The organism is Dialister succinatiphilus YIT 11850, assembly GCF_000242435.1.
In the GTDB taxonomy this organism is placed as follows: Bacteria; Bacillota; Negativicutes; order Veillonellales; family Dialisteraceae; genus Dialister; species Dialister succinatiphilus.
In genome coordinates, this window is the sequence record NZ_JH591188.1 from 555,210 (window position 1) to 612,880 (window position 57,671).

Genomic DNA, 57,671 nt, shown 5'->3' on the forward strand with positions numbered 1-57,671 from the left:
ACCACCTTTCCCCCGCAGTTCGGTGGGGCGGCAAAAGGAAAGCGCCTTAATGGGCAGGCTAGGCGCCTTACTTCGCCCCACTTGGAGGCCCTATGCAGGACCTCCACAGGGGCACTATAAAGCTCCATTATGCTGTGAGCGACTTATGAAAGGATTGTTTTTCAGAGCTTTATTGTCCCACCGCTCAGCGGGGGGAAGGTGGTGCCGTAAGGCACCAAAGGGGGGAAGCCACCGAAGGTGGCTCATCATCGTAATGCCAATCAAGCCCTATGACACCAAAAGTAAATCCCGTAACGCTGACTTTATAAGCATTGCCGCAGAGCGGCAATCCGCAACCCTCGGCCTGAAAGGCCGTCAAACTTAAGAACCCTTGGGCCGTAGGCCCATCCATCTTAATAACCTTATTCATTATTTCGTCTTTACTATCATGACGAAGGCGATCCTTCCATCCTTATATTCCACGGTGAGGGGAATGGAGAGGAGGAAGGAGAGTTCCCGGGCTATGGAAAGGCCTATGCCGTAGCCTGTCTTTTTGCTGTTGTGGGATTCGTCGTTTCGATAGAACCGTTCAAAGAAGCGGCTGTAGTCCAGGTCTTTGCCGTCTTTGTAGTCGTTGGATACGGAGAGGCGGAGGGTGTCTTTCTTTTTTCCCTTTTCTGCCGAAAGGAGGATGGTGCCGCCATCGTCGCAGTATTTCACTGCATTGTCCAGAAGGATGTGGAGGATTTCGGAGAGGTATTTTTCATCGCTTCTGGCAGTGAGTCCATCTTCTGCGGAAAGGGTCAGTTTCTTTCCCTGGTCTTTGGCCAGAAGGTCGAAGTCCTCTTTCAGGCGGGCAAACATATCCTTCACAGGGAAGGAGAGGAACTGGAGCTGGGCCCTGGTGGCTTCGCCGGCTTTGGAGAGGAGGATGAGGTGGCTGATGAGGCCGGACATGCGGCGCACCTGTTTGATAATGCCCTCGGTCCACTGGTTTTTGCCGTTCATCATTTCCATGGCTTCTGCGTTCACGGAAATAATGGCCAGCGGTGTTTTCAGTTCGTGGCTGGCGTTGGTGATGAATCGTTTCTGGTTTTCCAGGTTCTTGACGAAGGGGGCGATGGCCCGCTTGGAGAGGAAGGCGAAAATCAGGACGTAGAGGATGATGCAGAAGAAACCGAACCATACGGAGTAGGAGAGGAAGGTGTGCACGTCGGAGAATTCACGGGTGCAGTCCAGAATGACCAGCAGGGTGGAGCCGTCTTCAAGGGTGGTTTTCATGAAGCCGTAGCGGGCTTTATTTTTCTGCAGAAAGCCGCTGCCCGAGGGGGAAGCAAGGGCGATTCTGGCAAATTCCACGGCCTGTTCTTCAGAGAAGGCTACAATGTTTTTTACGTTGACTGCGGTGATGCGGCCGCTGCTGTCCAGTCGAAGGGAGAAGTAGCGGGTCTGGTAGGCAAATTCCGGTGTATCTTCCGGCCAGGTGATGCCGGGGAAGAAGTCTTTCCCCCAGGAGGCAGTATCGGAAGGATGGTAGCGGGAGGGCATGGTGCCTCCGTTCTGGGTGATATAGGTCATGGTGTCCAGGCAGTGCTCCCGCATGGCGTAGAAACCCATCATGTTGATGAGGCCCAGGGCGCCGGCCACGATAATGAATATGGCCAGGGTGGCCAGAAGGATGAACTGGCGGCGCAGTTTTTTGATGAGGTTCATGGCTCCTCCCGAAGGGTCAGCTTGAAATCTTTTCCTTCTTCCCCGGTAATGGCCAGGTCAGAGTTGATGGCAGACAGTTTTTCTCTCAGGTAGGAAATGTAAATCCACACCACGCTTTCATCTACTCCTTCTTCTCCGCTCCAGATTTTCTGGAAGATGTAGGAGGTGGAGAGGGTTTTGCCGTTATGGAGCATGAGGAGTTTCATCAGTTTTGTTTCCTTGCCGGAGAGGCGGATGGAGTTATGGGCGGAAAGTTCCTGCTCTTCCGTGTCCAGACTGGTGGAGCCGGCGGAAAGGGTGGAGGGGGTGAAGTCTTTTCCTCTTCTGGTGAGGGAACGGATACGGGCCAGCAGTTCTCCGATGGCAAAGGGTTTGGTAAGGTAATCGTCGGCACCGGCGTCCAGGCCGGTAATGCGGTCATCCACTTCGGATTTGGCGGTGAGCATGATCACCGGCGTTACATCACCGGCTGCGCGGACTTCCTTCAGGGCGGTGATGCCGTCTTTCACGGGCATCATAATGTCAAAGACCATGCAGTCATAGTTGGTGCGGGAAGCCAGATCCACGGCCACCGCCCCGTTTTCTGCCCAGTCCACATCGAAGCCCTGGTGTTTCATAATGGCTATCAGCACGTCGGCCATATCTTTTTCATCTTCAGCAAGCAGTATACGCATAGGTTCTCCTTTATTCTTAATGTTCCTGACGGATAAGGTTCCGGATGGTCTGCATGGACAGGTCGCAGGAGGCCAGTTCATCGGCGCAGCGCTTCAACTCCCGTGTAATCATTTCCGGATTTTTGATGTTTTTCTTGTACTTCATCTGGTGTTCCAGACTGGCCCAGGAATCCATGGCAATGGTGCGAAGCTGGATTTCCACGAAGAAATGGCCGGGATTGTTGCCTTTCACGTCTTCCAGGGGCGCTTCCAGCCGGGCGATGAGGTGGTAGCTGCGGTAGCCGTTGGGTTTGGCGTTTTTGATATAGTCTTTTCCCTTCACAATGGTGCAGCCGGGAAGGGAGCGGATGAAATCGATATTTTCATAAATGTCATTGAGAAAACAGCATACGATGCGGATGCCGATGGCATCGTGAATGTCATAGAGGGCAGAAGAGGGAGTTTCCGGAAGGTTTTTCCTCCGGCACTTGTCCCGCATGCTTTCTTCCGATTTGATGCGGTAAATCAGGTGTTCATAGGCTGCTTCTCCCGTTTCCTCCTTTCGCTTTTCGCTGAAATCTTCAATCTGGGAAACCAGGGAGTGAAGGACTTGGGGCAGCGCGTCCTTCCAGGCGCCGTATATGGATTCGTTCATGGGAATGTCTCTTTCTTAAAAATAATATTCTATATTATACCATGAAAAGAACAGGAAATTATAAATTTCGGCCTGTGGTCAATTCCAAACTGACGTTATTTAGGCGGTCAGCAGGGCACGCAAAAAAGCCATGGCAGGAGCCATGGCTTTTTCACTGAGCTGTTTATTTCTTTTCAGCTGCTTTTCTTGCTTCGATTTCCATATCGTAGGATTTCTGGATACGGACGTAGTTTTCGCGGCGCTGTTTTGCGTCTCTTTCTGTCTTTTCGAAGAGTTCTTCTGCTTTGTCAGGGAAGAGTTTGGCAAGGGATGCGAAACGGACTTCGCCCATGAGGTATTCCCGGAAGTTTCCTTTCGGTTCCCTGCTGTCCAGATGGAAGGGGTTCTTTCCCTGTTCCAAAAGGGTGGGGTTGTAGCGCCAGTTGCACCAGTAACCGCATTCCACCGCTCTCTTTTCTTCTTCCGAAGATTTGCCCATGCCTGCTTTCAAACCGTGGTTGATGCAGGGCGCATAGGCGATAATGAGGGACGGTCCCGGGTAGGCTTCTGCTTCGCTGATGGCTTTGAAGGCCTGGTTCATATCAGCACCCAGGGCGATCTGGGCTACGTAGATGTAGCCGTAGGAAACGGCGATCATGCCCAGGTCTTTCTTCTTGGTCTTCTTACCGGAAGCTGCGAATTTGGCAATGGCAGCAGCCGGGGTGGATTTACTGGACTGTCCGCCGGTATTGGAGTACACTTCGGTATCCAGTACGAGGACGTTCACGTCTTCGCCGGAAGCCAGTACCTGGTCCAGACCGCCGAAGCCGATATCATAGGCCCAGCCGTCGCCGCCGAAGATCCACTGGGATTTCTTGACGAAGTGATCTTTCAGGTCCAGCAGTTCTTTGTATTCCGGATGAGCGGCCACTTCTGCGGTGAGGGCTTCTTCCAGTTTGTCTGCTCTGTCTCTGGTGCCGTTTCCGACGTCCTTCTTGTCCAGCCATTCTTCGATGGCATTCTTTACGGTGTCATCGGCAGATGGGAGAGCTTCCTTCAGTTTGCCGGTGAGGCGGTCCCGAAGTTTGGCTTCGCCCAGATGCATGCCCAGGCCGTATTCTGCGTTATCTTCAAAGAGGGAGTTGGCCCATGCCGGTCCCTGGCCTTTGGCATTCTTTGTGTAAGGCATGGAGGGGGAGCTGGCTCCGTAAATGGATGAGCAGCCGGTGGCATTGGCAATCATCATGCGGTCGCCGAAGAGGCGGGTTACCATGTTGATGTAGGGTGTTTCGCCGCAGCCTGCGCAGGCGCCGGAGAATTCGAAGTAGGTCGGTTCGAACTGGGCGCTCCGGAGGTTGCCTTTACCCAGCGGGTTCTTGCGGGCCGGCAGCTTCATGGCGTAGTCCCAGAGGTTCTGCTTGGACAGCTGGGTTTCCGCAGGCTTCATGACGAGAGCCTTCTTGGGAGCCGGGCAGGTGTTGGCGCAGATGCCGCAGCCATAGCAGTCTTCCGGATCGATGATGATGCGGAATTTCAGGCCTTTTACGGGGCCTCTAAATTCCTTCACAATGAATCCTTCCGGTGCTTTTTCTGCTTCTTCTTCTGTTACCAGAACCGGACGGATGGTGGCATGGGGGCATACCACGGAGCACTGGTTGCATTCGATACAGTTTTCCGGAATCCATTCAGGAATATTGATGGCAGCAGCAGGGCGTTCGTACTTGGAAGTGCCCGAGGGGAATGTGCCGTCTTCCAGACCTTTCCAGGTGGAAACAGGGAGATCGTCCCCTTCCTGGCGGTTCATGACGTCGCACACGTTCTTGACGAAATCAGGACGGGCCACTCTGGCAATGGAGCCGCCGGTGGTGGCATGTTCCCAGGAAGCCGGTACTTCCACTTCTTCCATGCCGGTCATGCCTGCATCTACGGCGGCATTGTTCATGTCTACCACGTTCTGGCCTTTTCTGCCGTAGGATTTTTCATTGGATTCCTTCAGGTACTTCACTGCATCTTCGTCGGGAATGATGTGGGTGAGGTGGAAGAAGGCAGCCTGCATGATCATGTTGATACGGCCGCCGAGACCGATTTTCTTGGCGATTTCAAAGGCATCGATAATGTAGAATCTGGCGTGGAGAGCAGCGAGCTTCCGCTTCATGGCAGCGGGCAGTACCCGTTCCAGGTCTTCTTTTCTCCAGGGGGAGTTCAGAAGGAAAATGCCGCCGGGCTTGAAGCCGCGGAGAAGGTCGTATTTATAAATGTAGGACGGACGATGGCAGGCAATGTAGTCAGCCTTGCGGATAAGGTATGGTTTCCTGATGGGGTCTTCGCCGAAGCGGAGGTGGGAAATGGTGACGCCGCCGGATTTCTTGGAGTCATAGGCGAAGTAGCCCTGGGCATAGAGGTTTGTATGGTCGCCGATGATTTTGATGGCGCTCTTGTTGGCGCCTACGGTGCCGTCACTGCCAAAGCCCCAGAATTTGCAGGAAACGAGCTTGCCCGGCATTTCCGGTACCGGCACCGGCGCAAGGGAAAGGCCGGTTACGTCGTCGTTGATGGACAGGGTAAAGTTATGGCGCGGTGTTTCTTCTTTCAGGTGTTCATAGACGGCCATAATATCTTCCGGAATCACGTCCTTGGAACCAAGGCCGTAGCGTCCGCCGCATACCTTGATGGAACGGCCGGAGGAAGCGATGGCGGAAACCACATCCAGATAGAGCGGTTCGCCGATGGCACCGGGTTCACGGGTACGGTCAAGAACAGCGATTTTCTTCACGGTTTCCGGAATCTGGGAGAGGAAATGTTTGACAGAGAAGGGGCGATAGAGATGGACATTTAAGACGCCTACTTTTTCGCCGTGAGCGTTCAGGGCATCGGTGACATCTTTGCAGATATCGGTGACAGAGCCGATGGCGATGACGATGCGGTCAGCATCGGGAGCACCGTAGTAATCGAAGAGGTGGTAGCTTCTGCCGGTGAGTTTGCTGATTTTGTCCATGTAGTCCTGGACAATGTCAGGCAGTGCATTGTAGAAGGGGTTGGCTGCTTCGCAGTGCTGGAAGTAGACATCCGGGTTTTCTGCAGTGCCGCGGATGACCGGATGGTCCGGATTGAGGGCACGGGCACGGAATTCGGCCAGAGCCTTCTGGTCAATGAGAGGAGCCAGTTCATCATAGTCCAGGACTTCCACCTTCTGGATTTCATGGCTTGTACGGAAGCCATCGAAGAAGTTGATGAAAGGTACCCGTCCTTTGATGGCAGCCAGATGGGCAATGCCGGCCAGGTCCATGATTTCCTGGGCATTGGCTTCTGCCAGCATGGCGCAGCCGGTGGCACGGGCACTCATGACGTCCTGGTGATCGCCGAAGATGGAGAGGGCATGGTTGGCCAGTGCGCGGGCAGCGATGTGGAATACGCCCGGCAGCAGTTCCCCTGCCACTTTATACATGTTCGGAATCATGAGGAGCATCCCCTGGGATGCGGTATAGGTGGTGGTCAGAGCACCGCTCTGGAGAGAGCCGTGAAAAGCGCCGGCAGCGCCGCCTTCGGCCTGCATTTCCACAACGTGAACCGTATCGCCGAAAATGTTCTTCTTTCCGTGGGCGGCCCATTCATCTACCGATTCCGCCATGGGGGAGGAAGGGGTAATCGGGTAAATAGCAGCTACTTCAGTGAAAGCGTATGAAATATACGCTGCGGCTGTATTCCCATCCATTGTTTTTACTTTTCTCACAGAATCAACAACTCCTTTTTGCGAAAAACAGACGCTCTGCTTTTCTTTGAAAATACCTGCAGGATATGGAAGAAGGAAGGCTCCTGCTGCCAGAGCAGGTAAGGCAGAAATCCGGAAGGGACATCCCTTTTTCATCACGTTCTCTTGCAAGATGCCTGGAAATTATGTACAATAGTTCTATGATAAATATGCATAGATGTCCGGACTTCGTTCTATACAAATCAAGAAGCACTGTACATGCAGGCTGCGCCCTGATAGACACATCACTATTATAGGATAAAGTCAATCTTTTCACAAGGGAAGCGGATTCATTGACAGAATTCTCATTTCTGCGAAACAGGATTTTATGAATGATTCCCGGAATTCATGACAGAAATCGCCTTTCTGTCAAAACCAATGGACAGGAGGAAAGAAGAATGGACTATCGTCATCTGAAATATTTCATGGAAGTGGCAGAGCAGAAAAGTTTCAGCAAAGCTGCCAGAAATCTCCATATTTCCCAGTCTGCCATCAGCCGTATGATTAAATCGCTGGAAGAAGAGCTGGGTGTCACCCTCTTCATCCGGAATGCCAAGACTGTGGAAATCACAGCACCGGGCACCATTTTCTACAATTATGCCAAACGGTGCCTCTTCGTTTTTGAACATTTGAAATCAGATTTTGAAAACGAATTCAACCTGAAGCAGGATACCATTGAAATCGGTCTGCCTCCCATTACGGATGCTCATGTATTTGCCAAGCTCTTAGGTGAATTCAAGCGCACCTATCCCCAGATTGCCATCAAACTTTATGAACACGGCTCCAAAGTCATTGAATCCTCTGTGCAGGAAGGCATTATTGATGTAGGCATTATCTGCACCATTCCGAATAAAGATTTCGAATCCTTCTTCCTGTCGGAAGATGAAATGTGCGTGGTTATGCCGAAAGGGTATCCTCTGGAAGAAAACAGGGAGGTTCCTATGAAACTTCTGGCGGACTATCCTCTGGTGCTGTACCGGGATGATTTCAACCTTCACGATGATATTCTGACCAACTGCAAGAAGATCGGCTTCACCCCGAAGGTGGTCTTTGAAACAAGCCAGCGCGAACTGATGCTGCAGACCGTAGCCAGCGGCCTGGGCGTAGCCATCCTGCCTTCCCGTCTCTGCCCCGCCAACAGCGAAGACAGCCGGGTGGTGACCAGGGTGATGACAGAACCCAGAATGACCCATCACCTCTACGCTATCTGGAAAAAGGGACGGTTCCTCTCCAGAGCAGCCCGCCTGTGGATCGAATTTACCAAAGATCATCTCACCATGCTGAATGATGACAAGAAGCTGGACGATGAGATGAGGAAATAAGAACTGCCGTGAAACAGTGGAAAGAAAAACTGGACTGGGAGAGAAATCGCCCCTTCTACCTCATCATGGCCGTTCTTCTGGCCATGGTGGTGTACCAGCAGTTCCTGATTACGGATCTTCAGGAACGGATGATGAACATAGAATCTTCCTCCTACGATGACCAGCTGAATGATATCCGCTGGGAAGCAGAAACGGCCCTTTCTGAAAACAGGGAACAGGAGAAGGATATCCTCCAGCTCCAGAAACATTCCGCCACCCAGAACTGGCGGCTCATGGAAATGGAATGGGACACCTACGGGAAATAAGGGAAAAGCGGCACTGCCGGCGCAGGGCCGCTTTTTTCATGACATAAAAGGGGCCGTTTCTGTGGTATAATGAAAAAAGCGCTGAGTCATTCATGAGCCTGCTCTTATCTGGCTTTACAGGAACTTTTATGCCCCGGGGCTGCGGGATTTCAAAGAGAGCTTTACTGGTCCCTTTTCCGATAGAACATAAACATCCGGGAAAAGCAGCCTTTGCATCAGGCCGTTCTGACATGCCAAAGCGATGGAGGTTATTTATTATGTTCATATATAAGAGAAGAGTTAAATTTTATGAAACCGACGGTATGCAGGTGGTGCACCATGCCAACTACCTGCGCTATTTTGAAGAAGCCCGGGTGGAGTACCTGCGGGAAGGAAAGCTGGACCTCACAGAGCTCATGGACGAAGGCATCGTATTTCCCATTGTGGAAGTGGACGTCAAGTACCACCAGAGCGCCCGGTATGACGAAGTGCTCCTGATTAAGACCTATCTTCGCAAGGTAGATCGGGCCAGACTTGTTTTCGAATACGAAGTGGTTTCTGAAAAGTCCGGCGCCCTGCTTACCACGGGCCACACGGTGAATACCTATACGGACATGCATACAGGCCGGATTGTGCGGCTGCCGAAGGAAAAACTGACAGCCCTCATTGATCTTTCCAAAGGGGATAGAGAATAATGGACAACAGACCGATTGGTATTATGGATTCCGGCGTAGGGGGCCTCACAGTGGCCCGGGTGCTGCATGAGAAATATCCCAAAGAAAGCATAATCTTTCTGGGAGACAGCCTCCGCAATCCCTACGGCGAAAGGACAAGAGATGAAATCGCCCGCTTTGCCGGGGAAATCAAAGATTTCCTTATCAAAAAGAACGTAAAAATGATCATCATTGCCTGCAACACCATTTCTTTCAACGTGTATCCTTCCTTTCTGGAAGGGCCGGTGCCGGTGGTGAAGATGAGCCTTGACATCACCCTGCCGGAAGGCACGAAAAAGGCGGGCATTTTTGCGACGCCTGCCTCCATCAGAACCCATGCCCACAAGAAATATGTGGAAAAGAAATTTCCTGAAGTGGAATGGGTGGAGGTGCCCTGCGACGGTGTGGCGGCTGCCATTGAGCAGGGAAAAGATGAAAATTTCATTTCTGCCCTTGTGCAGAAGGCGGCAAAGGAGTATCATGCATTAGGTATAGATGCCGGCTACTGGGCCTGCACCCATTATCCTCTGGCGCCATCTGCTTTTGCCAGAGTCTTTCCGAAGGTTCCTTTCATTGACCCGGCCCTGCCTACGGTGGAAGCGGGAATGGCCATCCTTCAGAGAGAGGACAGGCTGGCAGAAGGGAAAGACAGGGATGAATTCTATTTCACCGACGGCCTTGCCCATGCAGAGCCTCTGGTGAAACGGCTTTTTGGCCCGGCAGCTGTGGAAAAACAAATCTTGTAGGAGAGTGAGTAAAGAATGTTGTTGCTTGTTAAAATTGCGGCAGTGATCGTCCTTATCATCTGCCTCGGCTTCATTGCCTACTGGGCGGTGGCTGTCATTAAGGGAGACTGCGTCCTTCGCATGCTGAAATCGAAACGGACGCCCCTGAAGGTGGAGTCCATGGATATGCGTCATGTGCGCCTGTCCTTTACCATCCCCATCAAAAATGTGGGAAAACAGCTGGGCACCATTATGGATGCCTTCGTCCGCATTTACATTCCCTTTGAACAGTATGACAAGGCCAGAGTTACGGGGCACCTGACCGATTTTGACGTGCCAAGGCATGACGACTACTGGCAGGCCTTCATCCTGGATCCCGGAAAGGAAAAGAAATTCCTCATCACCCTGGACATCGACGGCAAAGGCCAGAGCATCCTCCAGGACCTGGAAACTTTCCCGGAATTCGGCATGGATATCATTTATCAGGTCGTAGCAAGAAGTGACTACTACTATGCCAAGACAAGAGTTGTAATTACCAGGGAAGAGCTGCAGAATGCTCTCTATGAATATACTTCGGAGGTGAGAAAATAATGGCAGAACTGAAGCTTGTTCCTATCCATACCAGAATTCTCACCCATCATGACAACATTGTGGATGCCATCCTGGAATATGCAGGAGACCAGATTACCGATCATGATATCGTATGCTCCGCTGAATCGGTGGTAGCCATCACCCAGAACCGCTACGTCCGTCCGGAAGAACTGAACGTATGCTGGCAGGCAAGACTGATGAACCGCTTTGTACCGTCCGCCGGCTCCATGGCCAGCATTTATGGCATGCAGGCAGCCATGGACGAAGAGGGCAAATGGAATATGCTCTTCTCCTTCGCCCTGGGCGCTGTGGCTAAGATTTTCGGTAAAAACGGCGTATTCTACGCCCGCTGCCGCCAGGCTTCCCTCATTGACGATGTAACCGGCACCATGCCGCCTTTCGACAAATGCCTGGTTTACGGTCCCGCCGACACAGACAATGTGTGCGAAAAAATTAAAAAAGCTACCGGCGCCTACGGTGCCGTCATTGCCGATGTAAACGATCTGAAACGGGCCGCTGTCCTCGGCAGGAGCAAGGGCCTCGATCCGAAAAAGATTGCCAAAATCTTGATCGACAACCCCTTCGGCAACGACAACCAGAAAACACCGATCGTCATTATCAAGAACTTCACCGATGTGATGGAAGGCAAATAATAGGGATCTGCGAATGAATACAGCCTTGTGAAAATCAGAAAAAGGACTTTGGCCCGAAGGGGTACAAAGTCCTTTTTCTGTGGAGATATAAAAGGTAAGCCCGTAACGCAGGCTTCTTTCCCAGGCTCATCTGGGTACATATGCTTCATGCCTGACCGAAATGGATCCAGGCGAAGTATTCTGCTTTCTCTTATAAATCCCATGAACCTGATGGTGCTTGGCGGCCTTTCTTATCCATGAAAGAATTCGATAATCTTATGGATAGCCAGGGCCATGTGGTCCGGATTCTGGAAGGGGTGGTTGGCGCCTTCCACGGGAATGAATTCAATGACGTTGTTTTCAGCAAAGCGGCGGGATTCTTCAATGGGAATCATTTCATCCTTTGTGCCGTGGATAATGAGCATGCTGTCAGCAAAGTCGAAGTATTCGTGTTTCATGACGTCAAAACTTTTCAGGGAATCGAAGAAGGACTGATCCACCTTCATTTTCCTTTCAAAGCCTACGGATATTTCCTTGCCTTTGCGCAGTTTGTTTTTGTCATCTTCCGACAGGTAGCTCATCATGGACTGATACATGCAGACCGCCGGGCAGCGGAGGGCGATTTTGGTGAAAGGGTCCCCTTTTTCGATGAGGTAACGGAGTGTCAGATATCCGCCGAAGCTGGAAGAGTAGTTATATACCCTTTTTGCTTTCATCACTTCTTTGGCGTATTCCGTGACCAGGGTAAGGTAGGTGAGGCATTCATCGATGGTCAGCTTTTTTCTGGCGTCCATGCCGTGGCAGGGCCAGTCAAAGGCAATCACCGCAAATCCTTTGTACTTGGATGTGAGGTGTTCTCCGAAATGCAGGGTGCCTGCCGTTTCTTTGCTGCTGCCAAAGCCATGGGTGACGATGACTACATCGTCAAAGGTCCTTGTGCTTTTGTCATTATCATTCACAATGAGGCGGCTCCGAATGCTGAAGCCGCCGCGGTTGATATCAAAATGCTTTTCCATGGTATCGCTTCTTTCTGTAAGTTCTGTTTAAGGAAAATATAACATAAAAGTGGACCGGCGGGCTAGTGTGTTAGTGAGCTGGTGGGCTGGTGGAGGGGCCAGCCCCAATCCTCAGTCCACTGTCACACTATCCCACTAGCCCACTAATACACCATATGTGGTAAGATAGATGGAGAATACGAGGTGGTTATGATGGCTTACAGGGAAGCGGAGCTGCTTGCCATGGTGGAGAAGGATGTACTTCATCCGGATCTGCTTTTTACGAAGGATTATATAGAAAAGGATGGGGTTACTTCCGATACCGGAAAACGGTATGAGGAGGTGGTGCTGTCATGGCTTCTGGCCCATGGAGACAGTCTGGTGAAGACGGATGAAAACTGGTCCATGTACAGGACGGCAGTGAGAAGAGCGTCGGAGGAAGGGGGCCGGCTGATTGCATCCATTCTTGGACAGAAGGATTTTGCCCGGGGCGTGGCTCTGGATATGTCCATTCATATCAAGGACAGTCAGGCCGGGGAATGGGGCCTGTTTCCGTTGGCCTCCATGGACAGGACGGGCCGGGTGCTCACGGTATATGATGTGAGACAGGAGGGAGAGGCGGAAATGCCTCTTCACCGGCTTCTTCGGGTGTGGTCATGGAAGGAGTCGGTGAACCGGCTCACCCTGGCGTCTATCCTGGAAAGAAAGAGTCCCTTTGTGCTGAAGGCGGCGGTGCTTGTGACGGGTTCTTCCAATGAGAGGTACGGCAGTTCCCAGAGGCGGTCCATTTCCCTGCCTCTTCAGCGGCTTTCTGTGCTGCTGGGGGTGTCTGAGCTCTATGCGTTCCACGGTATCCATCTGGCTCCTGTGAATCCGGGGCTTCCGCTCTATGGACAGTATTCGAAGGCAGAGCTCCTGTCTCTCATTGAGAAGGACGGTGCCCATCCGGAGTCTTTGTATCAGAAGGAATACATCAACCGTCGGGGCGTTACCTGGGATACGGAGGAGCCCTACTGCCAGGTCCTGGGGGACTGGCTTCTGAATCATCGGGATATCTGGATGACCCTTCCCCGGGGCATGTACCGCTGGGTAGAAGGGGCGCGGGCGGAAAAAATTCTGAAATCCGGTTTCTGGGCTCAGGCAAGAAAGCAGAAGGTGCTGCCGCCCTTTGGCCGGGTGCTTCCGGATGATCTGGTTTTTCTGGGAAGCCGTTTCCAGCAGGTGGGCCGTCCAGCCATGATGGTCCATGATATGTCCGGTGAAGGGAAAGATGCGGTATCCCTGGTGCGGATACTGGAAACGCCGGAGTCTTCCGATACCCTTCTGGGAGCGGTGCTTCGTGCATTTACCCATCTGGTGGTGCTGGATGAGGAGAAGCTGCTGAAAGATATGAAGCTGCCTGAGGGTTCCCATATAGAAAGCCGGATTCTGCTGGAAAGGGGAGAGGCCCAGACGGACAGTTTCCTTCGGGACCTGCCCTGCCTTTCCGAACTGATGAAGGCCATGGGGATCGGACTGGTTATGGTGGAAAAGGGATATGAAGCGCTGTGGTAGGATTTCCTGCCCGAAAACAGTCTTTCTTTTGCCACCAGGAAGCAAATCATTTATAATAACAGATAAACCTTATCTGTTCGAACAGATTACATTTCCCGGGGATCGGGCTTCCTTGCCGAAGCAGCTCTCCGGCAAAGAAGGAGACGGCACATGGGATTTTTTGACAAGGGACATGAAAAAGAGAGCCCCATCGGTAATTTAAGGGCTCATATCGGTACGTTCATGTATTTCGTAAAGGTGGGTAAATCCAAATTCAAGCATAAGGGCAAAGTGGGTGAAATCTTTGCGGATATGGATAATACCCAGTATCTTTTCCAGCAGGCCACTTCCGGCACCATGTATGACATGAAGAAAAAGCTGGATTACACTCTCTGGGATGCAGCCACTCACAAATACACCGAGGATATCCAGAAGCTGAAGGATGAGCTCCTGAAGGCAGTGGATGAAGGGGAAGAAAGCGGCGAATTTGCAGAGGAAAAGAAAGTAAAGGAAATCGAGGCCGAAAAAGCGGAAGAAGAAAAGAAGGCTGACGCCGAAGAAGAACCGGGCAGCTGGAAGGCCCACATCAAGGGCCAGATGGAGGAGGCGGAGGAAAAAGCCCGGAAGGAAGCGGAAGAAAAGGAAAAAGAAATGGAAACGCCGGCAGTGGAAACGGAAGAGGAGTCTTTGACGGAGGAAGACTGCCGGGAGCTGTGGCGTATCATCCAGGGACTGGAAAGAGAGTATAAGGAAATGAACAGCATTGCCGATGACTGGTTTTCCGTCCACGGAAAAAAGACGGGATGCATGGCGGCGCTGGCGGCCATGACCCTCCTCCCTCTGGGGGCGGTGTACGGACTGTATCATCTGTTATAGTGAGCTGGTGGGCTGGTTCTGATGCCTGAAAGTTTAACAGTCTAACGGTCTGATAGCTTCTGCCCAACATAATTTTTACTTGTATTTACCCTCTTTTCTATGATATGATTATTTCAGAAAAATTGTTTCGGGGAGGTGACATCATGTCCAAACATATCGTTACAATCAATCAGTCTTCTCTGCAGGACTCCATTAAGTTTGAAGGCTGCAGTGAATGTCAGACTTCCTGCCAGTCTGCCTGCAAGACAAGCTGCACCATCGGCAACCTGATCTGCACGACTCAGGAAGAAGCCAAGGAAGCAAAGAGAGCCTGATTTTACGGCCCAGCCCCCGGCCCTAAGGCCGGGGGTTTTTCTATTTCTTCTTTGGAAGGTACAAGGATTGTAATTGGCGGCTCACGAAAGCCGCAATGAAAAGGAGATTATTCATGGATTATAATGTAAAGCCCATGATTCATCGTTTTCGTCAGAATGGCATGAACATTGTCATGGATGTCAACAGCGGCATCGTTCATGTGGTGGATGACGTAACATATAAAGTGCTGGAATTTTATAACGGGAAAAATCGGGACATGGTCCTGGCCAATCTGTCCTCTTCCTATGATGAGAAAGAACTGAATGAAGTGATGGATGACCTGGATGAACTGATTCGCAAGGAAGTCCTTTTTGCTCCCATGGATCCCAATTATAAAATGGCCATTGAGGACAGGCCCATTATCAAGGCCCTGTGCCTGAATATTGCCCATGACTGCAATCTCCGCTGCAAGTACTGCTTCGCAGGCCAGGGGGGCTACGGCCAGTGGCGCATGCTCATGCCTTTTGATGTGGCAAGGCGGGGCGTGGATTTCCTCATTGCCCACAGCGGCCCCAGGGAACATTGCGAACTGGATTTTTTCGGCGGCGAACCGCTCATGAACTGGCATGTGGTACAGCAGACCATTGATTATGTACATAAGCAGGAAAAGAAGCACCACAAGAAAATCAAAATGTCCCTGACCACCAACGGCATGCTGCTGGATAAGGAGAAGGTGAAGTATCTCACCGATAACCATATCAGCCTGATTCTGTCCCTGGACGGCAGAAAGGAAATGCATGACCGCATGCGGCCTGATGTGAACGGAAATGGCACCTACGATCAGATCGTAAAGAATCTTCAGTACTGCGTGGCTCACCGCAACGGGGAAGAATACTATGTGCGCGGTACCTTCACCAGGTACAATCTGGATTTCACCACCGACGTGGAGGATATGCTGGACCATGGCTTCCCGGCAGTATCCATGGAACCGGTGGTAGGGGAGGATACGGAATCCTATTCCATTAAGGAAGAGGACCTGCCCCGGGTGAAGGAAGAGTATGACCGCCTGGCCCAGCTCTTCATCCGCCGGGAAGAGGAGGGACGTCCTTTCTTCTTCTTCCATTTCAATATGGATCTCTGGAAGGGCCCCTGCCTTCCCAAACGTCTCCGCGGCTGCGGCGCCGGCCATGAATACCTGGCTGTGGTGCCGAACGGCGACATTTATCCCTGCCATCAGTTTGTAGGCCGGGAAGGCTATGTGCTGGGCAATGTGTACGAAGGGCTGAAGAATATGAAGATGATGCACGATTTCCGCACCAACCATGTATTCACCAAGCCGGAATGTGTGGACTGCTGGGCGAAATTCTTCTGCTCCGGCGGCTGTCATGCCAATAATGAGGCTTTTGCCGGCGACATCCATAAGCCCTATCATATTACCTGCGAAATCCAGAAGAAGCGCGTGGAATGCGCCATGATGATTCAGGCTTACAATCAGCTGAAAAAGCCAAGGGTCATGGCTCAGCCCGGCTCTTTTGAAGCTAAAAGAGAAGCGCAGGAAAAACTGCAGTAACGAAAGAAAAAAGACCGCCAAAAGCGCGTGAAAAAGGGGTTTCTGTTTGCACAGAGCCCCTTTTTAATTTATAATATTCTTAAGTGCAGGCAAAATTTGACAGCTCCTTAGAGCTGAAAAGAAATTGATAACAGGTTCTGAAGATGGATTTTCGTCAAAGGAGGATTCACTGATGAAATTAAAAAGACTGGCAGTCTGTGCGCTGGCGGCATGCATGATCGGCACCGGCGCCATGATACATGTAGATGCATTCAGCCTGGGCAGTGTCCTTGGCGGTGTGGCAAAGGTAGGAGGCATAGGCTTCCTTGTTTCGAAATATGGAGAATCAATTAACAGCGCCATCAACTCGGTGATGATGAAGGAAGGAGCCGGCACAAACTACGCCACCAAGGTGGTGCCTATTGTGAGTATCGGCAACAGCGGCTATATCGGTGCTGCCCAGGTCATCGGCGATGCGGACCAGGTAGAGAAGGTAAAGGCTGTGGGTCAGCTGGAAGTCAGCTGGAACGACAAACTTTTCCGTATCAAAGGCCTGATTCCCATGGACAGTGTCAATCCATCTTCCTTCAGCCGTGTGCAGGGAGTGGGCGTATCTGCAGTGATTGACGTACGAGTATAACGGAGGGTGATACTATGATAAAGAAAGCAATACTGGCAGCAGGAATTTCCCTTTTATGCCTGGCACCGGTTTATGCGGAAGAACCGGCTACCTTGACAGACCGGATTGACCGGGTGGACGAAGTCATTTACGGCAGTGCCCAGGACGGTTCCTTGATCAGCCGGGTGGACAATGCGGACAATCTGATTTATGGCACTGGAAATTCTTCAGCCAGCGGTCTGGACAACCGGATTACCAATCTTTACACCGATGTGGTGAAGAGCGATAACGATGCCCAGCCTTCCATCGCCACCAGAGTCAATGCCATGGAATATTATCTGACCGATGAAATCAAGTCCGATTCCCTGAAAACCAGAATCGGGGATCTGGAAACCAAGGTATACGGCGCAGAAAAGAAAGGTGCTCTGGATCAGCGGCTGGCCAATCTGGAAAAATCGGTCTACGGTGACCAGCATTATGAAATGAAAACGGTGGAGCTGCCGGCCAATACAGTATTCAAGATTTCCTTAAACGATGATGTAAGCAGCAAGACGAACCAGGTAGGCGATCCGGTAACCTTTACGGTACAGGAAGATGTAAGTGTGGGTAATGTGCTGGTCCTGCCCAAAGGTTCCCAGGGAAGCGGCGTGGTGACTAAGGTGAGCCGCCCGAAAAGCTTTGGCAGAAGTGGTGCGCTGGACGTATCTTTTGACCAGGTTTTCTCTGTAGATGATGAAGTCATTCCTACCGTACTGGGACCGGAAGCTAAGGAAAAGCTGAAAATGGAAGCCGCTGCCGTAGGTGCATCCACCATCGGCGCCCTGGCCCTGGGCCCCATCGGTCTGGTGGGCGGGTTCTTCGTGAAGGGCAAGGATGTGAGCCTCCCGGCAGGGAGCACTCTTTACATTGAAACCCAGGAAGCCGTCACCACCAAGGGCCTGGAACTGACCAATGGTGCGCCCAATGCGGTGATCCGGAAACGGGTGGTACGGTCTGCAGCAGCCACTGAAGAAACGACGGCTGCCGCTTCGGACAATGAAGTCAAAGAGACCGCTTTACCGGCAGAAGCAGAGAAAAAGGCAGGAGCTGAAGTGAAGGAAAAGGCAGAAGCGAAGGCTGAGGAATCGGCCTCTGCCATGAATGAAAAGGCGAAGGCGGAATTGGAATCGGTACGGGAAAAAGATACGGAAAAGGATGCTGCCAAAGCAGCAGGTTCCAGTGAAGAGACGCCTTCTGTAGTGATCGTGAGAAATGATTAAATGAGGAAAATATACTTAAAACTGCTGGCCCCTCTCCTCTTCTCTTCTCTGCTGGCTATGCCTGCAGGAGCGGAGGAACCGGAGGGCTTAGGAGAAGAAGCGGCGGAACCGGAAACTTCCTCTTCTGCATTGGTCTTTGATGCCAAAGGGGTAGCCCGGCCGGTCACCTCTTACGAGGCGGCCGAAGCAGCGGCATCCAGAGATAAAAAGGATACAGCCAAAGCAAAAGACAAGGACAAAAATAAAAATAAGGATGGTCAGGAAGAAACGGCAGCAGACAGCGGGATTTCAGCAGAAAACCCCATGTATGTCACTGCTGACCGCATGCGCTATAACGATACCACCGGCGACGTGGATGCCATGGGGAAAGTGGTGATCCGGCACATGCTTGACACCTACCAGACAGAATATGTATATGGCAATTCCATTGCCCAGAAATATGTGATACCGGGAGAAGTGCACTGGGTCAATCCCACCACCCGCTTGAAGGCGGAAAGGGCCGATTATGACGGGGCTAAATCCATAGGCCGTTTTGAAAAAATGGACGGCTGGGAATCAGGAACCTATTATTTCAAAGGTGCCAGCGGCGTGTATGACCGCATCGCCAATAAACTGGTGGTGGAAAAAGGGTATTTTACCACGAAACATGCTGTAGCCAAAGTACCGGATTATCGGATTGAGGCGGATTCCATCGATATTTACCCCAATGACCATTATGTGGCTCACAATGTGAAGCTCATGGCGAAGAATACCACCCTCATTACTCTTTCCAGCTATACCGGTTCCCTCAAGCGTGATGACAGTGAAGTGAGTCTGTGGTCTCTGATTCCACGCCCTGTTTTTGACAGTGATAACGGCATGGGACTCCATAATGAAATCACGGTGCCCCTGGACCATAATCCGGACCTGGCCTTTTATATGAAGAACCGCTGGTACACCAAATCCGGCTACAAACCGGACATGGGCGTACGCTACCGCACCCCTTTGGGTACAGCCCGCTTGCGCTATGCAGAGGAGGAAAGCTCCACCAATGATGACGGCGGTATCTGGGTAAAGAAGAGACCCTCCCTGGAATTTGATACAAATCATTTCTATCTGGGGAAATCCCGTTTCTATACAGGAGCCCACGGGGAATGGGGCTACTGGGATGAAGACCACGGCGGCAGACACCCCAAGGGAGCCTATAAGGGCTTTGACCTTTATATTTCCGGCGATCCCTGGAAACTGGGGAAATTCATGAATTTCAGCTGGAAGGCAGGCTATGCGAAGGATTACTACAGTTATTCCAACAATATCCGCCGCAACAGCTATTACTCCCTGGGTCTTTCCGGCGGCTACGGTCCGCTGGCATCCTGGATCTACTATACGGACCGTGATCTGAAAGGCTACACTCCCTACTACTACGACAGCTACAGCAGTGAAAAACCGCTGAGCCTGGGATTCCGCTGGCAGGCCACCAGACTGGATGCCTTCAGCCTGGCCTGGACCATTGATACCGTGAACGGGCGTCTGGATCATCGGTACTGGACCTACTACAGGGATATGCATTCTTTCTATGCCTGGATCCGGTATGATGATATTGAAAAGGAAACCCGCTTCATGATTATGCCGAAGGACTTTAAGTTCTAAGGGACATAGTGTTACTGGTGAGCTGGTGGATTCTTCTTTATAAGATGGTTCTGTCTCTTTGGGAAAGGAGGAATCCCTATGGCCATACAGCGCAGATGGATTCTTCCTTTAGGCGCCCTGGCGGCGGTGGGCCTTACCCTTTGGGGCATTTACGGCGTGGGCACTGCAGGCACACTTCTTCCTGAAAAAAGGGCTGCCTCTTCTCCTGTGGAAGTTCTGCCGGAGGAAGAGGATGGCCTCTCCCTGAAATATGATGCTGCCCTCCATCGAAGGGGAAAGCCCTTGCAGGATCCTTTTCATGCCGATGCACTGGTGCCTGTAGAAAAGGGAAGGCCGCCGCTTCCGGTCGTAGAAGGAAGGGAAGAGGCCCCTGGCGGAAAGGCGCCGGAGCTGAAGAAAAAAGAGACATCCTCCGCCTCGGGGCTTCCGGTGCTGAAAGGAGTCATGGCTTATGGCTCTCAGCGGAGGGCCCTTTTGGAAATGGACGGAACTTCCATAGTTGTAAAGGAAGGAGAGAGGGCAGGTCCATGGGACGTATCGGACATTCAGGACAGAAAAGTGACCCTTGTTTCCGGAGGAAACAGTCTTACCTTGACCATACGTTAAGAGGGAGCAGCATTCTTTTATGCTGCGCCCTTTTTGCCTGTGTTCCTCTGGGGCTGGAGGCCAGGGAAGAGTCCTGGGACCGGCCCGTTCATGACATGGTGGCCGAGGAACTTTCCGGCGGCATGCAGCCATCCCCAAGGGAAGAGGCGCCTTCTGCCGTCAGAATTACTCCGTCTGCCAGGCGGGATTTCAGCCTCCATGTAGCCGGCGCTCCGGCCATGGAAGTCATCCGCACCCTGGCGGAAATGACAGGAAAGAACCTGGTATTTTCAGGAGATTTGACGGAAACAGTGACAGCCAGCCTGGACCATGTGACTCCGGAAGAAGCGCTTTCTTCCATCCTTGCCTCCTGCGGTCTTTCGTCCAGAACTGAAGGGTCCACTCTTATTGTATTCAACAGCCGCCTGGAAAAGAATGCGGTGTCCGGCACCCGGGCGTTCCGCCTGTCCTATGCCAATGCAGAGGAAGTGGCCATGGGACTGGAAAAGGTGATGGACAAGGGAAAGGTTACTTTCAGCCCTTCTGCTAATACGGTCATTGCCAGCGGCACGCCCCGGGAGCTCATGCAGGCGGAAAGTCTGGTGAAAGCGCTGGATGTGCCGGAAAAACAGGTGAAAGTGGAAGCGGAAGTGGTGGCTGTTAATAAAAGCTATGCCAAAGACCTGGGCATTGACTGGGATTTCAAAAGTCTTACAGGCAGCGCTTCCTATGACCGGGACAGCTGGAGTGAACAGCACTATGTTACCGATGACAGCGGCCACATTCTCTTCGACAGCGACGGCAATCCAAGGGTCAGGAATATAGAAAGAAACGGGTGGGATGTGACCATTCCCGACGGGTATGCCGGTATTTCCTATGGCCGGTCTCTTACAGGCCATCCCTATACCTTTTTCTTTCAAGCCAAACTGAATGCCCTGGTAACCAGGGGGAAGGCGAAAGTACTGGCCCGGCCCAGCGTGGTGACCATGAACGGCAGGGAAGCGGAAATCCTCATAGGCAGCCGCATCCCGGTGATTGTGGAACATATGGAAAACGGGGTCAAAACCACGGCGACAGAATACAAAGATGCCGGCATTAAACTGACCTATACGCCTATTATCAGCAGAAATGATGAAATCACTGCCGATGTTCATGCGGAAGTGGCCACGCCCTACCTGGTGCCGGAAATGAAGGCCTATCGCATTATTACCCGCTCCGCCAACACCATGGTGCGGCTGCAGTCAGGCGACATGCTTACCATTGGCGGACTTATCGATAAAGAACAGGCCAGAACCATGAGGAAGGTGCCGATTCTGGGAGACATTCCCTTACTGGGCCGGCTCTTCCAGAGCCGCAGTACGTCTACGGAGGAATCGGAAATCGTTATCGTCATTAAGGCAGATATTGTGAAGTAAATAGAAGAGCTATAGTTTCTGATTGCCCGGGGTCTGAACTCTTTTAAACCTATGAATCCTTTTATATACAAGTGAGAAAGAAATGGCAGTTTTAAAAATCAGCGGATTATCAAAATCCTTTGGAATCAAAACAGTTTTTGAAAACGTTTCCTTCGAAGTAAGGAGCGGCGAACGAATCGGCCTTGTAGGTGCCAATGGCGCCGGCAAGACCACTCTTTTGAAGTGCATTATGGGAGCGGAGGAAGCGGACAAGGGCTCCGTGAAAGCCAGTGATGGCGCCATTATCGGCTACCTCCGCCAGGATTTCAACTACACCAGCCATACCATCCGGGAGGAAATGGAAGATGCCTGGAAAGATGTGCTCTATTACAAGGACCGGATGGAGACCCTGGCCAGGGAGCTGGAAAGCAGTAAAAGCGATGAGAAACTGGTGGAAGCCTATGGCCGTGCGGAAGCCCGCTTTGAATTTCTGGGAGGCTATGACTATGAATCCACCACCCGGAAAATTCTGACAGGCCTGGGCTTTTCCGATGATGACTGGGACAGGGATATCCATTCCTTCTCCGGCGGGCAGAAGGTGAGAATCAACCTGGCCGCTGCTTTTGTGCGTCATCCCGATTTCCTCCTTCTCGATGAACCGACGAACCATCTGGACATGGGCATGCTGGAATGGCTGGAGGAGTACCTTCGCTCCTACAAAGGCGGTATCCTCATGATTTCCCATGACCGCTATTTCCTGGACGGTGCAGCTACAGGAATCATTGATCTGGAGAATCACCATATCCGTTCCTTCCGTGGCGGCTATACCCGGTATATGGAAACGAAGGAAAACCAGGACCGGGCCTATGAGAAAGCCTATGAAAAACAGCAGGAACATATCAAGGAGACTGAGGAATACATCCGCCGCTACAAAGCAGGCATCAAAGCCAAGCAGGCCAGGGGGCGTCAGTCCCAGCTGAACCGGCTGGTGAGGCTGGAGAAACCGGTGCACCAGGCATCCCTTCGTTTCCATTTTGACCCGCCTCAGGAATGCGCAGATAAGGTGCTCGATGTGCTTCGGGTAGAAGGATCCTATGGCAGCCATATTCTTTTCAAGGATCTCACTATCCATATCAAAAAGGGAGAAACAGTGGGACTCATCGGTCCCAACGGCGCAGGCAAGACCACCATCCTGAAAATGATTACGGGAGAGAAGAAGCCTGATACCGGTTTTATCCAGCTGGGCAATAATGTGAAAATGGGTTACTATTCCCAGGAACAGGAACGACTCCATCCGAAGCTCACAGTGCTTGACGAAGTGCGGGATACATTCAACTTCGGTGAAAAAGAAGCCCGTAACATTCTGGGCATGTTCCTCTTCCGTGGAGATGACGTATTCAAGACGGTAGGCATGCTTTCCGGCGGCGAAAAGGCCCGCCTGTCCCTGCTCTGCCTGTTCCTGGAAAAACCGAATTTCCTCATTCTCGATGAACCGACGAACCATCTGGATATTCCCACCAGGGAAATCATGGAAGATGCCATCGAGGCCTTTTGCGGCACCTGCCTGGTGGTATCCCATGACCGCTATTTCCTGGATAAAGTGGCAGACCGGATTCTGGAGCTGGATCACGGAAAGCTCACAGAATACCTGGGCAACTACAGCTACTACAAGGAAAAGAAACAGGACCTTGAGGCTTTTGAAAAGGACAGGAACGGTAAAGAGGAAGAAGAAGAGAAAGAGACGGAAGAAAAAAAACGGGAAAATGAGCACCAGGTGAAAACCGAGGTTTCCGCCGCCGATGTATCCAAATTAAGTCATGTGGAAATGGAAATCGGGCGGCTGGAAGCAACTATGAAAATGTACACGGTGCAGATGAGCATGAATCCTGAAAATTATGCAAAACTGGCCGATGAGTATGAGGAAGCGAAAAAGAAGCTGGACAAGCTGTACGCGAAGTGGGACGAACTGGCGGAAAAGACGGAGTCCTGAATGCTCACGGGTAAGGGCAGTCAAAAAAATCCTGAAAAGCAGAAGCTTTTCAGGATTTTTTGATTGCCCTTTTACCCCACCAGATTCAGAAGGGCCAGCACAATGGTGCCGGGGACTCCGAAGAGGGCTACCACAATGCCATGCATGGTGGTAAGGGTCATATGGGTGATTCCGATGGTATTCAGCAGCCAGAAGAGAAGACCGCCCATAATGATATTGCCGATGATTTTTTTCACAAACCGGGCAAAGAGGAAGAACGCCACAATGATGACGATGACACTGGTAATGCCATATCCGCCCAGGGCGCCTAAAGATTCAATCATGGTATCAGATTTCCTTTCTGTTTTCCACGGCTCCCGCCAGGGTGATGCCGTCAGTATAGCCTACGGCGCCGCCGGCAGGAATGCCCCTGCCGATGCGGGTGACTTTGATGCCCGACGGTTTGATGAGCCGGGAAAGATAGTAGGCCGTGGCTTCACCTTCCGTATCCGGATCCGTGGCAATGATGACTTCTTTCACATCGTTCTTCTCCAGCCGTTTCAGGAGTTCCTTGATTTTCAGCTGCTCAGGACCTATGCCGTCCAGAGGGGAGAGAACGCCGTGAAGAACGTGGTACAGGCCGTGGTATTCCTGACTCTGCTCCATGGCGGTCACATCCTGGGGCTGTTCTACCACGCAGATGATGGAATGGTCACGGCGGTCATCACTGCAGATGTCGCAGGGGTCCGAGGTGGCCAGATTGCAGCAGGTAGAGCAGTAGCATACCCTGCTCCTGGCATGGCGGATGGTATCCAGAAATAGATCCACTTCCTCCTGGGGACGTTCCAGCATGAAGTAAGCCAGACGGCGGGCGCTTTTTACGCCGATGCCGGGAAGCTTTCTGAACTGCAGGGCTACTTCTTCCAGATCTTTATTCATCAGAACATGCCGCCGGGAAGGCCCAGGCCTCCGGTGACCTGGCTCATGCTCTTCTGTACCATTTCATCGGCTTTCTTGCCGGCTTCGTTGACAGCGGTGGTGATGAGGTCTTCCAGCATTTCCGGATCTTCCGGATCGATGGCATCTTTAGCGATTTTCAGTGCGGTAATCTGCTTTTCACCGTTCATGGTGAGGGAAACGGCGCCGCCGCCTACGGATACGTCAACGGTCTGTTTCTTCAGTTCTTCCTGCTTCTTCTGCAGTTCTTCCTGCATTTTCTTCGCTTTTTTCAGCATGTTCTGCATCTGTGCTTTATTTCCAAACATAATGAATCCTCCTTAAGGTAATATTGAATCAATTTCCTGTTTCATGATTCAGTCTTTTCATATATATCACAGTCTGCCATGATTTTCAAGGCTTCATTTAAAGACGGATCCCTCAAGTCCTTCTCCGGAATACGGTCTCTGGAAACAGGGCGGTAGTCCTGCATCGGCTTTTCTGCCATCTCAGTGGAAGGAGAGGAGGGGGCTGCCTTTGGGGCAGACTGGAGCAGAGTAAAGGCCGCTGCTTCTTCCTCACCGCCCTTCAGCACTGTATGCATCTGGATGGGAGAACCGGTGACTTTAGCAAAGGCTTCGGCGGCTACCTTCTGGTAGGACTTATTATTTCCTGCAGCCACCAGAAACTGCTGCGGCGCAGACACGATGGCCCTGGTGTGGGTGCAGTAAATGAGGGTGCTCTTCCGAAGGCAGGTGAAGACATCGATACGGCGGATGGACATGAAATAGGACAGTACCTTCTGCCAGATGGCAGGGTAGGTTTTGGGGTCTATGAGAGAAGCATCAGGTTGGGATGATGGTGCTGCCGCCGGCTGGCCTGGCATGTTTTCAGCCGGTCCGGCTGCCGGCATGGGGGCAGGGGCTCGGGGCGTTTCCCTGACCGGCGGCCTATCCTTTCTCTGCACTGCCGGCCTTGGTGGCATATCTGAGGGAGCGGGGGGCTCCGGAGCAGAAAAAGCAGCCGACCCGGCAGGTATGGGCGATGCGGGAACCGGGGCAGGAGAAGAAGGTGCAGCAGGGTAGGAAGGGGCGGGCGCAGGAACCGGGGCCGGTGATGGAGATTGCGGGATGGACAGGGCGCCGCGCTTCAGGCGCGACACCTCTTCTTCCAGCTGGGCTACCCGCTGGGCCAGGGAATCCAGGGATTTAGACCCTTTCATGCGGCAGAGATGAAGAAGGCCCATTTCGGCGCTGAGCCTTGGTGAAGAACTCCGTTTCGTTTCATGGAGGGCTTCGTGGAGATAGTCAAAGAGGGAGTCCAGGTAAGGCGCAGGAAGGCGGGATGCATCGGAACGAAGCGTTTCCACCTGGCTGCCGTACTGGGAAAATTCCGGCGCCTTTGGATTGACCTTGCAGATCATCAGGTTTCTGAAATGTTCCAGAAGGTCACGGAGAATGGAGGCCGGTTCTTTTCCGCCCTGCAGGATCCGGTAAAAGAGGGACAGGGCGGAAGAGCTGTCACCGTTAAAGATATGATGGGAAAGATCCAGAATCATATCCTTTCCTGTGAGGCCCAGAAGGTCATATACCGCCGGCGCGTCAAGAACTTTGGATTCCGAGGCCGAGGAGCACTGGTCCAGCAGGGACAGGGCATCGCGAAGGCCGCCGTCTGCCCGGACGGCAATGAGGTCTGCGGCCTCTTCCGTCAGGGGAAGATGACTTTCTTTGGCAATATAGAGAAGATGGTTTTTGATATCCTCCACGGAAATCCGGTGGAACTCATACCGCTGGCATCTGGAAAGAATGGTGAGAGGAATTTTCTCCGGTTCCGTGGTGGCCAGAATAAAGAGCACATGGGACGGCGGTTCCTCCAGCGTTTTCAGGAGGGCATTGAAGGCTTCCTTGGTGAGCATGTGTACTTCATCGATAATGTATACCTTCTTCCTGCTCACTGCCGGCAGGGTGCGCACCGATTCCCGAAGGGCCCGGATTTCCTCAATGCCGCGGTTGGAAGCGGCATCGATTTCATAGACATCCAGACTAGAGCCTGCATTGATTTCCCGGCAGCTCTGGCATTCATTGCAGGGATTCACGCCGTTTGGATGAAGGCAGTTCACTGCTTTGGCCAGGATTTTGGCCATACTGGTTTTTCCTGTACCCCGGGGACCGGAAAAAAGATAAGCATGAGCCAGCCGGTCCTGCTCGATGGCCCGCTGGAGCGGTATGGAAATATGCTTCTGCCCCACCACCTCCGTAAACGTGCGGGGCCTCCATTTTCGATATAATGCTAAATAAGCCATAAATAACCTCCCGGCAGGAAAGATGAAAAAGGATTTGTATGGATTTTGGAAACCGGAAATGATTCCTTACCTTATTAATTATTATTACTATTATACAATACAGCAGGGAAAACCAGACATAAAAAAAGCCTTGCAGTCCTCATTTATGACAGCCTCCAGGATGCACCGTGTCACATGAAAAGGGCCACTTACGGCTGCTTCCTCTCGGACCTGACCGGGTTCATGGGATTTCATTGCACGGGGCCCGGAGACTGCCATAAATCAGTACTGCAGAGCCACGTACTATATTATACAGCATTATGGGGAAAATGCAATATGTGAAATAGTGGGCTGGTGAGTTAGTGGACTAGTGGTCCCCAGCCCCAATCCTCACCAGCTCACCAGCTCCCTAGCCCACTAGTCCACTAGTTCACTAGTTCACTAATTTATCACTACGAACATTTTACAAACGGGGAAAGTATTGTATAATAATAAAAATTATTGCAATTTGACGATATGGGAAATTGTCAAAAGAGAGAGGATGATTTATATGTCTCAAACAGTATGGTCCCTGGTGCCTCCTGTAGTTACCATTATTCTGGCACTGGCCACCAAAGAAGTGTACATGTCTCTTGCCATAGGTATCTTTATCGGTGCCTTCATGTTTGCAGGATTCAGTATACTGGGTGCTATCGACACCATGTTCCACATTATGTCGGACAAGGTGGGAAGCAATGTGTATATCCTTGTATTCCTTGTCCTTCTGGGGATTATGGTGGCGGCCATCCAGAAGTCCGGTGCTTCTCAGGCTTACGGTGATTATGCAGCCCGCACCATTAAAGGAAAGAAGAGCGCTCTTTTCGTAACCATGGCTCTTGGTATCCTGATTTTCATTGATGATTACTTCAACTGTCTCACCGTGGGTACCGTGATGCGCCCTGTGACAGACCGGTTTAAGATTACCCGTGCGAAACTGGCCTATATTATTGATGCCACCGCAGCACCGGTATGTATCATTGCTCCGGTTTCCAGCTGGGCTGCTGCTGTTACCTCCTCTCTTCCGGAGGGCAGTTCCATTGATGGTTTTGCTCTTTTCCTGGAAACCATTCCTTTGAACCTTTACGCCTGGCTCACCCTGATTTTCATGATTATCCTCATCGCTTCAGGCCGTGATTTTTCCCGTATGGCCAGGTATGAAAAACAGAGCGGCGGCACCTTGGTGATTCCTGCGGAATATGCCGATGATGAAGGCAGTGCGCCTGTGGGAAATGGGAAAATCATCGATCTCATCCTTCCGCTGGTGGTCCTTATCGGTGGATGTGTGTTCGGCATGCTTTATACCGGCGGCATTCTGGAAGGGAAGGGCGTGGCAGAAGCCTTTGCAAACTGCGAATCTGCCAGAGGCCTCGTTATCGGTTCTTTCATTGCTCTGGTATTTACCTTTGTATTGTACATTCCCAGAAAGGTTTTAAACTTCAGCACTTTCTGCAGCTGCTTTGTAGAAGGTTTCAAACAGATGACTTCTGCCATTATGATCCTGTCCCTGGCCTGGACCCTGTCCGGCATTGTAGGTAAGGATTACCTGAACATCGGCGGCTATGTAGGAAGCGTGGTTGCTGATAACGCCACCATTGCTATTCTGCTGCCGGCCCTGTTTTTCCTGGTGGCCATTGGCCTTGCTTTTGCTACCGGTACTTCCTGGGGCACCTTCGGTATCCTCATTCCTATCGTACTGGCTATCGTGTCCAATGATACTCATCTTATGATTATGACGGTGGCTGCCGTGCTGGCCGGTTCTGTAGGCGGCGACCATGTATCGCCTATTTCCGATACCACCATTTTGGCGTCGGCCGGGGCCCAGTGCCATCACATAGACCATGTGTCTACCCAGATTCCCTATGTTCTCGTGGTGGCTGTGAGCTGCGTGGCCGGTTATCTGGTGGACGGCATTACAGGAAACGGTATTCTCGGAGACCTGACAGGTCTGGTATGCATGCTCCTCATTATGGGCTTTTTCCTGAAATTTAAATCTACTAAAAACGCCGACTGACAGGCAACAAAAAAGCATCGTTGATGTTCTCATCAATGATGCTTTTTTATTGCCACGAATCAGCGATTCTTTATTTTATATACAAGACTGACCAGGGTGAGGATGGCGGTAAAGGCGGTAATGGTCATGGACCAGGCAATGCCTATGTGCATGTAGCCTGCAAGGGAGAAGTCCCAGGAAAAGTACATGATGGTAATGATGGCAGCCGCTATGCAGGCAATGGCCAGCATGGCAGGCTTTTCCCGGTACGTGACCAGAAAGAAAATGGCTGAAAGGTATCCGGCAGCTCCGGCGGCAGACAGGACATTGTCATGGTAGAGGACCAGGGATACGATGGACAGGATAAAAGCGTATTTCATGGGAACTCCTTTATTTTACAAGTTTCTGAAAATCGGCATCGCCATGGAGCCACTGGAAGTGGTCCTGGGCGGCAGCCTGGGGCTTTACGTTTTTCGGGTCCAGATCAACTGCTTTTTTCAGATATTCCAAAGCCTTTGCCTTGTCCCTTTTATCAGCGTAGTTGGTGGCAATGCCGTAGTAGGACCAGGTGTTATGGGGATCCTTATCCAGCACCTTCTGGAAGAAGCGGATGGATTCATCGTAGTGTTTCCCCAGTTTCTGGGCCATGGCCATATCGAAATAAGCCTGTACGTAGTCCGGGTTGATGGAGAGGGATTTTTGGATGGTCCCAATGCCTTCTTCCGGTGATATATCAAAGGCCTGGATAATGCCTTTCAGAGAAAGGGCTTTGTAATTTTCGCCGTCTTTCTCCAGAGCCTGATTGGCAAGTTCCAGGGCATGGAGATGATCTCCTTTTCCGTAGGCAGTAACTGCTTTCCGGTAAATCTGTTCCGATTCTTCGTTAATCTGGTGGACCGCAGGAACAGCAGCAGAATAAGCGGCGGAAGAGGGAGAGGGAGCCTTTGGCGTGCCGCATCCGCCGGCAGAAAGGGCAGCTGTTACCATAAGGGCGGCCAGAATAATGGATTTCATAGAAACTCCTTTATTTATTATGAAAATGGAAATGAAACCAGTATAATGAATGTATAAGACCGGGGAATTTCCTGCCGGTTCCTACTATTATAGCAGAAAAAGAAGGAGGATTATCATGAGTTCCTACGCATTCATTACAGGGGCCACCAGTGGTATCGGCCTCGCCAGTGCCAAAGCGCTGGCCGCCAAGGGGTATGGACTGGCTTTGGCTGCCAGAAATAAAGAAAAGCTGGAAGAGGTAAAAAAAGAAATCGAAGGGGCCATGGCTGTGCCGGTTGCCTGCTTTGAGCTGGATGTGAGGGATGCCGATGCCATCCGTGAGGTGACTTCCCGCTGCCTTAGCGAACTGGGAGCTCCCCGCATTCTTCTGAATGATGCCGGCCTGGCCAGGGGACTGGAACCTTACGGGGAAACAAAGGAAGAAGATATTCTTCAGATGATTGATACCAATATCAAAGGTCTCTTTCTGATGACCCGCGCCTTCCTTCCGGCCATGCTGGAAAAGAATGAGGGCCATATCATCAACCTGGGCTCCACCGCCGGCCTCTATGCCTATGCAGGGGCAGCAGTGTACTGCGCCACTAAGGCAGCGGTGAAAACGTTCAGCGACGGTGTCCGCATCGATGTCATAGACAGTGATATCAAGGTGACCACCATCCAGCCGGGCATTGTGGAGACCCCTTTCAGCGAAGTCCGTTTCCATGGCGATAAGGAAAGGGCAGCCCGGGTGTATGAAGGCGTAGATGCGCTGCAGGCAGAGGATATTGCCAATATTATTGCCTTCGTGGCGGACCAGCCCAAACGGGTGCAGATCAGTGATGTGGTGATCATGGCCAACCAGCAGGCTACGGGATTCATGGTAAGCAAGAAGGGGAAATAGTATCCTGTCGGTATGAGTTGCGTTCGTGTCATGCCGGATGGGAAACCTTTCGCAAGCAGTTTCCTGTCGGTGTGAAACACCATAGTGCCATGTCGTACAGGAAACTTTTCGCCAATAGTTTCCTGTCGGTAAGAAACACCAAAGCGTCAAGCCGGACAGGAAACTTTCAAAAAACATTTGCTTTTTCCCATCCGCTCTTGTATAATAAACAAGCTTGTTATTTTACAAGTAACTTCCTGGCCCGCAGTGAGTGCGGGACATAGGTCCGAAAAGGAGGCGAATTTCGTGAAAAAGTATGAAGTTATGTTCATTGTGAATGCAGCTAATGATGAAGTTATCAAGGCTGCTGTCAAACTGGTACAGGACACCATTACCAGAATCGGTGGTACCATTGACAATACTGATGAATGGGGCAAACGTCATCTTGCGTACGAAGTCAAGCATCAGAGTGAAGGATACTACGTAGTAGTTGATTTCCAGGCTGACCCGGCGCAGATTAAAGAACTTGACCGCGTTATCAAGATTCATGAAGAAATTATCCGTCATATCATTGTAAAACAGGATGACTAAGAGGTAGCACAATGAATTCAGTTCAAATCTTGGGAAATCTTGGACGGGATCCGGTGATTCGTGCAACGAAGACCGGCCGTTCCGTAGCATCGTTTTCTGTAGCAGTAAGCCGTACCTATACAACCCCCCAGGGTGAACAGCGGGAGCTTACAGACTGGATTAATGTTGTTGCCTGGGGTCCCCTGGCAGAAGCTGTTGGAAATCAGCTGAAAAAAGGCACCCGTGTATTTGTGGAAGGACGGATTTCCAGTCGTTCCTATGATGCTCAGGATGGCACAAAGAGATATGTAACAGAAGTTGTGGCCAATACCATTGCCATTCCAATCGGCACTCCGCGTAATTCTTCCTATGGTCCGCAGCAGGGAGGTTCCTTTGGCGGCGGCTTCGGTGGAAATAATGGCGGTTTCGGTGGAAACGGTTATAACGGCGGAAATGGCGGTTATAACAACAATCCAGCCGGACAGGGAGGCCAGCCGGGAGGAAATTTTGGACAGTTCGGTACGTCGTCCAAAGATGAAGATATTCCGTTCTGATATGCATTGATTTTGGAGGATATAGAAAAGCATGATTAGAAGAGATAGAGTAAGAAGACCGAGAAGAAAGGTCTGCCAGTGCTGCGTAGATCACGTAGACACCATTGATTATAAGAACGTTGCTGCACTGCGTCGTTTCGTTTCCGAAAGAGGCAAGATTCTGCCCCGTCGTGTAACCGGAACATGCGCAAAGCATCAGCGCAAAATCAATCTCGCTATTAAGAGAGCAAGAGCTATCGCTCTGCTTCCTTTCAGCGCTGACTGATGACCGTCAAAGGTCCCCGCTCAGGCGGGGGCTTTTTTGTTTCCCATTGACAAGTCAACCTTTCATGGATATACTGAAATATATTCATAAAGTGCAACGAAGCTCTTGTTTCCCCCAGGGGATAACAGGAGCTTTTTTGCTTAGGGGAAGTGCCTCTTTCATGAATGGAGACGATACCCGTTGTTTCCGCATGAATGGTGCTTCATTTTTTATATTTGGGGGTGGCTTATGAATCAGTCAGAAGGATTTGGAAAGAAATATGGCCTGTTCCTGGCATTGGCTGCCATGGCACTGGTGTACCTCTTCCCGACTCCTGTGGATCTGCCTACCCAGGGACACCGGCTCATCGGTATCCTTGTGTTTGCAGTCATTATCTGGATGACCGAAGGAGTTTCCTATCCGGTCAGTGCGTTTGTTATTGTGGTGTTTATGGCATTTTCTCTGGGCATGGCGCCTAATCCCGCCAAACCGGAGACTCTTCTTGGCACCGGGAAAGCCCTGCAGATGGGGCTTTCCGGATTCTCCACTTCAGCCTGGGCTCTGGTGGCAGGTGCCATGTTCCTGTCGGCAGGCATGATGATTACGGGTCTGGATAAGCGTATCGCCCTGGTGGTCATGTCCCATATCGGCGTGAAATCCAGCCATCTGGTGATTGGCGTCATTTTCGTGGGATTCCTGCTTTCCTTCTTCGTTCCCTCCACTACGGCCCGTGTATCCTGCATGGTGCCTATCGTGGTAGGCATTATCCGGGCCTTTGGGCTAGAGAAGGGCTCCACCTTTGCTGCTGTGCTCATGATGGCAGTGGCCCAGGCCGATTCCCTCTGGAATATCGGTATCAAGACCGCAGCTGCCCAGAACATGGTAGCCATCGGATTTATCCAGCAGGTACTGGGCAAGGATATCAGCTGGCTGGAATGGTTTATCGCCGCTGCTCCCTATGCAGCTATTATGTCGGTGGTGCTTTATTTCCTCCTTATCCATGTCATGCCTCCTGAGGTGAAGGAAATGCCTGGCGGCAGGGAAGCATTGGAAAAAATGCTGAAGGATCTGGGGCCTGTTTCCCGGGATGAAAAGAAACTGCTTCTGATTTCGGCGCTGCTCCTTTTCTTCTGGGTAACGGAGAAGAAACTCCATCCCTTTGATACTACCACCGTCACCATTACCGGCATTATGCTCATGATGCTTCCGAAAGTGGGCTTTATGACCTGGAAACAGGCAGTCCCCCATATCAACTGGGGCACGGTCACCCTTTTCGGCGTAGGCATCAGTCTGGGTACGGCTCTTCTGAAATCGGGGGCTGCCATCTGGCTGGCCAATCATTTTGTGGCCCTCTTCGGCATGGAAACCATGTCTCCTCTTGTGGTCATTGCGGTGCTGGCCTTCTTCCTCACCATTATCCATCTGGGCTTTGCCAGTGCCACAGGGCTGGCATCGGCCATGATTCCGATTGTCATTGCAGTTCTTCAGAGCGTGAAGACGCCGGGCATTGATGTGCTGGGCATGACCATGATTCTTCAGTATACCATCTGCTTCGGCTACATCCTGCCGGTGAATGCCCCGCAGAATATGATCGCCTACAGCACTGGATACATTACATCCAAGGATTTCCTCATTACCGGCATTCCTTTCACCGTGCTGGCTTATGCCATGATTCTTGTATTCTCTGCCACTTACTGGCACTGGCTGGGTTACGTGGGGTGAGGGAGACGATAGATGGTAGAGGTCAGACATCAGACTGTGTTATGTGCTAACCTTACCGCCCCATCGTCATTCTGAGCGAAGCGAAAAATCTTGGCTCCCGCTAACATTGACTTCGACTGGTTCACTAGTCCACTAGTCCACTAGTCTACTAGCTCACTAGTTCACTAGTCCACCAGCTCACTAAAAAAGCACTTCCTTTGGGAGGTGCTTTTTTACATGGAAAAATGGAAAAGAAAGGGAGAAAGTCTTGACAGGGAGGGGCATGAATGATATTCTAATAACGTAAGTTAGCACTCGAGACCAATGAGTGCTAATAACAAGGTGATAATGATGGCAGCACGCAGAACAAACAAGAATGAACCCCACGTTGGGGCCAATGAACTGAATGAAAGAAAAAGAAAAGTACTGTGGGCCGTTGTACAGGATTATGCGGATACCGCTGAACCGGTAGGCTCCAGGACCATTGCGAAGAAGTACAATCTGGGCGTCAGCAGCGCCACCATCCGCAATGAAATGCAGGACCTGGAGGATGAAGGATATCTGGAACAGCCCCATACTTCGGCAGGACGTATCCCTTCCATCAAGGGATATCGTTTTTACGTGGACTGGCTCATGCAGCCGGCTCCCGTTTCCAGTGAAGAAAAATCCATGATTGACAGCATGCTCCTGGATCATGTGACCAAGGTGGATGAGATTTTCCGCAACATGGCAAAGGCGGTATCATCGCTCACCCATAACCTGTCTGTGGCAACGTCAGCGGGAATCAAGAAGAAATTCAACTATATCCGATTCCTTCCCCTGGATGGAGAAAGAGCCATTCTGCTGGTCGTTACAGACCGGGGGGATGTGTCCAATGCAGTGGTGGAAATCCCAAAGGGAAGTACCTTTGATGAAATGCAGCTGCTGGCAGACAGGATGAACCATTTCCTCCACGGCCGTGACATTGACAGCATGGATGAGAAAGAAATCCTTACCTTCCAGAAAGATATAGAAAAGAATCTCAGCCCCTATGTGAATGTGTTCAAAACCCTGCAGCGGGTATTGACCCCGCAGCAGGAAGTCTATTCCGGCGGTGCATCCCAGCTGATTGAGCAGCCGGAATTCAAGAATGTGGAGAAAATGCAGGATATCCTGAACCTTTTGGAACAGCGGGACATGCTGGAAAGCATGCTTCTCTCCAGTTCAGACCAGCCCATTGCAGTCCATATCGGCACGGAGAACCCCATGAAATCCCTTTCGGACCTGTCCATTGTGAGAGCCCAGTTTTCCTCGGGCGGCAGGGTCATCGGATCGGTGGCAGTGCTGGGACCTACCCGGATGCAGTACAGCAAGATTATCGGTATGATGCGGTTTATGCAGGATAGACTGGATCAGCTTTTGAAGAATAAAGAATGAGACAAGGAGGCTCCCGTATGAAAAATGAAGAAGTCAAAGTGAAAGTGAATGCGGAAGAACCAAAATCTGAAAAGAGCGCAGACAGAAAAGACGCGGAAAAGGCTAAAAAGCCTACGGCCAAAGAACTGGAGCAGCAGGTGATTTTCCTCACAAAACAGGCCGCCGATGCCCAGAAAAAGGCAAGGGAAGCGGAAGACAAGGCAAAGTCCGAGGAAGTCAAGTTGCAAACCGCCCTGTCCCAGTACGTACGGCTGCAGGCGGATTTCGACAATTTCCGCCGCCGCACGAAAGACAACGAAGCCAAAGCGGCAGACACCTACAAGGCGGAAACGCTGAAATCCTTCCTTCCGGTACTGGACAACTTTGAACTGGCCCTTTCCCATATGAAAAAAGATGGTTCCGGGGAGGCCTATCTGAAGGGATTTGAACTTCTCCAGAAACAGATGGTCAAAATTATGAATGACTTTGGCGTCAAGGAAATTGAAGCCAAAGGAAAACCTTTTGATCCCCATTTCCATGAGGCCGTCATGATGGTTGCATCCGATGAAATGGATGATGAAACCATTGCCCTGGTTTTCCAGAAGGGCTATCTCTATAAAGATACCGTTTTAAGGCCTGCCAAGGTACAGGTTGTGAAAAACAGCTGACATTGGCAGTTACATAGAATTTTCTGTTTTCCATTAGAAATATACGCATGAAAGGAGACATTTTAAATGTCAAAAGTAATTGGTATTGATTTAGGTACGACAAACTCCGTTGTTGCAGTGATGGAAGGCGGCGAGCCTGTCGTTATTCCTAACGCTGAAGGCTCTCGTCTGACTCCTTCTGTGGTAGGTTTCTCCAAGAACGGTGAACGCCTGGTAGGCCAGCTGGCTAAAAGACAGGCTGTGTCCAACCCGGACCGCACCGTAGTTTCCATTAAACGTCACATGGGCAGCGATTACAAAGTCACCATTGACGGCAAATCCTACACACCCCAGGAAATTTCCGCTATGATTTTGCAGAAGCTGAAGGTGGATGCAGAAGCTTATCTGGGTGAAAAAGTCACAGAAGCTGTTATTACCTGCCCGGCCTACTTCACCGACAGCCAGCGCCAGGCTACCAAGGATGCCGGCGCCATTGCAGGCCTCAAGGTTCTGCGTATCATCAACGAACCGACCGCATCTGCCCTGGCTTACGGCCTTGATAAGATTAAAGACGGCAAGGAACATCGCTTCCTGGTTTACGATCTGGGCGGCGGCACCTTCGATGTGTCCATCCTTGATCTGGCAGACGGCGTATTTGAAGTCGAAGCTTCCAGCGGCAACGGCCATCTGGGCGGCGATGATTTCGATGCCCGCGTGATGGACTGGATTGCAGATACCTTCAAGAACCAGAACGGCTTTGAACTGAAACGGGATCCCATGACTAATCAGAGACTGAAAGAAGCTGCTGAAAAGGCAAAGATCGAACTGTCCTCTGTTATGTCCACCGACATCAACCTGCCCTTCATTACCATTGATTCTAATGGCCAGCCGGTTCACTTCGATGCTACTCTGACCCGTGCCGTATTCGACCAGATTACGGAAGACCTGGTACAGGCTACGGTAGAACCTATGGAAAGAGCCATGAAGGATGCCAACCTCACCATTGACGACATTGATAAGATCCTTCTGGTAGGCGGTTCTTCCCGTATTCCGGCCGTACAGACCCTGATTCGCAACAAATTCCATAAAGAACCATCCAAGGGTGTAAACCCCGATGAATCCGTAGCAGTCGGTGCTGCTATTCAGGCCGGTGTTCTCAAAGGCGAAGTCAAAGACGTACTGCTTCTCGATGTGACTCCGCTGTCCCTGGGCATTGAAACCCTGGGCGGTGTATTCACCACTATGATTAAGAGAAATACCACCATTCCTACATCCAAGACCCAGGTATTCTCCACCGCTGTCGATAACCAGCCTTCCGTTGATATCCATGTTCTTCAGGGTGAACGTCCCATGGCTGCCGATAACAAGACACTGGGCCGCTTCGAACTGAGCGATATTCCGCCGGCTCCGCGGGGAGTTCCTCAGATTCAGGTCACCTTCGATATCGATGCCAACGGCATTGTTCATGTTTCCGCCAAAGATCTGGGCACCGGCAAGGAACAGAAGATTGATATTACCTCTTCCTCCGGCCTCTCTGATGAAGAAATCAAGAGAATGCAGGATGATGCCAAAGCCCATGAAGCAGAAGACAAGAAACGCAAAGAAGCCATTACTGCCAAGAACAATGCAGAAGCCCTCATTTACCAGGCTGAAAAGACAGTGAAGGAACTGGGAGACAAAGCAGACCAGGGCAAAGTGAAAGAAGTCAATGATGCCATTGCTAAACTGAAAGAGACTCTGAAAGGCAACGATACGGAAAAGATCAAAGCCGATGCAGAAGCTCTCACCAAACCGCTCCATGAACTGACTGAAAAACTGTACCAGCAGGCACAGCAGGCTCAGCAGGCACAGCAGCAGGCCCAGAATGCCGGCGCTCAGCAGGGACCACAGGCCGGAGCTAAAAAAGACAAGGACAATGTAGTAGACGCAGACTATAAAGTTGTCAATGACGACGATAAGAAATAAGGAATAGTGTGATTTCTTTATGGCAGACAGCAAGGATTATTATGACATCCTTGGCGTAAGTAAAAACGCCACCGATGATGAAATCAAAAAAGCATACAGAAGACTTGCCCGCAAATACCATCCGGATCTGAACAAGGACAATCCCAAAGCGGCAGAGGAAAAATTCAAGGAGGTCAATGAAGCCTACCATGTGCTTTCCGATGCCGACAAGAGAGCCCAGTATGACCAGCTCGGCCACGATGCCTTTCAGCAGGCCTCCCGCGGCGGCGCCGGCGCCGGAGGCTTCGGCGGATTCGGCCAGGGCGGATTCAACGGCCAGGGCTTCGACTTCGGCGGCTTCGATATGGGTGACATTTTCGACATGTTCACCGGCGGCAGCCGTCGGAGAAACAATGGCCCCGAGCAGGGGGCAGACCTCCGCTACGATATGACCATTACCCTTCGGGAAGCCTTTACCGGTGTGAAGAAGAAATTCTCCGTCACCAAGAACGATACCTGCAGCCACTGCCACGGCAGCGGCGCAGAACCGGGCTCCTCCGTAGATACCTGCCCTGCCTGCCACGGCACAGGTCAGCAGCGTATCGTAAGAAACGGCCCCTTTGGACAGATGGTGAATATCGTCACCTGTCAGCAGTGCGGCGGCACAGGGAAGATTATCAAAAACAAGTGCAAGGAATGCCATGGCAGTGGTACTGTCAGAGCGTCCAAGACCATTGAAGTTAATATCCCTGCCGGTGCCGACAGCGGCGTCCGCATGAGGGTGGCCGGCGAAGGAGAGCCCGGCAGGAGAGGCGGTCCGAAAGGAGACCTCTATGTCTACATTTACGTGGAAGACGATCCGGACTTTGAAAGGGAAGGCGACGACCTTTACAAGACCGTCAATATTTCCTATCCCGTAGCAGCCCTTGGCTCCACCATCAAGGTGAAGACCCTGGACAAAGAAGTGGAACTCAAGGTTCCAGCCGGTACCCAGACAGGCACCCGGTTCCGCATCTCCGGCGAAGGCATGCCTCATCTGCAGTCCTCCCGCAAAGGGAACCTCTATGTGGAAGTCCATGTGACGGTGCCTAAGCGGCTGAACGAAGACCAGAAGAACGCACTCCTTCACTTTGCCAATGAAATGGGAGAAGACTGCTCCCAGTATAAAGGAAAGAGCTCCTTCCTTGATAAAATCATAGACAAGTTCAAACAGTAATAAAAAAATCCCATCGGTTATCCGGTGGGATTTTTGCGTTGGGGGAGGGGCCTTTGGGAAAAAGGCATGAAAAAAGAGGAAATGCTTCGCGAAAAGCATTTCCTCTTTTGTATTTCCATAGTCCGCTGAAAAACGAATTACTTGGAGTACAGTTCGACGATGTTGGTTTCGTTGACTTCGTCCTTGTAGGGGAGTTCGTCTCTCTGGGGGAAACGGGTGAGGGTTGCAGTCCAGTTGTCGAAGGACTTTTCGATGTATGGAAGATCGAAGGTCTTCAGTTCCTGGAAGGACTGTTTGAACATTTCATTGGTTCTGTAGGATTCCTTCAGGGAAATAACCTGTCCCGGACGAACGGGGTAGGAAGGAATGTCTACTCTCTTGCCGTCAACCACGATGAGTCCGTGGGTAACCATCTGACGAGCCTGACGGATGGAACGTGCAAAGCCTGCACGGTATACAAGGTTGTCCAGTCTGGTTTCCAGCAGGAACAGCAGGTTTTCGCCTACGACGCCGGACATTCTTCTTGCTTTATCATAATAGCGGTAGAACTGCTTTTCAAGCAGGTTGTACATCGCTTTAACCTTCTGTTTTTCGGACAGCTGTACGCCGTATTCAGACTGTTTCTTCTGACGAGCGTCAGCGACCTGCCGTTTTAACGCTTTCGGATGGCCGTAAATATTTACGCCGAAACGTCTGCTTGTCTTAAAACGGAGATTTCTGTTTGTTGCCATTGTGTAAATCACCTCTCTAAAAATTATGCTGATCGAATATGAACAGCTTTTATATTATAAGGGATTCATGGAGCGATGTCAATATATTTTTGAGAGTAGGGAATGTGGGGCGCCTACGGCGCGGTCGGGATCGCGGTCGGGAGTGGGGCGCCTTTTAATTTATTGAAGTCGCCAGTATGGATAAAACAGCTTTAGTGGACTAGTGAGCTGGTGGGCTAGTAAAAACCATACAACCGCCCTTACGGGCGAGGGAAAACCATATAACCGCGCCTGCGGCGCGAGGAAATGCCCCCCTTGGTGGCTGGCGCTACCCGCTTTCTAGGGAAGGGGGCTCTTGCTCTTCGTCCTGCAGCACTGGTGACATAAAACCAAATCCCGTAACGCAGATTTCATAAGCATTGCCCGCAGGGCAATCCACCACCCTCTGAACCCTGAACCTATTTTCTTCCCTTCTCCGCCATGGTGAAGAAGTTTTCCAGAATTTTCCCGCCTTCCGGAGTCATAATGGATTCGGGATGGAATTGGAGGCCGTAGATGGGATAGTCCCTGTGTTCCACGGCCATGATTTCCCCGTCTCTGGTGCGGGCGGTGATTTTGAGGCAGGAAGGCATGGTGGATTCCACGGCGGCAAGGGAGTGGTAGCGGGCTGCTTTGATAGGCGATTTCATGCCTCTAAAGAGGGGACTCTCGGTATCGACTTCCACGTCATAGGCTTTTCCATGGACCAGTTCTTTGGCGTAGGATACGGTGGCGCCGTAGCACTGGCAGATGGCCTGGTGGCCCAGGCATACGCCCAGAATGGGAATGCGGGGGCCGAAGAAACGGATGGCATCCACGCAGATGCCTGCGTCTTCCGGACGTCCGGGACCGGGGGAGATAAGGAGGGCCTTAGGGTTCATTTCTTCCAGCTCCGGAAGGCTCAATGCATCGTTCCGGATGACTTTGATGTCCGGATAGAGGTTTCCTGCCAGCTGATAGAGGTTATAGGAAAAGCTGTCATAGTTATCAATCAGAATAATCATCTGTCCAGTCCTCCTTCTGCCAGGTGAATGGCGTTGACTACGGCTTTGGCTTTATTGAGACATTCCTGATATTCCTTTTCCGGTACGCTGTCGGCTACAATACCGGCGCCGGATTGGACACAGAGGACGCCTTTTTTCTTATAGGCCAGCCGGATGCCGATACAGGTGTCCATATTTCCGGAAAAATCAAGGTATCCTATGGCACCGCCGTAGATTCCCCGTTTTCTTGATTCTTCTTCCTCAATGATTTCACAGGCCCGGAGTTTGGGGGCGCCGGAGAGGGTGCCCGCAGGCAGGACGGCGTCGATGACGTCCAGGGCATCCTTGCCGGGGGCAATGGTACCTTCTACGGTGGAGCCGATGTGCATGACGTGGGAGAAGCGGAGGATGTTCAGGTATTTCTCCACTTTCACGGAGCCGATGCGGCTGACTTTCCCCAGGTCGTTACGCCCCAGGTCTACCAGCATATTATGCTCGGCCAGTTCTTTGTCATTGGAAAGGAGTTCTTTCTCCAGGGCCTGGTCTTCTGCTTCGGTTCTGCCTCTCGGCCTTGTGCCTGCCAGGGGGTAAGTGTGGAGGATGCCGTTTTCCAGTTTACCCAGGGTTTCCGGTGAGGAACCGGCGATTTCTACCTGGTCACTGGTGAAATAGAACATATAGGGGGAGGGGTTTTCCATGCGGAGCAGGCGGTATACGTCAAACAGGGAGCCCCTGGCTCTGGCGGTCAAAGGATTGGAAAGGACTACCTGAAAAATGTCGCCTTCGTAAATATGGTGTTTGGCATTTTCCACCATGGCGCGGTATTCTTCCATGGAATGGGCGGGAGTGAGGTCCTCTTCCAGCTGGAGGGGCTTTGAGGCAGCTCTGGCGCCGCTTTTCAGCAGATTTTCCATATCATCCAGTACTTTTTCCGCCTCCCTGTAAGAAGAGGTAATGTCGTCCGTGGCAACGCCGGTGACCAGAATGATTTTCTGCTTGTAAGCATCGAAGATAATGAGCTTGTCGAAGAGCATGAGGTCTGCATCATTGAAGTCTCCATTGTCTTCATGGGACAGATGGAGCGTGGGCTCTGCGTATTTGATGTAGTCGTAGGAAAAATAGCCTACCAGTCCTCCTGTAAAAGGGGGAAGGTCAGGAAGCTTCGGGCTTTTATACCGGGAAAGGATCCGGCGGATTTCCTCACCGGGATGGGTAACTTCCTTTTTGATGATTTCCGGATGTTCCCCATCTACTCCTTTAGTGATGGTGAGGTGGCCGTTCAGGCAGGTGATTTCCAGGGTAGGATCATAGCCCAGAAAGGAGTAGCGGCTCCAGGGCTGGTTATTTTCCGCACTTTCCAGCATAAAGCAGTGATGACTGGCGGCGCGGAGTGTTCGCATGACTTCAATGGTGGTGAAGCGGTCTGCCATGATTTCTCGGCAGACTGGAATCCTTCGGTAATCACCGGATGCATTGATTGCTTTGACTTCCTCTAATGTTGGATACATAATGACCTCCTTATGGAAGCAGGAATCCCTCGAAGGGATCTTCCCGTACCTGCCGGGATACAAAAAATCCGTCCCCGGCAGAAAAAACTCTGCCAAGGACGGAATACATTCCGCGGTGCCACCTTGTTTCACGATGTCGTGCTCTTTGCAAGATACTATCATATCTCCGGCATGCTAACGCCTGCCCTGCGTTGCGGTATACTCTGTCAGTCATTTCGCCGCACCCTCAGCGGTCCATTTGGCAGGCTGCCTTTCCATCCATTCTCACCAGGTAGGACTCTCTTTGGGCGCATTTCCTGCTTTGATCTCCGCATCAACGGTTTCTTGATTAGAAGATTATATCCTTTGATGCTGTTTGTCAAGGGGAAGAATATATTTTTACTCAGGATAAGAAACCCAGACAGAGGGCTCGCCCTTTTCATCATGATGGATGCCCGGGATTTCCGGCGTGAAATCGGGAAATTCCTTTCCGTATTCTTCCAGGAAAAGGAAGTAGGACAGTACCTTTTCCGTCCACTCTTCACCGGTGGCAAGGGCGCAGATGCCCGGCGGGTAGGGAAGGATATTTTCCAAGGAAATATGACCTTTGGCTTCTTTCAGGGGGATTTTTTTCCTGTTTCCTCTGATGAAATTCTCGTGGGCTCTTTTGGGGGAAAGGGGACGGGGCGGGAAATCCTCTTCCCGGAAGAGACACTGCTGCAGCTCTCCGGCATGGTGAGAGAGAAGAAAATCATGGAAACGGCGGCAGTAATCCTGAAGCCCTTCGCCGGGCAGGGCTTTGACAGAGGGCATGAATCGATCCATGGGGCAGTTCTGGAAATAGGCTTTTTCAAACTGCTTGAGCCAGTGCATGAGGTACTTGTATTTCTTTTTTGTATCTCCCGGTTCTGCCAGAAAGAGAAGGGTATAGAAATCGGACTTTTCCGGGGTGATGCCCTTCCTTTCCAGGTAGGCGGAAAGAAGGGGGGCCGGGATGGAGTGCTTCCTGCTTTCAGAAAAGGTGCCGGTGGTGAGCAGGATTTTGCAGGGATCCAGGAGGCATAAGTCGGCTGCGGAACGGTCAAAGCCATGCCAGGTTTCATCAGGCCCAGGGGTGAAGAAGGCAGCATCTTCCATGAGGACCGATGTTTTTTCTTCCTCCCACTTCCGGCCATGGACTAGCGGCGGAAGAAAAGGACTGAAGAGGGTGGTCTCCTTTAAAAGAGCTTTTTTGAAGCGGGTGGCAGATAGGAAGGCTTTCTTCCAAAGGATGGCGCCCTTTTCTTTATGCATAAATGCATTCATTTCCAGTCCTGCCAGAAGGGGGTAGTAGGGAGATGTGGAAATATGCATGAGAAAGGTGTCCTGCATCACATCATGGGGAAGGTAATAGGATTTTTCCCTGATGTGGCTGTCCTTTTTGTGAATCTGGGAGGTCATGGAGAAACCGGAGAGCTGTTTATGCACGGACTGGGTGATGAGGATGCCCGGTGATTCTTCAGAAAGGGGAAAACGGAGGACGGCGGCGTCTTTCAGGAGGGGAATGAAATTTTCGTGGCCGCCCCAGGCGTCGTCAAAAAGAATGTATTCACAAAGAGGCCCGATTTTTTTCAGAATTTTTCGGATATTGTAAAAAAGGCCGTCATAGGTGCATATCTGCAGGCAGGCCAGACGGAAGGGACGCTTTTTTTCAGCAAGCCGGGGACTGATTTTTCGGATTTCTTCCCGAAGGTGTGTTTCTTCCAGAGATGCGGCAAGGATGGGGCCGATGACGCCGCAGTCGTTGCGGCAGGAGGAAAGGTATACCGGCAGCGCCCCTGCTTCAAGCAGTGCTCCCTGCCAGGTGGATTTATGGTTGTTCCGGTCAAAAAGGACCAGGTCCCCCGGTGAGAGGAGGGCATTGGCGCAGATGCGGTTGGATGTGGACGTGCCGCCCAGCACGAAAAAGCATTCATCGCTCCCCCATACCGAAGCGGCGAGGCGCTCCGCTTCTCCCGATACCCCTTCATGGGATGAGGGATCACCGATGGCAGAAGAGGAATCGGAAATATCCGCTTTGAACATGCCTTCGCCAAGGGCAGTGGTGAAGATTTTTCCTTCGTCGGTAAGGTTAAAAAAGCTTCCGCTGTGGTGGCCGGGGGTGTCAAAATCACAGCGCTTTTTTCCTGCCTCTGCCAGGAGGGCAGCCGTGAAGGGCGGAAGAGATTTTATTTTATTCTTATCTTTTTTCATATGAAGTCTCCTTATCAGGAAATATTATATCAATTTTGCCGGCTGCTAAGGAAGCACTGATTTATTCGCGGAGTCTGTTTTTATGAAGGAGGCACTACGGCACCTGTCGAACTGTCAGGCTCCTTCCTTAGGGAAGCATTGATTAATTCATAGAGTTTTCTTTTATAAGAATTTTTATGCACTATTTCGTCATGGGCTTCCTTAAATAGCTCGCTATTCGCGTCAGCCCATTCCTCACATTGCATAAAAATTCAAGAATAAAAGCAAACAATGATTTAATCAGCGCTTCCCTAGCTGGTAATCCTGCATAGGATTGCCAAGTCGGGCAAAGCCCTCCCTTAGCCTGCCCATAAAAGACCTTCCTTTTGTTTGCCCCACCGGAATGGAGCTGGGCGATAGGGCTGAGGAACATCGAAAGATTTTGGGCTGACTGTCAATCGGCAGCCTTCCCGCCGACTGGTATTTAATAGCATTTGCCTCATAAGCGGCACGTACCAAGATTCTTCGCCGGAGGCTCAGAATGACGAGTGGGAGGCGGGAAGGAAATCCCGTAACGCAGGCTATATACTCATCGCCGCCAAAGGCGGCGATACCACAACTCTCTGTACCTTTTCCTTCATAACCCTTCTACACAACCTGCCGCCGACAGGCGGCCATAACCTGCGGCGAAGCCGCGCCTTTTTTATACCTGATACATATGTCCTCTCTGCCGGACTATATGACCAGAGAGGCGAAAAGGCCTGGCGAAGGCCCTCCCAATCCCCGCGGTGCACAATCCATGGAAGCAGGGAGGAAGGACCTGACGCCTTCATGAATTTCACCTCTCCGGCGCGCCGAAAACTTCATAAAAACTCCTGAGGAAAAACCTGCTAGAAATCCTGGTGGCAACTATGGCTATACCTGCTTTTCCCTGACGACACAGATATTCCGCTTCGGCGGCTGCTCCTGGCCGATTCATCGAAACAGAACGCCTGAGCCCTACCGCGCATCAGCATGGGACGAATCAGGAGTTTTTACAGTGGAAAAAAGGCATGAAGAAATATCAATCATTTCTTCGTACCTTTTTTGCGTATGGAAAGATGACAGCACAAAAACACGGACACAAATCCCTGCCAGTCAGTATTGCGGGCCTCTCAGAATCAGGCGTCAACGCTGAGCATAAAGGAAAGTCCTGCAGCCGCCTTGAACTTGTCGTCCGGGAATGCGGGCTCATGCTGCAAGGGATGGTATCCGTGTTTTTATTTGGTTGTCTTGCTTTTTACGAATCTGCAGAATTCGTTCCGATTTTCCCGGGAAAATCGGGGAGGAAAATCAGGAGCCTGTACAGGGATTCATGGCGTCCTTTCTGCCAAAGCTGCATTCCGGCCGGAATATTCGCGATATACATGACAGATGGGACAGAGAATCCTTCCATGGAGTTTCCGGATTTCCTTCTCCATACATTTATATTGCATAAGCACCCCTTTTTCACAACCTTCCTTAAAAATTTTACTTTGATGTGCAGATAGCACCATCAGGATTCTGTCATTTCCAGGGAAGCACTGAGGAACACAGAAATAAATTTTCAAAATTTTTTTCTTTCAAGGGGTCTAGAAATCGAATCTTTTGCGATATTAATAATAGAGGGATGAAAAGACCTCATGAGACAATGAATCCGATTTCCAAACGGCCATCCTCCACATCCGCGGTAAAGAGAAGGGCAGGGAAATGAAGAATCATCAGGGAATTCCACTTTTCAATCCTCTCTTCTTCTACAATCGGCCGGCAATAGACAGAAGCAAATGCAGGATAAAAAACGGAAGACAGAAAAGCAATAAGGAAGAGCGCTCGCAGGACTTTCCTCTCTTTAGCGACAAGTATCGAGCAGCACCCACATAAGTGGGAGAGCCAAGGCGCGGACGCCGTATCTACTGGTTGAACTTACCTGGAGACTCCCCCTGATAGGCTTTTCTGTTTTTTGCGTGGTGAATTGGAATTAAGCTGAATAATCATATCATGCTAAAGGGGTTATGAAAGAAATGATGCTATTTTTTTCATAACCCCCTTTTAGCATGACAAAGAAAGTTCTCATCAAAATTTTCCATTTCCCACTTCTCATTTTTCATTCTCGCGGTATGTATATAGTAGAGGGACATGAAAAGCTCGCGGTTCTACAGAAAATCACTCCATATGTTTCCAAGCGCGCATAAGAAATGATTCTATGGAGTGAAGGAAAGTAGAAAATGGTACCGCTTTTCTTCCCTACCTGACCCGGCCGGGAAGGTAAATCTAAAGATAACAGAGAAATCCAGAACCTAGCCATCTATCACGGCAGAAATGACGGGAGCATTCTGCCTGGCGCGCGCCGTCGTGCAGGGGCGCAGTGATTTCATTGCTTTCTGATTTCATTCTAGAATTTTTATGGCAGACAAGGAGTGGAATAACGAAAATAGTAACTATTTAAGGAATTCTACGACGCAGTATGACATGAAAATTCGTATGAAATCAGAATCTGCAAGGAAATCATTGCTTCCCAGGTGCAGCAGTGGCCGTAGACCATGCAGACACTGAACTCATGACTGCCAGCAAAAGAGGGGCTGTGAAGAAATGATTAAACATTTTTTCACAGCCCCTTTTTCGTGGCGTGGAGGATAGTGGATAGAAAGCAGCCGGGCCTGTGTTCCAGTGTATTGTGTCAGGAGATCTCGGGGCTCCGTTTCACTGCCGACATGAAACTTAGGGGTTCATATCGGCATATATCTCCGCTCGAGATGACAATGGGGGCGGGCCGCTTATCGTCATTTCGAAAGGTCTGTAATGGCGCAATTATTTCTTGCTTCTCCTTCTAAATTTCCGTAAAATGAGGGTAGGGAAATGGGGCGAATCCATGAAGGAACAGCGATTTATCATAACGGAAAGTATGATGGATTCCCTATACGGCTACAATAACGCACAATATGACCAGCACGCCAAGCGGCTCCTGGCCAGTCGGAAGCTGCTGGCGGAAATCGTGAAAAAGGTGGTCCCGGAATTTCACGATGTCAGTACGACGGATATTGCAGAAAAATACATCGAAGGGGCGCCGCAGGTAGGAAATATTCCTGTAAACCCGGGATTGACTAATGCGGTACCGTCTCAAATCAAGGGCGACCGGAATGAAGATGGGGCGCCAAAGGAAGGATATATTACCTACGACATCCTCTTCCATGCCCGCGCACCGGGAACAGGGGAGCCCATCACACTGATTATCAACGTGGAGGCTCAGCGTACGCAGGTGGAATCCACTTTAGGTTATCATTTGATGAAACGGGCTGTCTTCTACGTCTGCCGCCTGATTTCCTCACAAAAGGAACGGGAATTTGAAGGGAAGGACTATAATAGTATTAAGAAAGTCTATTCCATCTGGATATGCATGGATTCCCCCAGTGGAAACAGCTATATTAACTATTACAAGCTGGAAGAAAAACACCTGCTCCACCGGTATAAGGAAGCGGCAGAAAACTACGATTTACCCAATATAGTTGTTATCAGTCTTGGTAAAAAAGCAGATAAGGATAAACTGATTCACCTGCTGCAGGTTCTTTTTAATGAACGGAAAAGGTCCTTTGATTCCAAAAAAGAAGTCCTGGAGCAGGAGTATGGTATAGATATGACACCAGACATGGAAAAGGAGATGACTACCATGTGCAACCTGAGCTTGAATATTTCAGAAGAGGCAATGAATGAAGGGCGCGTTTTGGGACGTGAAGAGGGACGTGTTTTAGGCCGTGAAGAAGGACTTAAAGAAGGAGAAAACAGAGCTTTGAGCAGAACTGCCATTCGCTTACTCACCATGGGCCTTTCTGTGGATGACGTGGCAAAGGGAACCGGACTTTCTGTAGAAGCGGTGGAAAAGATGAAGGAGAACATGGAATAAAAACGGTAAGCTGCATAGATAAAAAGAGCTGTGAGGAAATGTTATTCATTTCTTCACAGCTCTTTTGCAAGCAGCCTGATTTCTATCGTCCAATCCACGCTCCTCCTCCGTCGCCTAATGGCGTGCACAGCGGACATGAGTTGCACTAGCGAACTGGATTTGTAGGGGAGTGCCAACGACCTGAAAATCCAGTGAGTCAGTGACAGCAGAGGATGAAGGAGCGATAGCGACGCGCAAATCATAGTGAGTCGTTTCTCCACGGGAAAGCATGTCACTGGATTCTCGGGTCCCTATGCTCCCCTACGAATCCAGTTCCTTTGCCACCCTTTAGGCGCCACCGACGGCCGGGCATCAAGGTGATCGCTTAGTGTGCGGGCTATACTCGAATAATAGCCCGACTCAGAAGCCCTCTGCAGGACTTCTGCCTTCCAGAGGAAGGAGGCGTTTGCTCTTTGTCATGCAGCACTGGTGATACAAATGTAAATCTCGTAACGAAGGCTTTATACTCATCGCCGCCAAAGGCGGCGATACAACAACCTTCAGCCCGAAGGGATGTCAAACCTAAGAACCTTAAGAACCTTCAGACCGAAGGCTCGTCAACCTTCATGCCCGCAGGGCATATCATGAAGGGCTTCGCTTTTCTAAGTGGGTGGTTGACTCCCTCCCCATCTGTGGTACTATGTATAAAGCATGATGGGTGAGTGTGCCCTTTCATCAAATATTATGTGAAGGAAAAGATATGGGAGAAGCTGCAGCAGACAATTACCAAGTGAATATTCCTCTTTTTGAAGGGCCCCTGGACCTGCTTCTGCATCTGGTGACAAAGAACAGAATCGATATCCACGATATTCCTATCCATCTGATTACGGATCAGTACCTGGCGTATCTGGAATCGGCACGGCAGTTCAATCTGGATCTGGGAAGCAGCTTCTTTGCCATGGCGTCCACCCTCATTCTCATCAAATCCCGCATGCTCCTTCCTGAAAAAAGGCGGGAGGAAATGGATGAATCCGAGGATCCTCGGCAGGAACTTTCCCGGTCCCTGGAAGAGTTTAAGCGGATGAAGGAAGTGAAAGCCCGCATCGAGGCGCTCATGGAAGAGGAGAGCCCTTATCGGGGAAGGGAACCGGAAGTATTCAGGACTTCTGTCTTTCAAGGGAAAATTTCCCTTTCCCGGCTGCAGGCGGCATTTCTTTCCCTCTATGATTCTCTGGAGGAAGAAGAGGAACGGATTCTTCCGTCAGAGGAAGTTTCCCTGGACAGGGAAATAGAAGGATGGGAAAGGACGCTTGCGATGAAGCCATGGGTCATGATGACCGGTTATCTGAAGAAAATGAAGACAAGACTCCATCTGGCAGTGGCTTTTCTGGCCCTTCTTGAGCTGATCCGGCTGGGAAAGGCCAGGGTGGAAGAGGCAGCGGAGGGACTTGTGATTAAAGGAGGCAGTTTATGAAAGGTGCGGCGGCGCTCTCGCCCCTGATAGAAGCCTTTCTCTTTGCCCGGGGCACACCGGCAACGCTGAAGGAGCTGGCCCGGGCCCTGGGAGAAGATACGGTGAGCGTGGAAAAGGGGCTGGAATATCTGAAAGCCCGCTATGACCGGGCAGATTCAGGCATTACCCTGCACCACACAGGGGCAGGATACGGGCTGGCCACAAAGAAAGAATATGACTCATGGCTTTCTTCTCTTCTGGGAAAACAGACGCCCCTTTCGGCGGCGGCACTGGAAACGCTGGCGGTCATAGCTTTAAGGGAGCCTGTGACCCGGGTGGAAATAGAAAAAATACGAGGTGTATCGGCAGGCCGGGTGATTTCCCTCCTCATGGAGAAGGACCTGGTGGAGGAAAGGGGCAGGCTGGATGTGCCGGGGCGGCCCATTCTGTATGGCACCACCCGCCGTTTCCTGCAGGCTACAGGCCTGAATGATGTAAGTGAGCTGAAAACTCGATGGTCCGGAAAACCGGATGAAGGAGAATTATTTTGAAAGAACGTTTGCAGAAAATATTGAGCCATGCCGGCGTCTGTTCAAGAAGGAAAGCGGAAGAGCTGATTCTAGCAGGGCAGGTGAAGGTGAACGGCCAGGTAGTGAAGGAACTGGGCAGTGAAGCGGATCCGGTCAAAGATCGGATTGAAGCCATGGGCACCCTGGTCAAACCGGAGAAGAAGAAATATTTCCTCTTTTACAAACCGGACAATGTGATTACCTCTGTTTCCGATCCCCAGGGACGGCGGACGGTGATGGACTATTTCCGTACTGTGCGGGAGCGGATTTTCCCGGTGGGACGGCTGGATTATCATTCTGAAGGCCTTCTCATCATGACCAATGATGGAGATCTGGACTATATCCTTACTCATCCGAGCCATGAAGTGACAAAGACCTATGAAGTAACTGTACGGGGCCGGTATTCTCCGAAGCTGGCGGATAAAATGTCCCGGGGCGTACGCATTGACACCGGGATTACGGCTCCCTGTGAAATCGAAGTGCTGGGCTATGATAAGGAAAAGAATAAGACAAAGGTCAAAATGGTGCTTCATGAGGGGAAAAACCGGGAAATCAGAAAAATGATGGCAGCCTACCATTACCCCGTTTTCGGTCTCGTGAGGACCGGTTATGCTTTCCTGACGCCGGAGGGCCTTTCCAGAGGCATGAGCCGCAGGCTTACCAGTGAGGAGGTCAGAAAATTATATGAGCTCTACCAGTAGAAAAGTGGCCGTCATCGGCGGCGGGGTGGCAGGTCTCATGGCGGCGGTGACTGCTGCCCATGAGGGAGCGTCGGTATCCCTGTTTGAAAAAATGCCCAAGGTGGGACTGAAGATGGGCATTACGGGAAAGGGGCGCTGCAATCTGACCAATAGTGCGCCCATTATGGATTTCATTGCCAAAACCCCGGGGAATGGCAGATTCCTTTACAGTGCCTATGAAAAATTCAATAACGAAGACCTTCTTTCCCTCTTTCATTCATGGGGCCTTGCCACCAAGGTGGAAAGAGGAGGCCGCGTATTTCCAAAGAGTGATGATGCCCAGGAAGTGCGCCATTTATTTATGAAGCTTCTCCATCAGGAAAAGGTGGATCTCCATCTGGAGGAACCGGTGCGCCATATCCTGCAGAAAGAAGGAAAGGTCACAGGCCTTTCCACTGATAAGGGAACCTATGAGGCGGATGCTGTGATTTTAACCACCGGCGGCGCTTCCTATCCCCGCACCGGCTCTACCGGCGACGGCTATGCCATGGCCCGGGAAATCGGCCATAAGGTGACTGCCATCCGGCCGGCACTGATTCCTCTTGTATGCAGTGAGGCGTGGCCGAAGGAGCTGCAGGGGATTTCCTTAAAGAATGTGACTTTTTCCGTAGATGGCGGAGGAAGGCGCAAAGCGGAAGAATTCGGTGAAATGCTTTTTACCCATTTCGGCGTTTCCGGCCCCATTGTGCTCTCCCTTTCAGACAAAGTGTCCCTGTGGATTTCCCAGGGTCATGACGTAAAGGGAGCCATAGACATGAAACCGGCATTGTCCCTGGAGGTTCTGGATAAAAGGCTTCTCCGGGATTTTGAAAAATATCATTTGAAGCAGATGGCCTCTGCCCTGGTAGACCTCATGCCCCACAGGATGATTGATGTGGTACTCAGACTTTCCGGCATTCCCCGGGATCTTCCGGTAAGCGATCTGAAAAAAGGGGACCGGCTGAAACTGGCAGGGATATTGAAGCATCTGCCCTTAACGATTACAGGCACAAGGCCCCTTTCAGAAGCCATTGTCACTGCCGGCGGCGTATCAGTAAAAGAAATTAATCCATCCACCATGGAATCCAAAATCTGTAAACATGTATATATGGCAGGAGAGGTGCTTGATATCCATGCTTTCACCGGCGGATATAATCTGCAGGCTGCCTTTTCCACCGGCCATCTGGCCGCTCTGTCTGCGGTAAAGGAGTTATCATGAAAAAATTATCTATTGCTATTGACGGCCCTGCTGGTGCAGGGAAGAGCAGTGTTTCCAAAATTCTGGCTGCAAGGCTGGGATATGCCTATCTGGATACCGGTGCCATGTACCGGGCCGTGACCTATGAGGCTCTGGAAAGGAAACTGGAAAGACCGGAAGATATCGTGTCCATGACGGAAAAACTGGATATGGAAGTCAAGCCCGATAAGGATGTGATGCATGTCATTGTGGATGGAAAGGACGTAACTCCCTATATCCGCACGCCGGAAGTGTCGGGCCATGTATCAGAAGTATCCGCCATTGGCGGCGTGAGGACAGCCATGGTGGCTATCCAGCGGAAACAGGCGGAAAAAGGGGGCATCGTGCTGGACGGGCGGGACATCGGTACGACAGTTCTGCCAAAGGCAGATGTGAAGATTTTCCTCACCGCCTCTGTCCATACCAGGGCGGTGCGCCGGTTCAAGGAACTTACTGAAGGCCATCCGGAAATGACCATGGAAGATGTGGAAAAGGAAATCAGCCGCCGGGATTACCTGGACAGCCATCGGGATATTTCTCCGCTGAAACAGGCAGAAGATGCGGTGCTTCTGGATAATGGCGATCTTACCCTGGAAGGTACGGCAGAAGCCATCATTCATATCTGCCGCAGCAGATTCCCCGGCTTTGATGCTTAGGAGGTCCTATGGGATATAAAATTGTAAGGGCTCTTCTTAATTTTATTTTCTTCGGTCTCTTCGGCCTTCATGTGGAAGGCAGGGAAAACGTGCCCTCTACCGGTGCTATCATTGTGGCGCCTAATCACAAAAGCGACTGGGATCCGCCTCTCATCGGCGTGGCCTTTAATACAAGAATTATCCATTATATGGCTAAAGAAGAACTCTTTAAGAACCCCCTTTTCGGCTGGCTCATTCGTCAGTTCGGTACTTTCCCCGTGAAGAGAGGGACTGTGGACCGCACGGCCATAAGGCAGGCCATCCGGGAAATCAAGGCTGGCAATCCGCTGGGCATATTTCCGGAAGGCACCCGGATTAAAAAAGATGGTTTGGGACGGTTTCACTCGGGCATGGCCTCTCTGGCACTGATGACGGGGACTCCAATCATCCCGGTGGCAGTGGTGGGTTCCCGGTTTCTGCCTCACAGGAAAGGGCCTCTGGCCGTGCTTATCGGAAAACCGGTGCCTGTAAAGAAGCAGCGGCCCGATGATGAGCTGGTGGCAGAGATAAATGATGAAATCAAAGGACGCATCCAGAAACTTATGGATGACTATATGAAGAAAGTTTCCTGAACACGAAAGTCCAGCGGCAAGAGGTACTATGGGATATCAGATTATCAGGGCCCTGCTCTATTTCTTCTTCGGCCTGTATGGCCTTCATGTGGAAGGCAGGGAAAATATACCGGACAAAGGGGCGGTGATTGCAGCAGCCAATCATAAGAGCTATTTCGATCCGCCCCTTGTGGGAATGGCGCTGGAGAAGAGAAGAATCAGTTTCATGGCTAAATCGGAGCTCTTCCGAAATCCTCTCTTCGGCCGGCTGATTCGATATCTGGGCGCCTTTCCTGTGAAAAGAAACAGTGCTGACATGACTGCCATTCGGAGAAGCCTTGCGGAATTGAAGAAGGGACAGGTGCTCTGCATATTTCCGGAAGGCGGTTTTGTCCATGGAAAGGCACTGGGCCGCTTTCATCCGGGCATGGCGTTTCTGGCCATCCTCACCGGCACACCCATCCTTCCGGTAGCCATTATCGGTGCCGAGCCTCTGCCTGTAAAAAAAGGTCCTCTGGCCGTAGTTATAGGGAAACCCATACCGGTCAGAAAAGCCAGGCCTGATGATAGAAATACAGCAGCTTTGGATGAACTGGTGAAGCAAAGGATTCAGGCCATGATCGAGGCCTATGAAAAGAAAAAGGGACAGGGGTCCTTTTAAAAATCAATTTCATTGATATTGATTTTTTTTATAGCAAAGCAATAAGTCTGATTATAGCAGACGAAAGAAAAGGTACATAACCTATGGAAATATACAAGTCAAAGGTGATGGGATTCTGCTACGGCGTGAGAAGAGCGCTGAAAATTGCCGAAAAAGCCGCAGATTCCGGCATCAAAGCCGTTACCTTCGGACCCATCATTCATAATCCCCAGGTAGTGGAAAAGCTGGCTCAGCGGGGCATACCGGCAGTGGACAATTTCGACGGTCTTACTGACGAAACTGTAATAATTCGCTCGCACGGAGTGGGGCCTTCGTGTTATAATATGCTTAAGTGCAAAAATCTGGCCCTAATGGACGCGACCTGTCCTTTCGTCAGAAGGAACCAGGAGATGGCTCATCGACTGGTGGAAGACGGAAAGCAGGTTATACTCATCGGTGAAAAAAGGCACCCTGAAATGAAGAGTGTGGCTGAATGGGCGGTGGGACATTCTTACCAGGTAGAAACCATGGAAGATGTAGATGCACTCCCGCCACTGGATGAAGCCTATATAGTCACTCAGACCACATTTTCAGCTGTCTTGGCCGACCGGCTTGTCGAAGCGCTGGGGAAAAAGGTGAAAAACCTTCACGTCAACAAATCCATTTGTGACGCAACCATGCAGCGGCAGCAGGCGGCTCGTGAGCTGGCGGATAGAGTAGATGTGATGATTGTCATAGGCGGGCGCAACAGCGCCAACACCTCAAGACTTGCGGAAATCTGCGGGGAAGAGGGAGCCCGGACTTATCATATCGAAACGGCTGGGGAACTAAAACCGAGCTGGTTCCACAGTCGGGACAAGATTGGCATCACCGCCGGTGCATCCACACCGGACTGGATCATAGAGGAGGTAGTTTGTATTATGGAAAACATGAAGGAAATGCTGGATCAGGAGGAAATGAACCTGGATGTACACAAAGGCAGCGTCGTTGAAGGTAAGGTCGTAGATCTCACCGACGACAAGGCTTATATCTCTTTCGGATATAAGACAGAAGCTGTTCTTCTTGCACATGAATATTCCTACCCGGCACCGGCATCCCTGAAAGATGTGCTGAAAATTGGTGACACTCTCCGTGTTCAGATCGTCAGCGGAGTTAAAGAAGATAGCACAATTTACGTATCTAAGATTAAAGTAGACCGTCTCGCTGACTGGGATGTAGTCGAAGAAGCATTCGAAAAAGGTGAACCCGTTGAATGCGAAGGCATTGAAGCCATTAAGGTTGGTCTGCTTGTTCAGATTAAATCTCTCCGCGGATTCATTCCCCTGTCTCAGGGCGATCTCCGCTTCGTTCATTCCCTGCAGAACCTGGTAGGCAAGACTTTCCAGGCTAAGATTCTGGAAGTGGACCGCGCTAAGAACAGACTGGTTCTTTCCCGCAAAGCCGTTCTGGAAGATGAAAGAAATGCAGAAATGGATGTTATCGAAAAAGCCTATGAAAACGGCGACGTTCTCAAAGGCACTGTAAAGAAGATTATGCCTTACGGCGCATTCGTTGGTATCAACGGCGTAGAAGGCCTTCTCCATATTTCCGATATTTCCTGGAAGAAGATTGCCAAGGTCGAAGATGTTCTCAAACCGGAACAGGAAATTGATGTCAAGATCAAATCCTTCGATCGTGAAAAACAGAGAATCTCCTTCAGCCACAAGGACTGCCTCCCCAATCCTTGGGAAACAGCTATCCATGATCATGAAGTAGATGACATTGTGGATGCCAAGGTCGTTAAGATCCTTGAATTCGGCGTTATCGTAGAACTGGATGACGGCCTCACCGGTCTTCTCCACATTAACGAAATGACCGACGACCACAACAAGAAACCGGGCGATATCTGCCAGGTAGGAGACGAACTCAAAGTCCGCATCATCAACATTGATGAAGGCCGCAGAAGAATCTCCTTCGCACTGGAAGAAGCTCCTTCCCACGAAGAAGCTCCGGCTGAAGAATAAGACCAATCAAAAAAAGCTGCCCTCTGGGGCGGCTTTTTTATTGGCTGAAACAGGCTTCCGGCTGCGGCAGATGATAGAAGCCACAGGCCCGATGAGAAACCTTTCATGAAAAGTTTCTTGCGTTGGTGAACAGCAGAAGTGCCAAGCCGAGCGGGAAACCATTTGGGAAGAGATTCCTGCCGCAGTGAATAGCAGCGGTGCCAGGCCGGGCAGAAAACTACCTAGGAACTGTTTCCTTCCGCAATGAATCACAGAAGCGTCATGCCCGGTAGAAACCATTTTCCTTGACATAAACCTCCATCCGTCATACAATTTCAATACAGTATAACAAAAATGGAGAAGTGTTGCTCCAAGGCAGTTATGATAATACATTTGATTTTGTATATAGAAAGGATGGGGACTTATGAGCAAACCTCTCGTTGCCATTGTAGGCAGGCCGAACGTGGGCAAATCTACGCTGATTAATGGACTGGCCCAGCGGCGTGTATCGATTGTGGAGGATATCCCCGGTGTAACTCGAGACAGGATTTACTGTGATGTGAAATGGCTTGATAAGGAATTTACCCTGATTGATACAGGGGGCATTGAATTCCGGAATGAGAAGGACCAGATTTCCAGCGGCATTCGCCAGCAGGCGGAGCTGGCCATGGAAGAGGCTGATGTCATTCTGTTCGTGGTGGATGCCAGGACAGGGATGACCAGCGATGATGAGATCATTGCGGGACTTCTCAGAAAGACCGGCAAGCCTGTGGTGCTGGCAGTGAATAAGGTGGACAGCGATAACCAGGAAATGGATGTGTACGAATTCTATTCGCTGGGACTGGGGGATCCCATCGGTATTTCTGCAGTGAACCGGTTGAATTTCGGCGACCTGCTGGACCGGATTACAGAAGGATTCCCCAATCAGAAGGAAGAGGAATCGGAAGACATTATCCGCACGGCCATCGTGGGCCGTCCAAACGTGGGCAAATCCACCCTTATCAATTCCCTTCTGGGCTATGAACGATCCCTGGTGGCTGATGAAATGGGAACCACCAGAGATGCAGTGGACTCTCTCTGGACCTATAAGGGAAAGACCTTTATCCTGGTGGATACAGCAGGTATGAGGAAGAAGAGCAAAATAGACGAACCTCTGGAAAAATACAGCGTCATCCGTTCCATTCGTGCCATTGATAACTGCGATGTGGCTATTTTCGTGATTGATGCGGAAGACAAGCTGACGGAGCAGGACAAGAAAATTATCGGCTACATCCATGAAGCCGGCAAGGGACTGATTCTTTTCGTCAATAAATGGGATTCCATTGCAAAGGATGAACATACAATCAATGAGTTTGAAAAGGAAATTAGAAATGGCCTTCCTTTTGCTCCCTATGCGCCCATGCTTTTCGGATCG

General features: G+C 50.9%; 52 protein-coding genes and 1 other RNA gene (1 of these 53 only partly in view). 36 read left to right on the forward strand and 17 right to left on the reverse strand.

Features of this window, described 5'->3' with window-relative positions; genetic code table 11:
• Positions 1–408: 408 nt before the first annotated feature.
• The 4 genes from HMPREF9453_RS07990 to nifJ form a co-directional block, all read right to left on the reverse strand.
• Positions 409–1,692 (reverse strand): sensor histidine kinase, encoded by a 1,284-nt coding sequence (locus HMPREF9453_RS07990; RefSeq protein ID WP_008860042.1) that lies wholly within the window; start codon positions 1,690–1,692, stop codon positions 409–411.
• Positions 1,689–2,366 carry a response regulator transcription factor gene (locus tag HMPREF9453_RS07995; RefSeq protein WP_008860043.1) on the reverse strand — a complete coding sequence of 226 codons (678 nt, stop codon included), beginning with the start codon at positions 2,364–2,366 and terminating at the stop codon, positions 1,689–1,691. Before HMPREF9453_RS07995 ends, HMPREF9453_RS07990 begins: the two co-directional genes overlap by 4 nt.
• A 16-nt stretch (positions 2,367–2,382) precedes the next feature.
• The gene (locus HMPREF9453_RS08000; protein WP_008860044.1) at positions 2,383–3,000 is read right to left on the reverse strand and encodes a GTP pyrophosphokinase; all 618 of its coding nucleotides are present in this window, start codon (positions 2,998–3,000) and stop codon (positions 2,383–2,385) included.
• A gap of 163 nt (positions 3,001–3,163) precedes the next feature.
• Complete coding sequence (gene nifJ / locus HMPREF9453_RS08005) at positions 3,164–6,691, reverse strand: pyruvate:ferredoxin (flavodoxin) oxidoreductase (RefSeq protein WP_232217341.1); 3,528 nt, start codon at positions 6,689–6,691, stop codon at positions 3,164–3,166.
• Between the two features lie 434 nt (positions 6,692–7,125).
• Here nifJ and HMPREF9453_RS08010 point away from each other — a divergent pair, with 434 nt between their 5' ends.
• From HMPREF9453_RS08010 to HMPREF9453_RS08035, 6 genes are all read left to right on the forward strand, one after another.
• Positions 7,126–8,049: a LysR family transcriptional regulator gene (locus HMPREF9453_RS08010; protein WP_008860046.1), complete on the forward strand. Its 924-nt coding sequence runs from the start codon at positions 7,126–7,128 to the stop codon at positions 8,047–8,049.
• A gap of 8 nt (positions 8,050–8,057) precedes the next feature.
• On the forward strand, positions 8,058–8,354 hold the full coding sequence (locus HMPREF9453_RS08015; RefSeq protein WP_008860047.1) for a hypothetical protein: 297 nt from the start codon (positions 8,058–8,060) through the stop codon (positions 8,352–8,354).
• Between the two features lie 257 nt (positions 8,355–8,611).
• Entirely contained in the window at positions 8,612–9,028 is a 417-nt protein-coding gene (locus tag HMPREF9453_RS08020) for an acyl-CoA thioesterase (protein ID WP_008860048.1), read from the forward strand.
• Positions 9,028–9,792, forward strand: coding sequence for a glutamate racemase (locus HMPREF9453_RS08025; RefSeq protein WP_008860049.1), 765 nt, complete (start codon positions 9,028–9,030; stop codon positions 9,790–9,792). Before HMPREF9453_RS08020 ends, HMPREF9453_RS08025 begins: the two co-directional genes overlap by 1 nt.
• 15 nt (positions 9,793–9,807) lie before the next feature.
• A complete protein-coding gene (locus tag HMPREF9453_RS08030) occupies positions 9,808–10,362 on the forward strand; it encodes a hypothetical protein (protein ID WP_008860050.1) in 555 nt (184 codons plus the stop codon).
• Complete coding sequence (locus HMPREF9453_RS08035; RefSeq protein ID WP_008860051.1) at positions 10,362–11,015, forward strand: coenzyme F420-0:L-glutamate ligase; 654 nt, start codon at positions 10,362–10,364, stop codon at positions 11,013–11,015. The genes HMPREF9453_RS08030 and HMPREF9453_RS08035 overlap by 1 nt, the downstream gene beginning before the upstream one ends.
• Positions 11,016–11,245: 230 nt before the next feature.
• Here HMPREF9453_RS08035 and HMPREF9453_RS08040 read toward each other — a convergent pair whose 3' ends face one another.
• Entirely contained in the window at positions 11,246–12,010 is a 765-nt protein-coding gene (locus tag HMPREF9453_RS08040) for an alpha/beta hydrolase (protein WP_008860052.1), read from the reverse strand.
• A gap of 189 nt (positions 12,011–12,199) precedes the next feature.
• Between HMPREF9453_RS08040 and HMPREF9453_RS08045 the strand changes: the two genes are divergently transcribed.
• The 10 genes from HMPREF9453_RS08045 to HMPREF9453_RS08090 all read left to right on the forward strand — a co-directional run bounded on the left by HMPREF9453_RS08045 (position 12,200) and on the right by HMPREF9453_RS08090 (position 23,717).
• Positions 12,200–13,543 carry a hypothetical protein gene (locus tag HMPREF9453_RS08045; RefSeq protein ID WP_008860053.1) on the forward strand — a complete coding sequence of 448 codons (1,344 nt, stop codon included), beginning with the start codon at positions 12,200–12,202 and terminating at the stop codon, positions 13,541–13,543.
• A gap of 150 nt (positions 13,544–13,693) precedes the next feature.
• Entirely contained in the window at positions 13,694–14,398 is a 705-nt protein-coding gene (locus HMPREF9453_RS08050; protein ID WP_008860054.1) for a hypothetical protein, read from the forward strand.
• A gap of 143 nt (positions 14,399–14,541) precedes the next feature.
• Entirely contained in the window at positions 14,542–14,712 is a 171-nt protein-coding gene (scfA, locus tag HMPREF9453_RS08055) for a six-cysteine ranthipeptide SCIFF (RefSeq protein WP_008860055.1), read from the forward strand.
• A gap of 113 nt (positions 14,713–14,825) precedes the next feature.
• Positions 14,826–16,262, forward strand: coding sequence for a thioether cross-link-forming SCIFF peptide maturase (gene scfB / locus HMPREF9453_RS08060; protein WP_008860056.1), 1,437 nt, complete (start codon positions 14,826–14,828; stop codon positions 16,260–16,262).
• Positions 16,263–16,434: 172 nt separating this feature from the next.
• Entirely contained in the window at positions 16,435–16,881 is a 447-nt protein-coding gene (locus HMPREF9453_RS08065) for a hypothetical protein (protein ID WP_008860057.1), read from the forward strand.
• Between the two features lie 14 nt (positions 16,882–16,895).
• The gene (locus HMPREF9453_RS08070) at positions 16,896–18,119 is read left to right on the forward strand and encodes a hypothetical protein (RefSeq protein ID WP_008860058.1); all 1,224 of its coding nucleotides are present in this window, start codon (positions 16,896–16,898) and stop codon (positions 18,117–18,119) included.
• Entirely contained in the window at positions 18,120–19,748 is a 1,629-nt protein-coding gene (locus tag HMPREF9453_RS08075; RefSeq protein ID WP_008860059.1) for an LPS-assembly protein LptD, read from the forward strand.
• Between the two features lie 78 nt (positions 19,749–19,826).
• On the forward strand, positions 19,827–20,354 hold the full coding sequence (locus HMPREF9453_RS08080) for a hypothetical protein (protein WP_008860060.1): 528 nt from the start codon (positions 19,827–19,829) through the stop codon (positions 20,352–20,354).
• Positions 20,276–21,748: a secretin N-terminal domain-containing protein gene (locus HMPREF9453_RS08085; RefSeq protein WP_232217342.1), complete on the forward strand. Its 1,473-nt coding sequence runs from the start codon at positions 20,276–20,278 to the stop codon at positions 21,746–21,748. Before HMPREF9453_RS08080 ends, HMPREF9453_RS08085 begins: the two co-directional genes overlap by 79 nt.
• Before the next feature lie 82 nt (positions 21,749–21,830).
• Positions 21,831–23,717 (forward strand): ABC-F family ATP-binding cassette domain-containing protein, encoded by a 1,887-nt coding sequence (locus tag HMPREF9453_RS08090; protein ID WP_008860062.1) that lies wholly within the window; start codon positions 21,831–21,833, stop codon positions 23,715–23,717.
• Positions 23,718–23,788: 71 nt separating this feature from the next.
• On the opposite strand, the gene HMPREF9453_RS08095 is transcribed toward HMPREF9453_RS08090, so the two are convergent.
• From HMPREF9453_RS08095 to ffs, 5 genes are all read right to left on the reverse strand, one after another.
• A complete protein-coding gene (locus HMPREF9453_RS08095) occupies positions 23,789–24,040 on the reverse strand; it encodes a hypothetical protein (RefSeq protein WP_008860063.1) in 252 nt (83 codons plus the stop codon).
• A gap of 4 nt (positions 24,041–24,044) precedes the next feature.
• Entirely contained in the window at positions 24,045–24,635 is a 591-nt protein-coding gene (gene recR, locus HMPREF9453_RS08100) for a recombination mediator RecR (protein WP_008860064.1), read from the reverse strand.
• A complete protein-coding gene (locus tag HMPREF9453_RS08105; RefSeq protein ID WP_008860065.1) occupies positions 24,635–24,961 on the reverse strand; it encodes a YbaB/EbfC family nucleoid-associated protein in 327 nt (108 codons plus the stop codon). Before HMPREF9453_RS08105 ends, recR begins: the two co-directional genes overlap by 1 nt.
• A 41-nt stretch (positions 24,962–25,002) precedes the next feature.
• Positions 25,003–26,934 carry a DNA polymerase III subunit gamma/tau gene (gene dnaX / locus HMPREF9453_RS08110; RefSeq protein WP_008860066.1) on the reverse strand — a complete coding sequence of 644 codons (1,932 nt, stop codon included), beginning with the start codon at positions 26,932–26,934 and terminating at the stop codon, positions 25,003–25,005.
• 150 nt (positions 26,935–27,084) lie between these two features.
• An RNA gene (gene ffs / locus HMPREF9453_RS11250) (signal recognition particle sRNA small type) lies at positions 27,085–27,184 on the reverse strand.
• A 279-nt stretch (positions 27,185–27,463) separates the two neighbouring features.
• Here ffs and HMPREF9453_RS08115 point away from each other — a divergent pair.
• Positions 27,464–28,963 carry a Na+/H+ antiporter NhaC family protein gene (locus HMPREF9453_RS08115; RefSeq protein WP_008860067.1) on the forward strand — a complete coding sequence of 500 codons (1,500 nt, stop codon included), beginning with the start codon at positions 27,464–27,466 and terminating at the stop codon, positions 28,961–28,963.
• 59 nt (positions 28,964–29,022) lie between these two features.
• On the opposite strand, the gene HMPREF9453_RS08120 is transcribed toward HMPREF9453_RS08115, so the two are convergent.
• Both HMPREF9453_RS08120 and HMPREF9453_RS08125 read right to left on the reverse strand, forming a co-directional pair.
• Entirely contained in the window at positions 29,023–29,322 is a 300-nt protein-coding gene (locus HMPREF9453_RS08120) for a hypothetical protein (RefSeq protein WP_008860068.1), read from the reverse strand.
• Positions 29,323–29,332: 10 nt separating this feature from the next.
• On the reverse strand, positions 29,333–29,956 hold the full coding sequence (locus HMPREF9453_RS08125) for a tetratricopeptide repeat protein (protein WP_008860069.1): 624 nt from the start codon (positions 29,954–29,956) through the stop codon (positions 29,333–29,335).
• 115 nt (positions 29,957–30,071) lie between these two features.
• Here HMPREF9453_RS08125 and HMPREF9453_RS08130 point away from each other — a divergent pair, with 115 nt between their 5' ends.
• From HMPREF9453_RS08130 to dnaJ, 9 genes are all read left to right on the forward strand, one after another.
• Positions 30,072–30,836, forward strand: a complete 765-nt coding sequence (locus HMPREF9453_RS08130) for an SDR family NAD(P)-dependent oxidoreductase (protein ID WP_008860070.1) — start codon at positions 30,072–30,074, stop codon at positions 30,834–30,836.
• Between the two features lie 285 nt (positions 30,837–31,121).
• On the forward strand, positions 31,122–31,406 hold the full coding sequence (rpsF, locus tag HMPREF9453_RS08135) for a 30S ribosomal protein S6 (protein WP_008860071.1): 285 nt from the start codon (positions 31,122–31,124) through the stop codon (positions 31,404–31,406).
• A gap of 11 nt (positions 31,407–31,417) precedes the next feature.
• The gene (locus HMPREF9453_RS08140) at positions 31,418–31,939 is read left to right on the forward strand and encodes a single-stranded DNA-binding protein (protein ID WP_008860072.1); all 522 of its coding nucleotides are present in this window, start codon (positions 31,418–31,420) and stop codon (positions 31,937–31,939) included.
• A gap of 34 nt (positions 31,940–31,973) precedes the next feature.
• The gene (gene rpsR / locus HMPREF9453_RS11255; protein ID WP_232217348.1) at positions 31,974–32,204 is read left to right on the forward strand and encodes a 30S ribosomal protein S18; all 231 of its coding nucleotides are present in this window, start codon (positions 31,974–31,976) and stop codon (positions 32,202–32,204) included.
• Positions 32,205–32,432: 228 nt separating this feature from the next.
• Positions 32,433–33,905 (forward strand): SLC13 family permease, encoded by a 1,473-nt coding sequence (locus HMPREF9453_RS08145; protein ID WP_008860074.1) that lies wholly within the window; start codon positions 32,433–32,435, stop codon positions 33,903–33,905.
• Positions 33,906–34,235: 330 nt separating this feature from the next.
• Positions 34,236–35,300, forward strand: coding sequence for a heat-inducible transcriptional repressor HrcA (hrcA, locus tag HMPREF9453_RS08150; RefSeq protein WP_050805713.1), 1,065 nt, complete (start codon positions 34,236–34,238; stop codon positions 35,298–35,300).
• A 17-nt stretch (positions 35,301–35,317) separates the two neighbouring features.
• Positions 35,318–35,947: a nucleotide exchange factor GrpE gene (gene grpE, locus HMPREF9453_RS08155; RefSeq protein ID WP_008860076.1), complete on the forward strand. Its 630-nt coding sequence runs from the start codon at positions 35,318–35,320 to the stop codon at positions 35,945–35,947.
• Between the two features lie 66 nt (positions 35,948–36,013).
• Positions 36,014–37,891, forward strand: a complete 1,878-nt coding sequence (gene dnaK, locus HMPREF9453_RS08160; protein WP_008860077.1) for a molecular chaperone DnaK — start codon at positions 36,014–36,016, stop codon at positions 37,889–37,891.
• Between the two features lie 19 nt (positions 37,892–37,910).
• Complete coding sequence (gene dnaJ, locus HMPREF9453_RS08165; RefSeq protein ID WP_008860078.1) at positions 37,911–39,086, forward strand: molecular chaperone DnaJ; 1,176 nt, start codon at positions 37,911–37,913, stop codon at positions 39,084–39,086.
• 137 nt (positions 39,087–39,223) lie between these two features.
• On the opposite strand, the gene rpsD is transcribed toward dnaJ, so the two are convergent.
• The 5 genes from rpsD to HMPREF9453_RS12365 form a co-directional block, all read right to left on the reverse strand.
• Entirely contained in the window at positions 39,224–39,817 is a 594-nt protein-coding gene (rpsD, locus tag HMPREF9453_RS08170) for a 30S ribosomal protein S4 (protein ID WP_008860079.1), read from the reverse strand.
• Positions 39,818–40,254: 437 nt separating this feature from the next.
• On the reverse strand, positions 40,255–40,839 hold the full coding sequence (locus HMPREF9453_RS08175; protein ID WP_008860080.1) for an anthranilate synthase component II: 585 nt from the start codon (positions 40,837–40,839) through the stop codon (positions 40,255–40,257).
• Positions 40,836–42,326, reverse strand: coding sequence for an anthranilate synthase component I (trpE, locus tag HMPREF9453_RS08180; protein ID WP_008860081.1), 1,491 nt, complete (start codon positions 42,324–42,326; stop codon positions 40,836–40,838). The genes HMPREF9453_RS08175 and trpE overlap by 4 nt, the downstream gene beginning before the upstream one ends.
• A 378-nt stretch (positions 42,327–42,704) precedes the next feature.
• Positions 42,705–44,537, reverse strand: a complete 1,833-nt coding sequence (locus tag HMPREF9453_RS08185) for an Orn/Lys/Arg family decarboxylase (protein WP_008860082.1) — start codon at positions 44,535–44,537, stop codon at positions 42,705–42,707.
• Positions 44,538–45,868: 1,331 nt separating this feature from the next.
• A complete protein-coding gene (locus HMPREF9453_RS12365; protein WP_262359548.1) occupies positions 45,869–45,991 on the reverse strand; it encodes a hypothetical protein in 123 nt (40 codons plus the stop codon).
• Positions 45,992–47,436: 1,445 nt separating this feature from the next.
• On the opposite strand from HMPREF9453_RS12365, the gene HMPREF9453_RS08195 reads away from it, so the two are divergent.
• The 10 genes from HMPREF9453_RS08195 to der all read left to right on the forward strand — a co-directional run.
• Positions 47,437–48,432 (forward strand): hypothetical protein, encoded by a 996-nt coding sequence (locus tag HMPREF9453_RS08195; protein ID WP_050805714.1) that lies wholly within the window; start codon positions 47,437–47,439, stop codon positions 48,430–48,432.
• A gap of 739 nt (positions 48,433–49,171) precedes the next feature.
• On the forward strand, positions 49,172–49,885 hold the full coding sequence (locus HMPREF9453_RS08200) for a segregation and condensation protein A (protein WP_008860085.1): 714 nt from the start codon (positions 49,172–49,174) through the stop codon (positions 49,883–49,885).
• The gene (gene scpB, locus HMPREF9453_RS08205) at positions 49,882–50,415 is read left to right on the forward strand and encodes an SMC-Scp complex subunit ScpB (protein WP_008860086.1); all 534 of its coding nucleotides are present in this window, start codon (positions 49,882–49,884) and stop codon (positions 50,413–50,415) included. The genes HMPREF9453_RS08200 and scpB overlap by 4 nt, the downstream gene beginning before the upstream one ends.
• On the forward strand, positions 50,412–51,134 hold the full coding sequence (locus HMPREF9453_RS08210) for a pseudouridine synthase (protein WP_008860087.1): 723 nt from the start codon (positions 50,412–50,414) through the stop codon (positions 51,132–51,134). Before scpB ends, HMPREF9453_RS08210 begins: the two co-directional genes overlap by 4 nt.
• Entirely contained in the window at positions 51,118–52,371 is a 1,254-nt protein-coding gene (locus HMPREF9453_RS08215) for a BaiN/RdsA family NAD(P)/FAD-dependent oxidoreductase (protein WP_008860088.1), read from the forward strand. Before HMPREF9453_RS08210 ends, HMPREF9453_RS08215 begins: the two co-directional genes overlap by 17 nt.
• Entirely contained in the window at positions 52,368–53,045 is a 678-nt protein-coding gene (gene cmk / locus HMPREF9453_RS08220; RefSeq protein ID WP_008860089.1) for a (d)CMP kinase, read from the forward strand. The genes HMPREF9453_RS08215 and cmk overlap by 4 nt, the downstream gene beginning before the upstream one ends.
• An 8-nt stretch (positions 53,046–53,053) precedes the next feature.
• Complete coding sequence (locus HMPREF9453_RS08225) at positions 53,054–53,656, forward strand: lysophospholipid acyltransferase family protein (RefSeq protein WP_008860090.1); 603 nt, start codon at positions 53,054–53,056, stop codon at positions 53,654–53,656.
• A gap of 28 nt (positions 53,657–53,684) precedes the next feature.
• Positions 53,685–54,296 carry a lysophospholipid acyltransferase family protein gene (locus HMPREF9453_RS08230; RefSeq protein WP_008860091.1) on the forward strand — a complete coding sequence of 204 codons (612 nt, stop codon included), beginning with the start codon at positions 53,685–53,687 and terminating at the stop codon, positions 54,294–54,296.
• Positions 54,297–54,379: 83 nt separating this feature from the next.
• A complete protein-coding gene (locus tag HMPREF9453_RS08235; protein WP_008860092.1) occupies positions 54,380–56,278 on the forward strand; it encodes a bifunctional 4-hydroxy-3-methylbut-2-enyl diphosphate reductase/30S ribosomal protein S1 in 1,899 nt (632 codons plus the stop codon).
• A gap of 403 nt (positions 56,279–56,681) precedes the next feature.
• A protein-coding gene (der, locus tag HMPREF9453_RS08240; protein ID WP_008860093.1) for a ribosome biogenesis GTPase Der crosses the window boundary here: on the forward strand, positions 56,682–57,671 show its 5' portion. Its footprint extends 339 nt past the window's final position; 990 of the gene's 1,329 nt are visible here — the first part of the coding sequence; its start codon is at positions 56,682–56,684; the stop codon falls past the right edge of the window.

What these genes read in the sequence shown, in the direction of transcription:
- HMPREF9453_RS08025 (WP_008860049.1), top strand. Translation starts at nt 9,028, where the DNA reads ATGGACAACAGACCGATTGGTATTATGGATTCCGGCGTAGGGGGCCTC.
- dnaK (WP_008860077.1), top strand. Translation starts at nt 36,014, where the DNA reads ATGTCAAAAGTAATTGGTATTGATTTAGGTACGACAAACTCCGTTGTT.
- dnaJ (WP_008860078.1), top strand. Translation starts at nt 37,911, where the DNA reads ATGGCAGACAGCAAGGATTATTATGACATCCTTGGCGTAAGTAAAAAC.
- HMPREF9453_RS08035 (WP_008860051.1), top strand. Translation starts at nt 10,362, where the DNA reads ATGGCAGAACTGAAGCTTGTTCCTATCCATACCAGAATTCTCACCCAT.
- HMPREF9453_RS08235 (WP_008860092.1), top strand. Translation starts at nt 54,380, where the DNA reads ATGGAAATATACAAGTCAAAGGTGATGGGATTCTGCTACGGCGTGAGA.
- HMPREF9453_RS08175 (WP_008860080.1), bottom strand. Translation starts at nt 40,839, where the DNA reads ATGATTATTCTGATTGATAACTATGACAGCTTTTCCTATAACCTCTAT.
- HMPREF9453_RS08080 (WP_008860060.1), top strand. Translation starts at nt 19,827, where the DNA reads ATGGCCATACAGCGCAGATGGATTCTTCCTTTAGGCGCCCTGGCGGCG.
- scpB (WP_008860086.1), top strand. Translation starts at nt 49,882, where the DNA reads ATGAAAGGTGCGGCGGCGCTCTCGCCCCTGATAGAAGCCTTTCTCTTT.
- HMPREF9453_RS08130 (WP_008860070.1), top strand. Translation starts at nt 30,072, where the DNA reads ATGAGTTCCTACGCATTCATTACAGGGGCCACCAGTGGTATCGGCCTC.
- HMPREF9453_RS07995 (WP_008860043.1), bottom strand. Translation starts at nt 2,366, where the DNA reads ATGCGTATACTGCTTGCTGAAGATGAAAAAGATATGGCCGACGTGCTG.
- HMPREF9453_RS08050 (WP_008860054.1), top strand. Translation starts at nt 13,694, where the DNA reads ATGGGATTTTTTGACAAGGGACATGAAAAAGAGAGCCCCATCGGTAAT.
- hrcA (WP_050805713.1), top strand. Translation starts at nt 34,236, where the DNA reads ATGGCAGCACGCAGAACAAACAAGAATGAACCCCACGTTGGGGCCAAT.
- HMPREF9453_RS08185 (WP_008860082.1), bottom strand. Translation starts at nt 44,537, where the DNA reads ATGAAAAAAGATAAGAATAAAATAAAATCTCTTCCGCCCTTCACGGCT.
- HMPREF9453_RS12365 (WP_262359548.1), bottom strand. Translation starts at nt 45,991, where the DNA reads ATGCAATATAAATGTATGGAGAAGGAAATCCGGAAACTCCATGGAAGG.
- HMPREF9453_RS08105 (WP_008860065.1), bottom strand. Translation starts at nt 24,961, where the DNA reads ATGTTTGGAAATAAAGCACAGATGCAGAACATGCTGAAAAAAGCGAAG.
- HMPREF9453_RS08075 (WP_008860059.1), top strand. Translation starts at nt 18,120, where the DNA reads ATGAGGAAAATATACTTAAAACTGCTGGCCCCTCTCCTCTTCTCTTCT.
- HMPREF9453_RS08020 (WP_008860048.1), top strand. Translation starts at nt 8,612, where the DNA reads ATGTTCATATATAAGAGAAGAGTTAAATTTTATGAAACCGACGGTATG.
- HMPREF9453_RS08125 (WP_008860069.1), bottom strand. Translation starts at nt 29,956, where the DNA reads ATGAAATCCATTATTCTGGCCGCCCTTATGGTAACAGCTGCCCTTTCT.
- dnaX (WP_008860066.1), bottom strand. Translation starts at nt 26,934, where the DNA reads ATGGCTTATTTAGCATTATATCGAAAATGGAGGCCCCGCACGTTTACG.
- HMPREF9453_RS08010 (WP_008860046.1), top strand. Translation starts at nt 7,126, where the DNA reads ATGGACTATCGTCATCTGAAATATTTCATGGAAGTGGCAGAGCAGAAA.
- HMPREF9453_RS08200 (WP_008860085.1), top strand. Translation starts at nt 49,172, where the DNA reads ATGGGAGAAGCTGCAGCAGACAATTACCAAGTGAATATTCCTCTTTTT.
- rpsD (WP_008860079.1), bottom strand. Translation starts at nt 39,817, where the DNA reads ATGGCAACAAACAGAAATCTCCGTTTTAAGACAAGCAGACGTTTCGGC.
- HMPREF9453_RS08230 (WP_008860091.1), top strand. Translation starts at nt 53,685, where the DNA reads ATGGGATATCAGATTATCAGGGCCCTGCTCTATTTCTTCTTCGGCCTG.
- HMPREF9453_RS08040 (WP_008860052.1), bottom strand. Translation starts at nt 12,010, where the DNA reads ATGGAAAAGCATTTTGATATCAACCGCGGCGGCTTCAGCATTCGGAGC.
- HMPREF9453_RS08140 (WP_008860072.1), top strand. Translation starts at nt 31,418, where the DNA reads ATGAATTCAGTTCAAATCTTGGGAAATCTTGGACGGGATCCGGTGATT.
- scfA (WP_008860055.1), top strand. Translation starts at nt 14,542, where the DNA reads ATGTCCAAACATATCGTTACAATCAATCAGTCTTCTCTGCAGGACTCC.
- HMPREF9453_RS08095 (WP_008860063.1), bottom strand. Translation starts at nt 24,040, where the DNA reads ATGATTGAATCTTTAGGCGCCCTGGGCGGATATGGCATTACCAGTGTC.
- HMPREF9453_RS08215 (WP_008860088.1), top strand. Translation starts at nt 51,118, where the DNA reads ATGAGCTCTACCAGTAGAAAAGTGGCCGTCATCGGCGGCGGGGTGGCA.
- grpE (WP_008860076.1), top strand. Translation starts at nt 35,318, where the DNA reads ATGAAAAATGAAGAAGTCAAAGTGAAAGTGAATGCGGAAGAACCAAAA.
- HMPREF9453_RS08085 (WP_232217342.1), top strand. Translation starts at nt 20,276, where the DNA reads ATGGGACGTATCGGACATTCAGGACAGAAAAGTGACCCTTGTTTCCGG.
- scfB (WP_008860056.1), top strand. Translation starts at nt 14,826, where the DNA reads ATGGATTATAATGTAAAGCCCATGATTCATCGTTTTCGTCAGAATGGC.
- HMPREF9453_RS08090 (WP_008860062.1), top strand. Translation starts at nt 21,831, where the DNA reads ATGGCAGTTTTAAAAATCAGCGGATTATCAAAATCCTTTGGAATCAAA.
- HMPREF9453_RS08195 (WP_050805714.1), top strand. Translation starts at nt 47,437, where the DNA reads ATGATGGATTCCCTATACGGCTACAATAACGCACAATATGACCAGCAC.
- HMPREF9453_RS08070 (WP_008860058.1), top strand. Translation starts at nt 16,896, where the DNA reads ATGATAAAGAAAGCAATACTGGCAGCAGGAATTTCCCTTTTATGCCTG.
- recR (WP_008860064.1), bottom strand. Translation starts at nt 24,635, where the DNA reads ATGAATAAAGATCTGGAAGAAGTAGCCCTGCAGTTCAGAAAGCTTCCC.
- HMPREF9453_RS08225 (WP_008860090.1), top strand. Translation starts at nt 53,054, where the DNA reads ATGGGATATAAAATTGTAAGGGCTCTTCTTAATTTTATTTTCTTCGGT.
- trpE (WP_008860081.1), bottom strand. Translation starts at nt 42,326, where the DNA reads ATGTATCCAACATTAGAGGAAGTCAAAGCAATCAATGCATCCGGTGAT.
- HMPREF9453_RS08120 (WP_008860068.1), bottom strand. Translation starts at nt 29,322, where the DNA reads ATGAAATACGCTTTTATCCTGTCCATCGTATCCCTGGTCCTCTACCAT.
- HMPREF9453_RS08065 (WP_008860057.1), top strand. Translation starts at nt 16,435, where the DNA reads ATGAAATTAAAAAGACTGGCAGTCTGTGCGCTGGCGGCATGCATGATC.
- HMPREF9453_RS08045 (WP_008860053.1), top strand. Translation starts at nt 12,200, where the DNA reads ATGATGGCTTACAGGGAAGCGGAGCTGCTTGCCATGGTGGAGAAGGAT.
- HMPREF9453_RS08030 (WP_008860050.1), top strand. Translation starts at nt 9,808, where the DNA reads ATGTTGTTGCTTGTTAAAATTGCGGCAGTGATCGTCCTTATCATCTGC.
- HMPREF9453_RS08115 (WP_008860067.1), top strand. Translation starts at nt 27,464, where the DNA reads ATGTCTCAAACAGTATGGTCCCTGGTGCCTCCTGTAGTTACCATTATT.
- HMPREF9453_RS08000 (WP_008860044.1), bottom strand. Translation starts at nt 3,000, where the DNA reads ATGAACGAATCCATATACGGCGCCTGGAAGGACGCGCTGCCCCAAGTC.
- HMPREF9453_RS08145 (WP_008860074.1), top strand. Translation starts at nt 32,433, where the DNA reads ATGAATCAGTCAGAAGGATTTGGAAAGAAATATGGCCTGTTCCTGGCA.
- nifJ (WP_232217341.1), bottom strand. Translation starts at nt 6,691, where the DNA reads ATGGATGGGAATACAGCCGCAGCGTATATTTCATACGCTTTCACTGAA.
- HMPREF9453_RS07990 (WP_008860042.1), bottom strand. Translation starts at nt 1,692, where the DNA reads ATGAACCTCATCAAAAAACTGCGCCGCCAGTTCATCCTTCTGGCCACC.
- cmk (WP_008860089.1), top strand. Translation starts at nt 52,368, where the DNA reads ATGAAAAAATTATCTATTGCTATTGACGGCCCTGCTGGTGCAGGGAAG.